Source organism: Hymenobacter radiodurans, assembly GCF_004355185.1.
GTDB classification, from domain to species: Bacteria; Bacteroidota; Bacteroidia; order Cytophagales; family Hymenobacteraceae; genus Hymenobacter; species Hymenobacter radiodurans.
On record NZ_CP037922.1, the window covers coordinates 918,121 to 975,791 of the forward strand.

The following is a 57,671-nucleotide window of genomic DNA, read 5'->3' on the forward strand; positions in this document are numbered from 1 at the left end:
CGGCCTCATAATGTCGTGTCACAACCTTTGTAGCGGTCGGCCCGTTTTCTCAAACTCAGTTCCACCGTCCGCCCCTGCGGACTAACACCCCCAACCTATGTCTTTCAATAAAATCCCCAAAGACGATACCCAGCACCAAAACCACTTGGATGGTGCTATCAATAACCTGAACAACGACTTGCAGGAAGAAGCTTCCAAAGCCGGCTTCGACAATGTGCTCCAACGCTGGATTGAAGACATAAAAGACGTAAACAACCCAGAACTACATCAAATTGTAGTTGATTTGCAGGCGTTAAAGGCTCATTTCAACGGCGGCACAATTGATCATAAGCTTGTTGGTCAGCTAATGGGACGCCTGGGTGATAATACCCTGAAAGCAGCCATTTTTGCTGAAAACCCAAACACTGCCCAGCGGGTAACCAACTTGGGTGAAGCGTTGCTGAAGGCTGCTAAGCAAGTGCAAAACCCCAACGTCAATTCAACTCCCGAGCAGGATTTGAAAAATTCGAACGGCTAATAGCTGCTTAATCGAATTTGTATAAACGCCAAAAAGCCGGCTCCTTGATAGGAGCCGGCTTTTTGTATGCTTAGGCAGGCGTGGCTTAGCCGCGCTTCTCTTTGATCTTGGCTGCTTTGCCCGATAGGCCACGCAGATAAAACAGACGAGCACGACGCACTTTACCGCGACGAACTAGCTCAATCTTGTCGATGTTGGGCGACAGAAGCGGGAAAATACGCTCCGTGCCAATTTGGTTCGAAATCTTACGAACTGTGAAAGTTTCGCCGTTGGAGTTTGGATTCTTGCGCTGGATAACAACGCCCTGGAACTGCTGAACACGCTCTTTGTTGCCCTCGCGAATCTTCACGTGAACATTAACGGTGTCGCCGGCGGCGAAAGCGGGGAAGCTGGCGCGGCGCTCCTGGGATTCCTGCTGGATAAAATCGAGTAGTACGCTCATGGCTGGGAAAAACTAAAAATAGGACGGCGCCGCCGTCCGAGTGGTTTCGGGTAAAAGAGGCGCAAATATAGCGCTCTGTTTTGAGGAAGGCAAACTTATTACGCAGTTAAATGCTGAAAGGGCCAAATGACTGCATACATGATGGTTGACCGCTTACTCGTCCAGTAAATCTGGGCGTCTTTGGCGCGTCCTTTCTAGGGCTTGCTCGTGTCGCCAGATCTCAATTTGCGGAGTATTGCCAGAAAGCAGAATGTCAGGCACAGTCTGCCCACGCCACTCTGCCGGGCGTGTATACACAGGCGGGGCCAGCAGATTATCCTGAAAGGAATCGCTTAAGGCGGACTCTTCATTGCCAAGTACGCCAGGCAAAAGCCGCACGATTGCATCGGTGAGAATGGCGGCCCCAAGCTCGCCACCACTGAGCACGTAGTCGCCTACGCTGATTTCGTGCGTGATATAGGCTTTACGAATGCGCTCGTCAATGCCTTTATAGTGCCCGCAAAGAATGATCAAGTTCTCAGTCAGTGACAGGCGGTTTACAAGCGGTTGCCGAAGCGTCTCACCGTCTGGAGTCATATAAATGACAGCATCGTAGCGACGCTCAGCTAAGAGCCCGTCTAGGCAAGCCGCAATAGGCTCTACGCGCAACACCATACCTGCACCACCGCCAAATACATAATCATCGATTTGTCCGTGCTTATTAATAGCAAAGCGGCGCAAATCGTGAACGTGGATTTCAGCTAAGCCTTTATCCTGGGCCCGCTTCACGATAGAATGAGCAAAGGGACTAACCAATAAATCGGGCTGACAGGTTATAATATCGAGGCGCATGGTAGCACCGCCATTGGCAGTGAAGCTAGATTCTTAAAATAAATCGGTAATTGAGCGCTGGGGGGCTTTTTTAGCTATGGTTCGATGAATTCATCGGGCTCGTCACGCTCCCGAGAAGAGGGCTTAAGGTAAACATCCAACAAGCCCTCGGGCAGGCTAACGTGTAGCTTACGTTCAGCCTCATCAGCGTGTAAAACCAATTCATCTACCACCGGAATCAACACTTCCTGCCCTTGATAGCGCATGCCCATTAGGTCTTGCTGGGGCATCTCATAGAACGTCTCCACAATGCCTAGCTCACCCAATGTTTCATCGACAACAGTGTAGCCGATAACATCGTGGAAGTAGAACTGGTCATCCTCAAGCTCCGGCAATTCATCGAGTGCCTTATAGAGCTTGGCATTTCGCAAAGGCTCGGCCGCTTCTATTGTGTCGATGCCTTTAAGCTTTAGCAAAATGCGGTCAGACGCTTGCGGTTGTACACGCTCCACGGTGTAAGCAGTTAGTTTGCCTGGCGTGGGGGGCAATTCCAGCCACACCGACTTCATTTTACGGTAGGCCTCCACATCATCTACATCCAGGAAAGCAACAACGAAACCTTTGAGGCCGTGTGTCTTCCCAATGCCTCCGAGCTGATAGCATTCGTCAATAGTCATAGGACAAGAATTCTAGTGAGTGACAGGAAAGAAGGTAACAAAGTCAGCTTTGGTAGTAAAAAGTTGAGAGTTTAGAAGAGGCTGCCGCGACGCAGGCCGCAAGACAACAACTTCTAAACTCTCAAACGTTTAAACTCCTAAACTAAGCTTAGGCGCCAGCTTCCTCAGTGGTTTCAGCCGGAGCAGCAGCTTCGGTCGTTTCGCCTTCGGTTTCAGCAACAGGCTCAGCAGCAGGAGTCTGCTTCTTGCGAATTGCTTCAGCACGGGCTTCCTTAACCTTGGTTTCGGCGGCAAGCTGCTGCTTGCGCGTTTCTTCCTTGGCAGTGCCTAGGCTGGTACGCTTGCCTTCGATCTTCGCATCTTTCTGCTCTTTCCAAGCAGTGAAACGCTCGTCAGCTACGTCCTGAGCGATGGCACCTTTGATAACACCCAATTGTAGGTGCTTGCGGTACAATACGCCACGGTAAGAGAGCATAGCACGAACCGTATCGGTAGGCTGGGCACCCTTCATGATCCAGTCGAAAGCTTTGTCGCCGTCGAAGTTGATCGTAGCAGGGTTAGTATTAGGGTTGTAGGTACCGATTTTCTCGATGAAACGGCCATCGCGGGGAGCGCGGGCGTCGGCTACTACGATGTCAAATTGCGCGGCTTTTTTACGGCCACGGCGGGCGAGGCGGATTTTAACTGCCATAAACCTAGTTGGTTAAGCGACGGAACCCGTCCGTCTGGTTGAAAGTGAGGCGCAAAGGTACACACATCTTCGCAACATTGAAAACCTTTCAGCAGATTCGGCCTGTGTACCTATTGTCACCCCTGTGAGGAGGTAAAAGAAAAGGCTGCCTCGTTTCCGAAACAGCCTTTCTAGTAGTTGGGATAACTTAAGCAGCAACCCGCACTGGTACTTGTTGCTTGCGCTTGATCTTAATGACGCCCATCTTATCCATGCCCCAAATGAACACATAAGTAGGATCAAACTCCCACCACTTCACACCAAAATTAACGCGCAATGGGAGCTTGTGGTGGTTGTTCTGAAACAGTTCGCCGAAAGCCAAGAAGTCTAAGGCTAGTGTATTCCTCGACTTGTCATGGTTGTCAAAGTTCTGGTAGCCGTACTTGTGGCCACCCCAGTTCACAATAGCGCCGTGCAACGGACCCATCAAAAAGTGAACAGGCAGCAATAGATACATCCACCAAGCGGTAGCAAAGTTGATGTAGAAGAGCACGTAAGCCGTGCCCCACGCCAAGCGCGAATACCACTGGCTACCAAAGTTCTCAACGGCTTCCCATACTGGATAATCGCCTTCAAAGCGCTCAGGAGCTTCCACGTTGTGCTTAAGTAAGTCAGTGTAGATGACCTTCGTCTTCCACATCATCGCAAATGGATTGGATGAGAAGTGGGGAGAGTGTGGATCCATCTCCGTGTCAGAGTATGCGTGGTGCATACGGTGCAGGATGGCGTAAGCCCGCGGCGACAGGAACGAGGAACCCTGACAAGCGTACGTGAAGAGGTAAAAGAACTTCTCCCAGAACTTGTTCATTGTGAACATCTTATGCGCCGCATACCGGTGCAAATAAAATGTCTGCGTGAACAGCGAAAGGTAGTAGTGAGCAACGAAGAAAATAAGTATGGGCATAATGCAGGGTGTTGAAATATCAGAGGAAGCAGAACCGGGGCGTTGTTCGCAAAAGACTACGCAGTCGACTTTAGTTCAGATTTCGAGTACAAACCTACAGCCAGAGCTCCGCAGGGTCAATAAATAGGCTAAAAAGGCCAAAATCTTGTTCAGATGCTATTTTAAGCCCACTCAAAAGGAACAACGAGTCAGTAATTGCAACTAAGGTTTAGCGTTGTTGTAAGAGTCTCTCTAAGCAGCTTCGATGATCATGTAGCCACGCTTTTAGAGAAATTTACTTCTAAACCTGTGGACGAAGTAAAGGTTGGAAAAAGCTGATAGTCCTGGCTTTTAATAATAGGCGCAGGCGGCTTCCCAATGTGCAATAGAAGGTAGGGGAGCCTCAAAGGTCATCAACTCTTTACTAACGGGGTGGGCCAGCTCAAGCCTACGAGCATGCAGAGCAATGCTTACATCGGGTAAGGGTGCCAAAAATCCATATTTCACATCGCCTACAATGGGCGTACCCAAGCCGGTAGCGAGCTGCACCCGAATTTGGTGTGGGCGACCTGTAATAGGGTTTACCTGAACCAGATAGCGTGAGCCAGCTTGCCCTAGTACTTCATAATCCAGTTCAGAACGCTGGCCCTGCGGGTGAGCGGTAGAATACGCTTTGGTAACGTTGCGAATTGGGTCTTTAACGAGCCAGTGCACTAAGTGCCCGCTGGTGGGCTCAGGACGCTTGCCTACCAGCGCCCAATACGTTTTGTGCACCGTGTTATCCCGAAACATCTCATTGAGGCGGCTCAGGGCTTTCGAGGTTTTGGCAAGCGCTACTACGCCACTTACGGGTCTGTCTAGTCGGTGCGCTACGCCTACAAAGGCTGCTCCTGGTTTTTTGTATTTGAACCGCAGATACTCAGCAGCCTTTACTGATAACGGTTCGTCGCCGGTTGAGTCGCCCTGTACGAGCAAGCCAGCCGGTTTATTTATGATAAGCAGATGATTGTCTTCGAACAGAATCTCCTTCTGTTCCGACCATAGATTCGGACGAGTCACGCGGAATTAATTGACGGCTAATAATAATAACCTATTGAAAAAAGCCCCCCAAGCACCCGTAGCGAGGCGTGGATGCAAAAGGCGTATTTGTAGGATCTAGTAGGCCTCTTCGGCCGAAGGGAAATCACGTGTTTTTACATCCTGAATGTAGCGCTCCACGGCATCGTGCATTACATCACCAATCTCAGCATAGCGGCGCAGAAAACGAGGCTTGAATTCTTTGGTAATGCCCAGCATATCATGAACCACTAACACCTGCCCGTCAACATCGGGGCCGGCGCCGATACCGATAACTGGAATAGTGAGCTTTTCAGCAACTTGTTTAGCCAAAGCCGAGGGAATTTTCTCCAGCACTAAGGCAAAGCATCCGAGTTCTTGTAGCAGTTGTGCGTCTTCAAGCAATTTTTGGGCCTCAGATTCTTCTTTGGCCCGCACCGTATAGGTGCCGAATTTGTAAATGCTTTGAGGAGTGAGGCCCAAATGGCCCATGACGGGAATACCAGCCGTCAGAATGCGCGTGATGGATTCCCGGATTTCGGCGCCGCCTTCCAGCTTTACGCCGTGTCCGCCCGATTCTTTCATAATGCGAATAGCCGAGCGCAACGCCTCCGACGAATTACCTTGGTACGAGCCAAAAGGCATGTCAACCACCACAAACGCTCGCTTCACGGCCCGTACTACGGAGGAGGCGTGGTAAATCATCTGGTCGAGGGTGATGGGTAGAGTCGTCTCGTGGCCGGCCATTACGTTGGAGGCCGAGTCGCCTACGAGCAGCACGTCAATACCGGCACCATCGAGCAGGGTAGCCATCGAAAAGTCGTAGGCTGTGAGCATGGCAATCTTTTCCCCCCGCCGCTTCATCGCTAGCAGTTGATGGGTGGTCACGAGCTTAACTTCTTTGTGCTGAGACATAGGGAGCGGAGAAAGTGAGGTATGAAGGTGGGACCCGGATGGGCGGATTGTTCGACTGAGCCTGAATTTGCCCCCCAGCCTTACCGATTCTGGAAAGTGCGGTTGCGGTTAAGCTTGAGATCTTGCAGCAGGCTTGACTTGGCGGCAATGGTTACGTTGTAACCTTGGCGGATACCAAACGGAAACCAGCTGCCACTGATTTGCCAGCAGTGCAAATCACGGTAAAAATCGAGGGAAGTAAACGAAACCTGGTTGCTGCGGAAGTCATAGCCGCTACTGTAGCCTATACGCAGGTTCTGGGTGAGCTTTACCGAGCCGCTTAGGTTGAGGGAGGCCACCGTTAGCGCGTCGGCGCGGGGCCGGTTAGGCCGGCCCGGAATAGGACCCGGATCTTGATAGGTAGCGCCAAAAGAGGTGCTCAGCTCCCAAGGAATATCAAAGTCTACGTAGTCCTCATAGGGGTCAACGCGCACGGGATTACCCAGAACGGGGTCGTTGGCAGGAGCCACTTCGCGCGCTACAGTCGACTTTTTAGTGCCTGCCGCAGGATTGAATTGGTAGCTCAGGTTTAGGGTAGCCGTCGTGAGCTGGGCCAGCCGACGCTTTGATTGATCAAAGAGGTATTTATTGATAAACCGGCCGGTGGAGTCGCGCTGATAGAAGACAAAGCCGGCATTTACCACAATGTTCAGCTTTTTGGCTACCTGCGTACGAAACGTCACAGCAAGCGGCAGCAGGTTGAGCGAGTCAGCGGCGAAATCGTAGCCGGTATTGAAATCAAGCCCATCAATCAAGCTGACCTTCTCAAACGGGGTGGTGCCGGTCGTGTCATTTTTGGAGCGAACCTTCATTTCTATCTGGTTCTGCAATCCAATGGTTACCGCACTGGAAGCGCGGCCATTCGCATTCCCAGCCGAGGCGCCGATAAAGCGGCTGAACGCTATTGGATTGCGGGTGATGTCGTTCTGCTGACCAAACTGGTTGTACAAGCGGCCTTGCGCATCACGAAGGGCACCCAAGTTCAGATTAGACTCATAGAAATTATCGTTCCGGGAGAAATCGGGGGCGTAGCTGTAGCTAACGGATGGCGTAATCTTATGGCGGATAGCTTCAATCTTGGCGCCTTTGATAGGCAAAATCCCATAGATGTTGGTCGATAAGCTGGCGCCAGCGGAGTAATTGTAAAGGCGGCCAAATTGCGAAACCGTATCGATGCGTACAGCCTGCGCTTCGGGCTCGTAGTTGTAATTCAGCCGTTTGAAATACCAGGATTCGCCGTAATTGATCGTGGGATTAAGACTCAGATATTTCAGGACGGTGTAGTTACCCAGCGTAATGCCAAACTGGTGCTGGATAGTTGGCTGGGCGTTGTTTAGTAAAGGCGCTAGATTTGAGAATTCGAACGGGATGGTGCGGCCCACACTCGTGCCCCCAATCACAGGAATAACCCCACCGTTCAGCAAACGGGGCTGCTCCAGGTTGCTTATCTCATTGCGGCCAATGAGGTTATACGATATAGCAATCTGCTCGTAAAATTGATCGTAAAACTTTCCTTTGGGCTCGATGCCAAACCATTGGTAGGGATACTGCCGCGCCACCTGCACCGACACATCGGGCAGCACAAAATTCATGACGCCCGTTTGGGTATTCTGGTTTTGGCTAAGCTGAAGGGAGTAGTTAATGGGCGAGTTACGGATCTGCTTCTGGTAGCTGATCGTGGAGTTGAAGGAAGGGGTAAGGTAGCGCCGCGTATCGAAGGAGTTCTGCTGGTTATAATCGGTGCTGCCCGCCTGTACGCTGGCCGAAAAACGCCCCCCACCGGGCCGGGGAGTGGGAGTGTGGCTCCAGTTGATCCAGATGGTCTTGGGGCTGCGCGGGCGCCGAAACGGTTGGTTGGTGTTGGCAGTCTCTGAGCGCAAAATAAGGTCGGCCGGGCGCTGGGTGTAATCGATGCTCAGCAGGCCGTTGTAATTGTAGCGCTTGATGTACTGCATCTCACCCCGCAGAGCAAAGCCGCCGAAAGCTTCGGCATTGCCGGCGTATACATCACCAGTGAGACGCAGGCCAATGTATTCGTTGGGCGCGAAGTAGTAGCCGCCATTACGCAGGAAAAAGCCCCTGTCGGCGGACTGCCCGAATGTGGGGAAAATAAGACCCGAAGCCCGGCTTTTGCCCGGCGTGGGAAAGTAGCCGAAGAGAAAACCCAGCGGAGTGGGGATGTCACTAATCACGAGATTGAACGGGCCCGTAACCACTTTCTCACCCGGAATCACCTTCATTTTGGTGGCATTGATGTGAAAGTGCGGATGCTCCAGATTACACGTTGTGTACTGGCCATTGCGGCCAAAAATCTCGTTCAGGGCATTCTTCTTCACGATGCCAGCGTGCACGTAGCCTTCACCCTGCTGCGTAACAGCGTCGGCAATTTTGCCCTTCCGGGTTTTGAAGTTGTAATTGATGGTGCCGGCCTGATAAAGCCCCCCAGCGTCTTTAAAGACTGGCCGGCCCTGCACCTTGCCCGCGGAATCGGGGGCACCGTTGGCTTTTAGCAGGTTTTGACCGTAGTCAACGGTAATTACGGCGGCTTTTAACGATAAATCGCCGTAATCGACGTTAGCATCATCGTAGAGGTAAGCTACTTTTTGCTGTACATCAAACCGGATGGAATCTTTAGCCGAATACTTAACGGTGGTTTTAATATCGCCCTTCACTTCAGCTCCCACGCGTAGCGAATCGCCGGCGGCGCTGGTATCGATGGCCGACACGAGACGACGCTCACGGGCGGCCCGGCTGGTGTCTGCGGGCAGTCCGTTAGTGGTCTGGCGCCCGTCGGAGTTGACGCGCGGTACGACGGCAGGCACGGGCTTTGCGGGCCGCCGCTGTTGGCCCCAAGCGCCGCTGATACTCAGCAACAAGAGCACAACTGCGAGCAGCGGCACTAGCCGCCCCGGAAGGGGAAGTAGGCAAGAATAACTCAAGCGGAACGGCGCGGGCAAGGCCACGTAGTTTTTATCGTTTATTTTGTGGCAATTTGCAAAGGTAGCGGCAAGCTACCCCAACTAACGAACTCTGTGCGGAATATTGTAGCTGTTTGTCTGGCGAGTCTGTTGTTTATTTCTGGCTCGTCGGTAGCCGTGGCCCCAGGGTCAGCGGTTTTGCCCCCCAAGAAGTACCAACTACGCACTGTGGTACTGGATGCCGGCCATGGCGGTAAGGATAGAGGCTGTGCCGGCGTATCGGCCCGGGAAGCGGCGGTATCATTAAAAATAATTCTGGAGCTCGGGCGGCTCATCGAAGAGAATGAGCCTGATGTGAAGGTAGTATATACCCGCAAGACCGACGTATTTGTGGAACTGGCCGATCGGGCTGGTATTGCCAATAAAAATAACGCGGACCTATTTATCAGCGTGCACTGTAACGCTGGCCCATCTGAGGCTTATGGTACGGAGGTCTGGACCATGGGTACGGCCAAAACCGACGCTAATCTGGCGGTGGCCAAACGGGAAAACGCAGTTATTTTACAGGAAGATAACTATAAAGCGCGCTACGGAGGCTTCGATCCTAACTCGCCCCAGAGCCACATTCTGTTCTCGCTATTTCAGAGTGCTCACGTAGATAATAGCCTGCGATTTGCTCAAAAGGTTGATTATCAGTTTAAAACAAAGGTTGGGCGTAAGTCGCGTGGGGTGAAACAAGCCGGGTTTTTGGTGCTCTGGAAGTCAACAATGCCGTCGTCTCTGATCGAAGTCGGGTTTTTAACCAACCGCAATGAGGAACGCTACCTGAACGATAAATCGGGTCAGTCGTATATGGCCTCAGGTATATACCGGGCCTTCCGGGATTATAAGAATGAGTTAGAAGCTATGAACGGGGATTAAAAGCCCCCGTAGCAGTTAACCTATTGTTTACCTGCTCATCACCTCCCTCAACAGCTGACCCAACGTGTCAAAAGAAATCAAAGTAGCCCTGCTCGCTATCGTGGCAATTGTAGCCCTTTACTTTGGGTTTACCTTCCTAAAAGGAAGCAATTTATTCTCCTCCAGCCGCACGTTTCACGCTAAGTATGATAACGTGGATGGGCTGGCCCTAGGTAACCCCGTTATTCTGAACGGGGTGAAAGTGGGGCAGGTACGCGAAATGCATCTGATGCCGGAAGAAGGCAACCGGGTGCGCGTACAGTTCGAACTCAATAAGGATATCGTGGTCGGCGACTCTACCGTGGCCAGCTTGTCGGGTACGCTGCTTGGCAGCAAGACCATCACGCTGTTTATGGGTAAAAACTCGAAGGTATATGACGGCGGTGAAGAGCTAAAATCCTACACCGTAGCTAGTATTACCGATGCCTTTCAGGCCAAAGCGCTGCCCGTACTGGGAACCGTCGACTCGACGCTGATTAAGGTAAACAGCTTCCTGACCAAGGAAGCGCGCATAAGCTTGCAAGCCACGTTGCTCAATGCGCAAGGCTCGACGGAGGCGTTGAAAAATCTGCTGATTATGAATCAGCGCAACATCAATCAGATTACGACCAATATGGCCGAGCTGACCCGTGCGCTCAACGTGACCGAGCGCAAGTTCGACCGCTTAGCTACCAACTTGGCTCAAATCACGGATACGCTCAAAAATGCCCCCCTGAGCCAGACGGTGCGCAAAATGAATGCTACCGTAACCGAGGCTCAAGCTACCATGGCTTCGCTCAATCAGTCATTAACGAGCACCAAAGGCTCGCTCGGCAAGTTGATTAATGATGACTCGCTGTACAGCAACTTGAACGCCTCCGCTGCTAGTACCGACGCACTACTCGTTGACTTTAAGGCTAATCCTAAGCGCTACGTGAACTTCTCGCTGATTTCGTTTGGCGGCAAGGATAAGGCGAAAAAGGAAGTGACCAAAAAGCCCAACGGCGTGATAGAAACGGAGCAGAAGATCAAGACTGATAATACGCAGACCCTTGTCCCCAAGGACTCGGTTGCGGTACCGGTCAAATAAGGCATCTGCCAATTTTAAGTACCTTTGAAATCCGCCTTCGGGCGGATTTTTTTGTGTCGAAACCACCCAATTTGCCCCCCACAACCCCTTTTCCCACCCGCATGAATCTGGAGTTCAACAAAAACGAAGACCAAGTCAAACAACTCATTTTCCAACTCAGCCAGCGCCAGAAGAAAGTGTCCTTGGGCGGCGGCGAAAAGCGCATCGAGGCTCACAAAGCCAAGGGCAAACTCACTGCCCGCGAGCGCATAGACTATTTATTAGACAAAGGCGCGGAAACGGTAGAAATAGGGGCATTCGCGGGCGAAGGCATGTACCAGGAGCACGGTGGCTGTCCGTCCGGTGGCGTGGTTGTCGTGATTGGCTACGTAAAAGGGCGACAGTGCGTGGTAGTGGCCAACGACGCTACCGTGAAAGCCGGCGCGTGGTTTCCGATTACCGCCAAAAAGAACCTGCGGGCCCAGGAAATCAGCATCGAAAACAAGCTGCCCATCATCTATCTCGTCGACTCAGCGGGTGTGTATTTGCCCATGCAGGACGAGATTTTTCCGGATAAGGAGCACTTCGGCCGCATCTTCCGCAACAACGCTGTGATGAGCAGCATGGGCATCGTGCAGCTGGCCGCCATTATGGGGCCGTGCGTGGCCGGGGGGCTTATTTGCCCATCATGAGCGATGAGGCTATGATTGTGGATGGCACGGGCTCCGTGTTTTTGGCGGGCTCTTACCTGGTGAAGTCGGCAATTGGCGAAAGCATTGATAACGAGACGCTGGGCGGTGCTACCACGCACTCCGAGATTTCGGGCGTGACCGATTATAAGTTTAAGAACGACGAGGAGTGCCTTGATCATATCCGCAACATCTTCGATAAGATGGGTGGCCAGCCTTCCGCTGGCTTTCACCGGGCTGCGCCCGTTGCGCCGGCTGAGAAGCCTGAGGAAATCTACGGCCTGCTGCCCGCCGACCGCGCCAAGCCCTACGATATGATGGATATTATCCGTCGCTTGGTGGATAACTCGGAATTTGAGCCCTACAAAGACCTCTATGGCCAAACGCTGATTTGCGGCCTAGCGCGCATTGATGGTTGGGCAGTTGGTATTGTGGCCAACCAGCGCAAAATCGTGAAGAGCAAGAAAACGGGTATGCAGATGGGCGGCGTCATCTACTCCGACTCGGCCGACAAAGCGGCGCGCTTTATCATGAACTGTAACCAGAAGCGTATTCCGCTAGTGTTTCTGCATGATGTGTCGGGCTTTATGGTGGGCTCGCAAAGCGAACACGGCGGCATCATCAAGGACGGGGCGAAGATGGTGAGTGCCATGAGCAACTCGGTGGTGCCCAAGTTCACGGTTATCGTGGGCAACAGCTACGGGGCCGGCAATTACGCTATGTGCGGCAAAGCCTATGATCCGCGCCTCATCGTGGCTTGGCCCACAGCCCAACTTGCGGTAATGAGCGGTGCCGCCGCGGCTAACACACTCCTGCAGATACAAGTAGCCAGCTTGAAAGCCAAAGGCGAAGTAATCACGCCCGAAGCCGAAAAGGAATTGCTCGACCGCATCAAGAATCGCTACGAGGAGCAACTCTCGCCGTATTACGCCGCCGCCCGCTTGTGGGTGGATGCAGTAATTGAGCCGTTGGAAACGCGTAAGGTTATCTCAATGGGTATTGATGCAGCTAATCATGCGCCGATTGAGAAGCCGTTTAATGTGGGTGTTATTCAGGTGTGATTCGAGTAGATATCAACTATTTAAGGTGAAACGATAATATAATTTCAGGTACAGCTTAGTATGTCACTCGTAGTTAGCCTGACAACCCGTTCTGATATAAAGGACTGGCTAAGAGTGCTGACTTGCCTCTTGATAGTAGTACTTGCGCTTTTTGCATCAAGCGCATTTTTGCAGAGGCTCTTATTAAATGATAAGAGCCCATATATACTAACTGAAGTTAAAGTACTGGTGCTTATTACAGGGATAGTAGCTGTAGGATGTATAAGTGCTTTAGTGTTGGTAATCATCTTAAACAAATTGAAAATCATAGAGATGTATTACCCTAAAAAGTATGATAGACTCAGTCTCAGTGAAGATATGATTTCAGTAGATGAGCAAATTACTTCCATACATGATTTACTTAGTATAACAGTAGAGTCAGATCAATATGCCGGTGCACCGCGTGGACGAAGCACAAGCTCAGGTGCAGGAAAAGTTAGACTTATATATAAAGGCCATAAAAAGGAAGAAGAGATTTTGATACTTGTACAGTCAGCTCATGAGTTGAAGCTACTAAGGGATTTGTCTGCTGCTTGGAGAAGCAAAGGGATAAAGGCTTTTATAATTGATTAACAGTGCCCCCTCTGGCGCGAGCTTGTAGCTCGTGACTTAGCTTGAGGTGGAGTTTGTACCTCCACTGCCGCAAAGCGGCAAACCGTGACCGCGCCGCCTGGGAAATCCGGGTGGCGCGGTCGTTCTGGCAGGGGAGGCGCAGCCTCTCGGCATGGCTGGTCACGAGTTATGCTGCGCTAAACTCGCGCCAGTGGAGTAGTGAAAACCAGTTCGTGAAAGCACTTTATTTGAACATTCCTCCCCGTTCTGCGTGTTGATTCTGGGCAACCGGCTGCGGCGAAACCGTGTCGGTTGCTTTTATTTGCTACTTCGTGCTATTCGGGGCTGCTGCACACGTCCCGATCCTCCGCTCCATGACCAATAAAGAAATCAAAGCGCTTATCTCGCTGCTCGATGACCCGGAAATTGCCCTCCAGATTGAGGAGCGAATTCAAGCGTTGGGCGAAACCATTATTCCGTTCTTGGAAGAGTCGTGGGAGGAGAGTCTCGACCCGCGCCAGCAGCAGCGCCTAGAGGATCTGATTCACGATTTGCAATTTGATGGCCTGAAACAGCGCCTGCGCGTGTGGCGCGATTCGGGCAGCGAAAACCTGCTCGAAGGCATGTGGCTGCTGAACTCCTACCAGTATCCGGATGCCGATTTGCAGGCGCTGAACCGAGCTATTGAGCAGTTACGCTTTGAAGCCTGGACGCTCATGCGGCCTGAGATGCATCCTACGGATCAGGTGCAGGTGCTGAACCATGTATTGTTTCGGGTACATAAGCTCGGAGCCAACACACAGAATTTCCATTCGCCGGCTAACTCCATGCTACACTTAGTGTTAGAAACTAAGCGTGGTAATCCGCTGACGCTCTGCGTGATTTACTTGCTGGTGGCGCAGCGGCTCAACTTGCCTATTTATGGCGTGAATCTGCCCAATCTGTTTGTGCTTACTTATCAGTCGCAGAGCCAGATTACAGAGCCTTTTTATATCAATTGCTACAACCGCGGCCTCATTCTGTCGCGCACCGACATTGAGCATTACGTAGCGCAGCTCAACCTGTCGCCTAACGATATTTTCTATGCGCCCTGCTCGCACCTCGACATCGTGCGGCGGGCTTTGCGCAATCTGGTGATGAGCTTCGAGAAGCTGCAGGAGCCCGCTAAAGCCACCGAAGTAGGGAAGCTACTGGCCATCCTGACCGACGAAATCACTCCTCCCACGGATATTGAGCCGGCACCATAGGTCCCTATTAACTAAAGACATAAAAAAGCCCCCAGAATTGCTATGGGGGGCTTTTTTGGTGCTATACGTGAGCTTACATTCTCTTGATTAAACAGCCAGCCGCACGCTTGTCGGTTACACCTGCGGGCTTTCCAGCCAAGAGGTTATCTAGCACCTGCGCCACATAACGCTCTTTCGTGTACGCTTCTACTTGGGCATTATCATCGATTGCTCCTTTGTAGCGCACCACAAAGCCGTTCTCAGCGGGCTGTAATACAAAGGCTTCCGGCGTTTTGGTAGCACCCAGCAGGCCACTTACCTTTTGACCTGGGTCAGTCAGATAAGGATAGTCATCGGAGCCCGTTGATTTCATTTTGAGCTTGTCGGCGTCGGTAGCATCGGCCGTAGCTTCTAGGTTGATGGGCACATTGATAAACAGAAACTGCACTCCCTTGCCGCTATACGCGGCAGTTAGGGCATTCAAACGGCTTTGATAAAGCTTGGAGAAGGCACAGTTGGGATTCACGAATACGACCACGACGGCCTTGTTACTCGCGTAGCTGCTCAGCGTAACGGTTGCGTTGGTGGGGCTCGTAAGGCTAAAGTCAGTAACAGTGCGGCCCTCTTGCGCTTTTGCCACGCTTACTGCTACAGTACAGAAAAGCAGGGCGGCGGCAGCGATAATAGAGATTCGACGAAGAAGCATGGGTGGAGAGATTAAAAGGTGGAAGTGAAGCGCTAGATCTCAGTTAGATAGATCTTCACGTCTTCAACCAGATGAAGCAGGCGAAACTCAGCCGTGCTTAGCATCTTCAACGCAATACGTTAGCATATAGTCATCTGCCAAGCGTTGATAAGAAATTCGGTGTTCGCTGCGGAAGTTTTCGAGCAGCAGGTGCCCCGTCAAAACACCTGCCTCCCGCAGCTCAAACGGGTTGAGCAACAATTGCTCTTTAAACACCACGCCCCGGCGACTATGCAGCTTATACAGCGTCTCTTTGGCACTCCAATAGAGACTATATTTTGCTAAATCGTCGCCGGCATTGGCTTGTTCCGTCTCAGCTAGAAACCGGGTCGCCAAGTGTTGCGCTTTGGGTCTTATCAGTTCAACATCTGTGCCAACGCGCCCTTGAGTGGATACAATTCCTGCCACCCACTCCCCCGAATGTGACAATGAAACCGCAAAATCAGGCAATTGCTCCAAATAAGGTCGGCCGTTAGAATCATTAACTAAAAGGGTGTCGGCAGAGGTCAGTGCCCGCAAAAGCGTATGCGTAAGCGTCCGCCCTGCCAGCCATTGCGCCTGACGGGTTAAATCGCGCGCTGCCGGCTGCTGTCCAGCATAGTAGGCCGAGTGGGGAAGAATAGAAAGCAACGCGGGGGCGTTTCTGTGAGTTGCCACAATCCCAGGAAGGTGTGTTCGGAAAGAGGGGTGAGGGAGTGTAAGGGCATTATATGTAGATGTTTACTTTTAACCGTCACGCAGGGCCGTAGTGAAGGATCTGGCCTGCTGATGTGAAGCTGCCAACCTTACTAAACACGCGAGATGCTTCGCTACGGCTCTGCATACTCAATGAAGCAAAACGGAGTATGTAGGGACGCAAGACTAGTATTGGTCGGGTACTACTTCATGAACTAGCTAAAACTGCTGTAATTTCGCCCTAAATTTTTACCTCATCCATGCCGTTGCTTTCACGTCCGCAGGTGCAGAAACTGGCTACGCTCAGCGGCCACCGCGACTGTGTATACGCTTTAGCCGGGTCTGCCGATGAGGACCGTTTCTTTTCAGCGGGCGCCGATGGTATGGTCGCCGTGTGGAGCATCGATGACCTCTCGCGCGACGGTGAGTTAGTAGCCCGAGTCGAAAACTCAGTTTACGCTCTGCGCTACTTACCCGAGCGTGAAATGCTGATACTAGGGCATAATTTTCAGGGAGTTCAAGCTATCGCCTTGGCAGAAAGAAAACTGGTGCATAGCACTGCACTGCCACCAGCCGCCATCTTCGACTTTGCATACTCCGCGCCGCGTCAGCGCCTGTATGTGGCCCTCGGCAATGGGGTGCTTGCGGTATTACGAGCCGCTGATTTTTCCTTGGAAAAGCTGGTGCGCCTCAGCGACAAAAGCTTACGTTGCCTGGCCTTGCACGAGGAGCGCGGTGAACTGGCCATCGGGGGCAGCGACGCACTAGTACGTGTTCTGGATGCTGATTCACTGGCTGTGAAGTACACACTCACCGGGCACAGCAACTCTGTATTTACAGCGGCGTACTCGCCCGATGGGCAGCAATTGCTAACCGCTGGGCGCGATGCTCACCTGCGGACGTGGGCCGTGGGGGACAATTATGCCGAAGTACGCAGCATTGTAGCCCACATGTTTACCATTAATCATCTACTGTTCAGCCCGGATGGCCTGTTGCTGGCCACATGCAGCATGGACAAGTCCATTAAAGTATGGGAAGCCGAAACCGGACGACTGCTACGGGTCGTTGACAAGGCTAGACACGCAGGCCACGGCACTTCCGTAAACAAGTTATTTTGGTCAGGCAGGCAGAATCGGGTAGTTTCGTGTAGTGACGACCGTAGCCTTGTCGTGTGGGGGCTATCCTGATGCCTGAGAGGGTAGAAGCTGAGCGGAAGGTGAAATGAAAGTGTAGTCCGTTTATAGCGCTTCAGTTACTTTCAGATACTTCCCTCGCCCTGCCCTTCGTTTCTGCCCTGTCTCCCGTTTCATCAAGGCTACTGGCGTCTACTCACCAGCTTTCAGCCTATCAATCATAGCTTCCATGAAAATTACCGCTCTCGACATCCGGCAAAAAACCTTTGAAAAAGCCTTTCGGGGTGTAGACAAGGACGAAGTTCAAGCCTTTCTGGTCACGCTGTCGCAGCAGTGGGAGCGCATGGGCGATGAAAACCGGGAGCTACGCCTTAAGCTGGAGCACGCTACCCACGATGTGCAGAAAATGCGCGAAGTGGAAACCAGCCTCTACCGCACGCTCAAAACGGCCGAAGATACCGGTAACAGCATCACTGAGCAGTCGCAGCGCGATGCCGACCTGCGCATCCGCGAAGCCCAGCTCAAAGCGGATCAGCTGCTAAGCGAAGCGAAGCAGGAAGCCCGTCGGTTGGTAGAAGAAGCCACCCGCGAAGCCGAGAAAAGCGTTGCCGCCATGCGCACCGAAGTCAACAGCTTGGGCCAAGAGTGTCATCGACTAGAAACCCAGATGGAAAACCTCGTGCGCGACTTGCAGCACCTGGCCTCTGACGCCTTGGAAAAAGTTGCAAAAGCGAAAGCCCGACCTAAAACAGACGCGGCCGCTATCCTTTCGCGGGCCGAGAGCGTACAGGTAAGCAGACCCGAACCTTCATCCCAAAACGACTCTGCCATGCGTGTTTCTTCTGCTTCTACTTCGTCGGCTGCCGCAGTGGCTGGGGCATCTAGCTCCTCCCTGGGGGGTAGTTTGGCTGCCGAGCCCCGCGCTATTGGTCCCCAGCCCGGCAACTACAACCCCAAGCCCGGCCAACAGCCTGACCCGGGGGCGCCAGCCCAAACGCCGGGCCCAGAAATTCGCCCCGGCTCGCCTGATGAGAACCCCGGTAAAGCTGATCCGTCGCGCATTTATCAGCCGGAGCCTTCCCGCGTGCCCGATCCAGGCGCCCCGGATATTGAGCGCCCAGCCCCCGACATTCAGCCCGTTGGCCCAGGTCATCCCGAAATTATGCCGCCTTCGCCCGCTACGCACCCCGGAATGGCCACGGCTGCTTTAACCGAAAAATCTTTCTTCGACGAGATTTAACTTAGCTTCGGCTACAAAAAAGCGAAAGGCCCGCAAGCTATTGTGGGCCTTTCGCTTTTTTGTAGCCACAAATTCAGTAGTCTTACAGAAAGGCGCTACGCCATCATTAACCGCTTGCTACCATGGGACAAATCGCGCTGGAGGGTATGGAGTTTTTTGCATTTCACGGCTACTACGATGAGGAGCAGAAAATCGGGAATAAGTATGGCGTAGACCTTTACATCCAAACCGACCTGCACGCAGCCGGCGCCTCCGACAAACTCCAGGAAACCATAAATTACGAGGTACTCTACCGCCTTATCGCAGAGGAAATGCTGGCTCCGGCGCGGTTGCTGGAGCACGTAGGGCATCGGGTAATGGATCGGATTCTAACGCAATTTCCGCACGTGTATACCGTGAAAGTGTGCGTGTCGAAGTTCAATCCGCCACTGGGGGGCATTTGTCGGCGTGCGCGCATTACCCTCAAGCGCAAACGGGTGCAAAATGCCCCCAGAACTTGGAAGGATAGAAAGAGAAGTAATTTCCATTTGCTTTAAGCATATAAAAGGCGACCATTAATTGGTCGCCTTTTTAAATAATGGATAGCTATAACTTAGAAACTGCTTACACGTCTCTATTCAGGGTATTGGGGTTGTCGGTAGTGCGGTTGGCCGTCGTTGGATTATTTATCTGCTCGATATCCACTTCAGTTTTGCGCACCGTATCGCGAATGGTTTCTTCCCGCTCAGTTACCTCTTTGCCGAGGTTGATTTCTTCTACTACGCGAGCTTCTTTACCTACTACGGCGCGCTCGGCGCTTTCCGTAATTTCAATCTCACCTTCCTGGAAGGCATTGAAATCGGCTTCGGTAGCCGGACGGTTTACAGCGTGGCGCTCTACGTTTACATGCTCTTCCCGCAGGCGCAGATGTTCTTCTACTGGGCGCTCCACAATGCGGCTGCGCACCCGTACCCCACCAGTTTGCTCTACGCGCTTCCCAACCTGTAACTGCTCTTCCATCACCTTCACTGAGCCAGTCTCATCAGTTTGGCCAGTGGTCGACTGCGTGCTCGCATATGCGTTGCCAGAAGTGTTAGCCCCACCATATTGAGCAGCTACATCATCCACATCTACCGCACCATAGCTGTCGAGAAGGTCGCGGGCACGCTCCGCTTCTTCCCCCGAGCGGGCGTGGACTGTTACCAAAGATTTGCCACTGCGCACTACGTTGGAGTAGTTGCGGGAGGTGTTATCATCGTCGCCGCCAAAGAGATTGCTGAAGAAGTTGCCGATTTTGTCGCCGGCATCATCAGCAACCGCCTCGGCACGAGTGCCGGTGGTATTTGTGCTGCCACTGTTGCTGTAGCCGCCACTAGTTGTGCTGCCCTGATTATAAGGGGCTACGTCGACGTAGTCGCGCTGAAAACCACTCTGCTCCAGTTGCTGTACGGCGCGCTGAGCTTCAGCAGCTGTGTCGAATACTCCAATTACGGTATGTGCCATCGTTCGTAAGGATTTTGGTTAGTAGAAAAATGAAGAATAGTAGGGTAATCAGTAAAGTCTAAGCTTGAATAGAGGGGTCGCTAGCGGGGGCATATTGGGGGCTACACGCTCCAGATGAATTTCCTCCTTCCGTAGCGTCACCTGTTGGGGGGTACGTGTTTCTGTTTGGAGTTTTGTGATGCGAACTTCCTCTACTAGGAGCAGGCGCTTCTCCACCACCAATACTTCCCGCAGAATGGGCATAACCATCGTATCGCCTTCGTAGCGCACAGCGGGGGGAGTAGCCACGTATTGATTGATAGCTACTCGCTCAACATTGACTTCCTCCTGAATAATGGGCACATCAATGACGCGCTCCTCCTCGTGAACTGTCTTCGATACCCGAATCCGACCGGTTTCTACCACATCCTTCCCGATTTTTAACTGCTCTTCCACTACCGGAATGGTCATGCGAGGATCAGGGGCGTGGTTGGGATCAGGCTGCTGACCTTGGAAAACATTATCAGAAGATTGCATAGGCGAGACGCTGAAATCCATGGGTGAAAGGACGTATTCAGGTCATGGATAATACGGGGTGCATCCTTATGAGTTGATTTTTTGGCTAAAAAACGTTATTGGTTTCATTATAAAGCTCGTCAGTAAAAGATGCTTCCTATTCATATTAATAAACATAGATATAACGATGATCTGCTGTTGATAATAGATTGGATATTAAGCTAGTACTACCATGCTTATTTTTGATTAATTCGATCTAAACCAAGTTCTGTATTCCTGGATAAGTTTAATTTTAACAGTTGCTTGTATATACTAGCCTTGCTTATACTAGGCTATAATTTAATGCTAGAGTTACAGCGTACTAAGTCGAACGCTCCATACTATTCTTCTTAAATGCTATTTCACTCGGCGCGAAAAAATAGAGCAAGCACCCATTCTTATTTTGTCGTGACATTGATAGAGTTACTGCGAGTTAAGCCATGATTCTGGGTGTCAACGAAAATATTCGTAGATAATGCTTGTTAGTACGATAAGTTTCGTATATGTTTGTAATACGAATTTCTTCGTACCTCTATAACTCCTAGAAACAATGAGCAAGCCACCCCTCCCCAAGCCTACCGAATCGGAGCTGGAGATTTTGCAGGTGCTCTGGCAGCACGGCCCCACCACCGTTCGCTTTGTAAACGACGAGCTAAACAAGAAGCGCGATGTAGGCTACACTACCACGCTGAAGCTGCTTCAACTGATGCTGGATAAGGGCTTAGTGCTCCGTGATGATGAGAATCGCACCCATGTGTATCGGGCGGCGCTGCGCGAGGAGGAAACCCAAGGGCTGCTCATCGACCGCCTCCTGGATGCTGCTTTTGGCGGCTCGGCCCTCAAGCTAGTGGTGCAGGCCCTTGGCCACCAGCGCACCTCGCAGGCCGAGTTGGACCAAATTCGGGAGCTGCTGAACGAAATGGAAGAGCAAAAAAACACAACCGAGAAAGGAGGGACCAATGAATTGGCTTGAGCATATTCTATCCCCAGCCGTTGTCCGGGCCCTTGGCTGGACCATTGTGCATTCATTGTGGCAAGGGGCCGTAGTAGCGCTGGCATTAGCCGGGCTGTTATTGCTGCTGCGTCAGCACACGGCGCGCATCCGTTACCGGGCGGCGGGCGTGGCACTGGTTGCGATGTTGGGCTTATCGGCGGTTACGTTTAGCCGATATTATCTGACCGACAGTTCCGATACGGAGGCAGCGGTTCCCACTGCTCTGGCTACCACAACCGACGCTCCGGCAGCTATTGCAGCTAGCTTGGGGGGCAATTTGCCGTTAGTATATGCTTTTGACAAGCGTCCTACCGCAACCGCAACCGTAGAGTCTGCTGCACCGGTTACTACATCGTGGCTGCCATACTTCGACCAGCATTTACCCCTGATTGTAGCCGCTTGGCTGCTGGGCTTACTCGCCATGACACTGCGCTTTCTGGGCGGGCTGGCTTATCTGGATCGGCTTCGGCACTACCGCGTACGCCAACTACCCGCCGTATGGCAACACCGCCTGACGGAGCTTGGTGAGCGGGCCGGACTGCGCCGGTCGGTAACGCTGCTGGAGTCGGCGCTCGTGAAAGCGCCGCTGGTAGCGGGCCATCTACGTCCGGTTATTCTGCTGCCATTGGGCACTATATCCGGCCTAAGCCAAGCGCACTTGGAGGCCATTCTGGCGCATGAGTTGGCACATATTATTCGGCGCGATTATTTGATGAATCTCGTACAGTCCATCACCGAGATTCTTTTTTTCTATCATCCCGGAGTCTGGTTTGTGAATGCGTGCCTGCGTACCGAGCGCGAAAATTGCTGCGACGATATGGCTACTGCTCTGTGTGGTAGCCCGCTGACGCTGGCTCATGCGCTCACCGGACTAGCCGAGCTTGGCCACGACCGCTTTTCAGCGCCCCGCCTGGCAGTAGCCGCTGTTGGCCCAGATGGCTCGCTATTGAGTCGCGTGCGGCGGCTGGTACAGCGCCGTTCGGCCCCTACATTCTCTGAGGGCTTTATGGCGGCCGTTGTGGTACTGGGGGGCATTGTACTGCTAGGCGTGAGTACGGCCTTCTCCATAGCTGATCCGCATTTCAAGAGCAGCCGCAAGAAGGAAATGGCCATGAGCAATACTTGGCGTGCTGACCTGCTGCCCGGTTTGATGGTGATGCCATCTGTTGCCGAAATGCCCCCGTTGGCCCTTACAAATTCTATGGGTCCGCTGCGCGAAACAGAACTCGTCGCTGTTAGTGACGATGATAAGGATAAAGACAAAAAGAAGCGCCGCCGGAAGGACGATAATAACCGGGTCGTTATCATTCAGGATGGCGCGCGGGGCCGTCGCGACGCAGGAGCTGTGATACTGGAACGCGACAAAAAAGGCCGCGTAACGGAGATGTATATCAATGGCAACCGCATAGACGCCCAAGAGTTGAATGCGGCGCGAAAGATGAGCAACGACGAAGGCACGCAGGTTATTCGGCTGAAGTCTGGTCGTACGCTACGCCTGTTAGGTCGCAACGACTCGCATTTTGACTTAGACCCCAACAGTTTGAGGGTGATAGATCTGAATGCGGATGAACTACATCGGTCCACCCAACTGCTACGGCTTAATAACGAGTCAATGGCCTTGCTTAAGCGCAACCTGAATGGAAACGTCCAGATAATTCAGGGTGAGAACGCGCGCCGCCAAGCCCTGCGGTCAGCAGAGCAAGCCTTGCGCTTGGCCGAGCAAAACGCCGATAGCGACGAGGAAAGAGATAGAATCAGGGAGCAGTTCGACAATATTCGGGAGGAGCGCGAGCGGCTGCAGGAAGCAGCCGAAGAGGAGCGTGACCGGCTACAGGAGGTCCGCGACAATCAGCAAGTCATTCGGGAGAGAAGCCAGGTTGAGCGCGATGAGCAACGAATTATTCGCGACCGTGAGCGTGCCGAGCGTGATAAAGAACGAGCCGAGCGCGATGCCCGCGTTCGTAAAACCGAGGACAGCATCATCGATGAGTTGGTGAAAGACGGACTGATCAAGGATAGAACTCGCTTCAACTTCGTGCTGACAGCCAAGGATTTGCAAGTAAATGGACAAAAGCAGTCGGAAGCTCTTTTTGTCAAATACAAGAAAATGTATGAGGCGGGCGTAGGCCGAACAATTGGTGACACAGATACCTTGACACTCAGCTACAATGGGGGAATGTGAACCGTATTTATATGAACCGCGCTGGCTCCAGCACCAATTACAACCTTACCCCTCCGCCACCGCCCGCACCACCAGTAGCTCCGGGAGCCCCTGATTTTCCAACGCCTCCCGGGGTTCCAGCCCCACCGGCTCCTCCTCGTGCGCTCCGCGCCCCGCGGCCCCCACAGCCTCCCCGCGCCCCAGCCATCAATTCCGTGGATTTGGGCAACCAGCTGCGGCAGGATGGGCTGATTGGGAAGAACGATAAGTCGTATCAGTTCCAGATAAATTCTACTGGCATGACCGTGAACGGCAAGCGTCAGTCGGACGAGCTAGCGGCTAAGTATCGGCAGCTGCTAGGTGAAGGCAAGAACAGCAAGTTCAATATGAACATCTCCATCCAAGAATAGCTACAACTTCGTCTTTAATATGAAAGCCGGCTTTCTGAAGCAGAAAGCCGGCTTTCATATTAAAAAAGCCCCCGCGGCAACTCTCGTCTGACTTTGTGCATCTATTGGCTTATCGACGGGGAATCCCGGTTTTACCTTTACATTTTATGCTGCGAATTTTACTTTGTTGGTGTTTAGGATTCATCACGTACGTGACTGTAGGGCAGAATTTGCCCCCCACAGCACCTACGTCTAAAGCCAATGCAGCGCCCAAGCGTCAGCTTCAAGCCGTTCGCATCACACAGCCTATTAAGCTTGATGGCCAACTCGATGAAGCCCAATGGCAGGAAGCACCCGCAGCCACCGATTTTATTCAGAATCGGCCGAACCCTGGCCCGCATGAGAAGAACAAGACCGAAGTGCGGGTACTGTACGATGATGCCGCGCTGTATGTGGGCGCCGTGATGCACGAGTCGTCTGCCGACTCTATCATGCGGGAATTGACCGCCCGCGACGACCTCGGTAATACCGACTTTATCGCCATTTTCCTCGATACCTATAACGATAAGCTCAACGGCTACAGCTTCTTTATCACGCCGGGGGGCGTGCAGCTGGATGCGCGTTACTCGCCCGCCAGTGGCGAAGATTTTGCCTGGAATGCCGTGTGGGATGCGCGCACGGCTCTACGTGGTACCGATTGGGTAGTCGAAATGCGTATTCCGTACTCGGCCATTCGCTTTAGCGCCGTACCCGAGCAGCTCTGGGGGCTCAACTTTATGCGCCGGCGGAAGCGCGATAATCAAGATTTTTTCTGGAATGAAGTAAAGCCCGAAGCCGATGGCTTTGTGAACCAATGGGGCCAATTGCAAGGCATCCGCGACATTAAGCCGCCGCTACGCTTGTCGCTCACGCCCTACGTGTCCACGTATCTCAACCACTATCCTTACCAGGAGCAGGGCGTGCGCAACACAAGCTTCTCCTTTAATGGCGGCGCCGACATTAAGTACGGCATCAACGAAAGCTTCACCCTCGATGCAACGCTGGTACCCGACTTCGGCCAAACCCAGAGCGACAACGTGGTGCTCAACCTCACGCCTTTTGAGGTACAGTACAATGAAAACCGCCAGTTTTTTACGGAGGGCACCGAGCTATTTACTAAAGGCAACCTCTTTTATTCCCGTCGGGTAGGAGCCCAGCCGGTGGGCTTTTACGCCGTCAATGGGCAGCTTGGCAAAGGTGAACAACTAGTAAAAAACCCCGGCGAAACTCGCTTGCTGAATGCTGCCAAAATATCCGGTCGCACGAGTAAAGGTCTGGGCATCGGATTGTTCAATGCCCTCAGTAACGATGTGTACGCCACCGTGCGCGACAGCACCGGGCAGGAGCGCGACGTGCTGACCCAGCCTTTTTCGAACTATAATATTGTGGTGCTGGATCAGTCTCTGAAGAATAACTCCTACGTGAGCTTGATCAATACCAACGTCACGCGCTGGGGCCGCACCTACGACGCGAACGTGACTGGGGGCTTTTTCGCTTTGCTGACAAGAAGAACGCCTATGCCATTGATGGGCAAGTAGTGTACTCACGTCGCCGCGGCAAGTCTTTTGCCTCAGATAATGACGTAAATAACCAAGATGGCTTTAAATACTTGGTGGGAGTTGGCAAAATCAGCGGTAACCTCACTTGGAAAGTAAGCCAGGGCATCGAATCCGATACCTACGACTCCAACGATTTGGGCTTACTGCTCAGCAACAACAGTATCCAGCAATCTATCGACTTCAACTATAACAAATACAAGCCCTTCTGGAAGGTGAATAACCTGTATACCTACTGGGGCGTCAGCAATCAGGTGTTGTACAAGCCCCGGCGCTATCGGAGCGTGGAGTTTTACGGCGGCGGCAATACCACGTTTACCAAGAGTTTTATGACGGTGGGAGCTGAATTTGACGCCTCGCCCCGGCGCCACGACTACTTCGAGCCGCGCGTGTCGCCACTTGGCCGCCTGTACGTGCGCGTACCCGCCAACGTGGGCGGTAACATGTTCATCTCATCCGATTACCGCAAAAAACTGGCGTACGACGTGAGCGTTTCTGGGCGCTATTACGCTCAGGACCGAGGGCGGCCCAACCGTACGGGCCTCGGCATAGGAATTAGTCCTCGCTATCGGGTCAATAACCAACTTACCTTTCGCTATGACCTAAGTTGGAGCAAGCAAGACAACCAGATTGGGTACGCTGGTGGCATGAGCAGCCAGGAACCTCTGGACGAGCTTTATCTGGACGAATCGGTGCTGGGCCGGCGCCGCGTGGTTACTGTAACTAACACCGTTTCGGGGTCTTACACGTTCAATAATCGCATGTCGTTCACGATTCGCACGCGTCACTACACGAGCAACGTGCATTACTACGACTACCTGCGGCTGCTGGAGAAGGGTCAGGAAGAAGCCATCGACTACCGCCGCAACCGCGACACGAGCTTTAACGCCTTCAACGTGGATGCCGTGTACTCATGGTGGTTTGCGCCCGGCTCCCAGATCAGCATAGTGTGGAAAAATGCTGGCTCCAGCTTCCTCACCGCCGACAAAGCCACCCCGCTTTACTTTGATAATCTGACCAATACCGTAAATACGCCTCACAGCAATTCTTTGTCGATCAAAGTGTTGTATTACCTTGATTATCTGATGCTGAAGCGTAAAACCATCTAACCAAGTAAAAGACGCGTACTCTTCTTTTTTTGCCCCCCAGCCACTTATGCCACAGTACATCGGCGCCATCACTCTGCTCGTTCGTGATTACGACAAAGCCATCGCGTTTTACACGGATAAGTTAGGTTTTGAGCTGATAGAAGATATCGACTTGGGACACGGGAAACGCTGGGTGGTGGTAGCGCCGCCGCAATCCTCATCTGCTAGGTTGTTGCTGGCTCAGGCTGCTACTGAAGAACAGGTTCGTCAAGTCGGTAATCAGGCGGGTGGGCGCGTGTTCCTGTTTCTCCACACCGATGATTTTGCCCGCGATTATACCCTATATCGGGAGCGCGGTGTACAGTTTCTGGAAGAGCCCCGGCACGAAAGCTACGGCAGCGTGGCTGTGTTTGAGGACTGCTATGGCAACAAATGGGACTTACTAGAGCAGCGTATCGCTTCCTGATAAGCTGAGATTTCCACTACAATTCCAGCAGTTCGGCAGCGGCTCCGAATGGGGATTTTTTGCCCCCCATCACTTGCTCCCGTACTTCAGCTAGGTGCTTTTGCACGCGTGGGTTAGCGTAGAAGCGCTCTTCCAATTCCTGTCGGATGGCCTCGTGCAGCCAGTGCAGATTTTGCTCCTGCCGCCGTTGCTGAAAGTACCCACTGGCCTGCATTTGCGTCTGGTACTGCTCTATTATTTCCCAGACTTCGGCCACGCCAGCACCCGTCAGGGCCGAGCTGGTTGTTACCACGGGGGCCCAGCCGGAAGTAGCTTTTGGAAAAAGATGAAGAGCATTCTGGTATTCGCGGCGGGCACGACGGGCTGCCAACTCGTTGCCTGCGTCGGCTTTGGTGATGGTCACCGCATCGGCCATTTCCATAATGCCCTTTTTGATGCCTTGCAGCTCGTCGCCGGCACCGGCCAGCATGAGCAGCAGAAAAAAGTCGACCATACCATGCACAGCGGTTTCACTTTGGCCTACGCCCACCGTTTCTACAAAAACGACGTCGTGGCCGGCTGCTTCGCACAAGAGCATGGCCGCGCGGGTGCTGCGCGTCACGCCTCCTAAGGAGCTGCCCGCCGGCGATGGCCGAATGTATGCCGCTGAATGGGCGGCCAGCTCACTCATGCGGGTTTTGTCGCCGAGTATGCTGCCGCCGCTGCGTTGGCTGGTAGGATCTACGGCCAGCACGGCCAGCTTCTTGCCTAGCTTATTTACCAGATACAGCCCCAGCGCTTCGATAAACGTGCTTTTACCCACGCCCGGTACGCCAGTTATGCCAACTCGTATCGAGTGGCCCGCCTGCGGCATAACCGCGTCGAGGACTTGTTGAGCGAGCTGTTGATCGGTGGCCAAGGTGCTTTCCGCCAGCGTAATGGCGCGGCTCAGCACCACGCGGTTGCCGGCCTGAATACCCGCCACATACTCGTCTACGGTGAAGCGTTTGGCCATAGGTGATGGGTCTGCCCTTACTTGACGATGAAATTGGGCAAGCCAAACTTACTACGTTTGCCTCCCAGACTGATACCATCGTCCTTGTAGCCGCAGGCTAAGCCCGCAGCATTCGGGTTTTCGATGACTCCCAAAAAAGGGTTGTCTTCGCGGGCCACGTATATTTTGCCATCCGGCCCCCGCTGAAGCGCCCCGATTTTACGGTTCTTGGAATCCCCTATTTTGGTGGCTTTGCTGGTCTTCAAATCGAACTGCCAGATTTGGGCCGCCCCGCCACCGGTGCCGTTATTGGTGCCATAGAGCTTGCTGCCATCGGGCGAGAACTCCACGCCGTAGGCTTCCTCATAAGGGCCAAATTGGCGTGGCTTGCTCACTAAGCCCGTTGTGCGGTCGAAGTCAAAAACCTCAAACTTGTTGCTTTCGCGCCAGATGGCGGCGGCCAGCTTGTTGCCATCCGGTGAGAACTTCATGCAGCCAATAGCGTTTCGGCCGGGGCCGGCGTGCATGGTGCCTACGTTGCTTAAAATGGGCTTGGTTTGAACGCCATCGGCCGTAACGAGGTAAGCCACAAAGGCGTTAGAATTCCAGCGGTGACCTACCACCCACACGTCGCGGCCGTTTTGGTGACGCACCGCCGCTAGCTTCTCGGCTACGGGTGAAATGAGTAGCAAATTGGCGCGTGGTACATCGCCGAGGCCGTTGTCGCGGGTCATGTCCACTACGGAATAGCGCATACCGCCGGGCCGGCCCTGAAAGTCGGTGGTGAACACGTAGAACACGTTACCGCTGCCGGGATCAGGCACAATCAGAACGCCTTGCGTGCTTTCCTGCCCGCCCATCAGCTTGCGGCCATTGGGCATGGGCTGGTGCTGGCGGTTATAAATTGTGCCTCCATTGGTATAAAACAGCAGTTGGCCACTTTTGGTAGTAGCCACGGCGCAGTTCTCGTAGCTCACCATTTTGCTGTCGAGAAGGGGAGTGGGCTTGCCTTGAGCAAAGCTTAACCCCGCCATATTACCGAAGTACCAGATAGATTGCTCAGCCTGAGCCCAAGCCGGAGCACTCGTGAGCAGGCTTACAAATAAGAGCAGAAAAGGAAGTCGTTTCATAGTGTGGCAAAGCGCCGGAGCAGGTGTGATTAGGGGCGCTACTAGAAGGAAAACGGAATTTCGTGCCAAGGTAATATAGCTAACGGTGGGAGAGCCCGGCGAAAACCCACAACGAAAAGTAACAGACACGCCGTTTACGGAGTTTGAATACGAGCTGGGGGCTTTTTTGCAGTCCGTAGAACGCAAAAAAGCCCCCAGTCGATGTTTTAGCTTCACATCTTTCGTATTGCTCATGCTCCGGTCCATTCTTCTCGTGTTACTAGTCAGTGGCTTTGCATTAGGCTCGTTAGCCCAAAAGCCTTCTGCAAAGCCCTCGTTGCCAGAGAGAATAAAATCTCAGCGGTGGCAAAAAAGGGTGGTTATCCTCTACGCGCCCACGGCCGAATCAGTGGAGCTCAAGCAGCAAAAGGCAAGCATGACTTCCGCCGAAGCCCAAGTGAAAGCCCGCGATATACTCATCATGGAAGCTATTGAAACCAGCTTGAGTCCCACCGAAAAGCAGTATGTGCGCCAAACGCTGGGTGTCGAGCCGAGCGGCTTTGCCGTGGTGCTGATTGGTAAAGATGGTGGCGTAAAGCGCAAAGAAACCAAGCCAATTGACCCCAACGTGCTATTCGAGACCATCGATACGATGCCTATGCGTCGCCAAGAAATGCGTACAAAAGGCAAGTAGGCTCTACCCAATACTCCGTATCACGCCGCCATCTACCCGTACGGAAGCCCCATTCGTAGCCGAGGCGAGCGGACTAGCTAGGTACACCACCATATTGGCCACTTCCTCCGGCGTGGCAAAGCGCTGAAGCAAGGATGAGGGCCGGTCGTTCTGAAAGAAATCATGCTCAGCTTCTTCCTTCGATTTCCCTTCAGCCGATAATTTTTGTAGAAAGTCCTCTACGCCCTCGGAAGCCGTGGGGCCAGGCAGCACGGAGTTTACCGTTACATTGGTGCCTTTGGTCAGTTCGGCCAGACCACGAGCCACGCCAAGCTGGGCCGTTTTGGTGGTGCCGTAATGAATCATTTCCTGCGGAATCTGTAGGCCCGACTCGCTGGAAATAAATAGGATGCGTCCCCAGTTCTGAGCAAGCATAAGCGGGAAATATTGGCGCGAAAGCCGCACCCCGCTCATTACGTTTATTTCAAAAAAGCGCATCCAATCCTCATCAGTGATATCAGCAAACTCCTGGGGGGCAAAAATGCCGACGTTGTTCACCAAGATATCCACTGTGGGTACTTCACGCAGCAAGTGCTGTATTTCGTCGGCGCGCCCAAAGTCGACGGCGACGCCGCGTACTTGGGCTGTAGGTGTTTGGGCCAAAATAGCCGACGTGGCTGTCTGAATTCGGGCGTCGGTACGACCTGTAAGGATGACGTGCGCGCCTTCTGCTGCTAACTGTTGGGCAATGGCCAAGCCGATGCCAGCGGTAGAGCCAGTTACTAAAGCAATTTTATTCGTGAGTTGCAGATCCATTCTTGTGTAGAATATAAAGTGAGAGGCGTTAAACCAGTGAGCGTTTATTTTGTATGTTAATCTTTACGGTTGACAGCCGAGATGGACGCTTCTGGTGGCGTTAGCCAACTTAGCGCTGCAATCGTATTGACTTCGTGCCTTTTCTTACAACTCACTTATTGCCCATATGTCATTTTCCTCTGCCCGCCCCGAAGATTTATTGTTTGATGCTGCCCGCCGGGGCGATGTTGCTTATCTGAAAGAATTGATTGCCACCAACATCGACGTGAATACGGTGAATGGGAAAGGCTTCACTCCACTAATAGTAGCTGCCTACGATGATCAACTGGAAGCTGTTCAGCTTTTGCTTGAGGCGGGCGCTGATGTGGATGTGCAGGATGCTGGCGGCAACAATGCCCTGATGGGTGTCTGCTTCAAAGGCCACGCCGAGGTGGCCAGCCTGCTAATAGCGAACGGCGCCGATCTGAACCTGCAAAATGGCAACGGAGGTACCGCGCTGATGTTTGCCACGCTTTTTGGACGCAACAAACTCGTGAAACTCATGCTCGACGCCGGCGCCGATACTACTATTCGGGATATCAGGGGCCTTACCGCGCTGGATCTGGCTGTGCAGCAGGGCAATGAGGAGGCTTTGCAGCTGTTGCAATAACTGTTGAGCCACTTTACTGTCTATTCGCCGTATAACCCGAAATTGCTTCCGACACGTTCGTACTGAAGCAAATACTGAGGGTATACATATTCCACTTATGGACAGCTTAGCCAGATTTGCCCCCCACATTTATGCCTTGCTTCGTATTGTGGTAGGCTTGCTTTTCGCGATGCATGGCAGCCAGAAACTGCTAGGATTTCCCGGTGATAAACCGCCCGTGGAAATTGCTTCGCTCATGGGCCTTGCCGGAATAATAGAGCTGGTTGGTGGCCTCCTTATTGCCTTTGGTTTCCTGACGCGCATTGCTGCTTTTATTGCCAGTGGCACTATGGCTGTGGCTTACTTTATGGCCCACGCACCGCAAGCAAGCCTTCCTATTATCAATCAGGGAGAGCTAGCGGTTGTGTACTGCTTCTTGTTTCTGTATATCGCCGCGCAAGGCTCCGGACCTTGGAGCCTTGATAATATGCTACGAAAGGATCGGCGTGACGTGTTGCCACGATAAGAGCTACACCTTGTAGTATCATTCTCAACTAATACCTGATCTAAAAAGAGAGCGTCCGTGTCTAACAGGGTGTTAGACACGGACGCTCTCTTTTTCTTTCTCTGGGTAACAGTCTTTCAGAACTACGAAGCCTTTAAGCTGGCTTTGTCAGCAAATAGTAGGCATAGCGCCGTCCAAGCTTTACTTCCTGCTCAATTTCAAGGGTAACAAGTTGTGGCACAAAGCCACAGCTGATCGCATTTTCCCAAAACTCCTCAATACGATAGGTTACCATGTGAGGTAGGTTTTGCGCATAGCCCCAACGATGCGGCTGGCTGATAGGAGTGTTGTCGGCGTAGCGAATTTGAATAAACGCCTGCCCACCCGGCTTCAACAGTTTGTAAGCAATGTCCAGCACGCGGGTGCCGTATGCCTTGGTTGGGAAAATCTCAAAAACGTAAGTGGAGAAAAATAGATCGACAGGCTCTTTGATAACGCTCAGAACCGTTTCGGGGGTACCCGCTTCAAATTGCACAGGAACGAAGTTGTGGTAGCCTTCCTGGGTTAATTGCTTCTGACACTCATTCACACTGGCAGCAGTAATATCAGTACCATAGTAGCAGCTCGACCCGGGAGCGAAGTGCACAGCATTTGCTCCGCCGCCGCAGCCCCAGTCTACGATGCGGGCCGGTTGGTTGTCAAGGGTTGCCACGCCAGCTAAGCGGCGGTACATCTCATAATTGTGCCGGCCCATCTTAAGCCACCGCTCATCGTCATTGGTGAATATACCTTTGCCGCGCCAGTGCGCATTGCCAGGAATATACTCCCGATCAATACCTTCCCAATAGTGCTGAGAATCGGCTATTAGCTTATCCTCCGAATCGTACAGATGTAAGTTCTCCCGTACTACACGCTCACTGGAGCGATAAATTCGGGCTAAAGTATTTCGTAGCTGAGATTTCATCAGGTTAATTGTGAGAACTTAGGCTAAACCGTTAGTAATGCAATGTAGGCTTTAATGTTGATTTAATCCTATTAAAATCCTTGTTAGTATATAGATAAATCAAATTAATAAGGGAAATACTTAACAAAAGCTATTCAGTTGTATTATTTAAGTATTTTTTCAAGTAGAAACTAAGCAGGCTAAAGCCTCACATAGCAACTATTGACACATGATTTAACAGAGTTAAATTTAAGTAAACTATAGCAATCTCCCTTACATATGGCTGCTAGTACAGGATATGCATTTATCCTGTACTAGCAGCTAGACTACGGAAAATCTATGCTTAGGTCGTGAGTTACAAGCAATTTTTACTGCTCTTTCAACTTTTGCAAGATTTCTTGGGCTGCTACTGCAATTACCGTTCCCGGACCATAGACTCCCGCTACTCCCGCCTCGAAGAGAAATTCATAATCCTGAGCCGGAATCACGCCACCTGCAATAACCAGAATATCCGCGCGGTCAAGCTTTCTCAACTCCTCAATCAATTGTGGGATCAGGGTTTTGTGACCAGCTGCTAAGCTACTTACGCCTACCACGTGTACATCGTTTTCGGTAGCTTGGCGGGCTACCTCGGCCGGAGTTTGGAATAGGGGACCAATATCCACATCGAAGCCTACATCGGCGAAGCTCGTAGCAATGATTTTGGAGCCGCGGTCATGGCCATCCTGGCCCATTTTAGCCACCAAAATACGTGGCCGACGACCTTCGAGCTTGGCATACTCATCGGCCATTTTATGGGTGCGCTGAAACTCGGCGTCGTAATCCAGTTCTGCGGAATAAACGCCCGAAATAGCTCGAATAGTAGCCTGATGGCGGCCATATACTTTCTCTAAGGCATCTGAGATTTCGCCAAGCGTAGCGCGTACGCGGGCGGCTTGCACGGCCAGCGCCAACAGGTTGTCGGAGCCACTGCGAGCTGCGTTTGTTAGAGCTACTAACGCTGCTTGTACAGCAGCAGTATCGCGTTCAGCTTTGATGGTGGCTAGTCGAGCAAGCTGGGCCTCCCGTACGGCGGCATTATCAATGTCGAGTACATCGATTTTGTGCTCTTCAGTAGGGCGGTATTTATTGACGCCCACAATGATTTCCTTGCCTGAGTCGATACGTGCCTGCTTACGGGCAGCCGCTTCTTCAATGCGCATTTTGGGCAGACCAGTTTCAATAGCCTTAGCCATGCCGCCCAACTCTTCTACTTCCTGAATCAGCGCCCAGGCTTTGTCGGCGAGTTGGTGAGTGAGGCTCTCCACGTAATACGAGCCACCCCATGGGTCTACGACGCGGGTAATATCGGTTTCGTGCTGGAGGTAAAGCTGCGTGTTGCGGGCAATGCGGGCCGAGAAATCCGTGGGCAAGGCAATGGCTTCATCCAGTGCATTCGTGTGCAAACTTTGCGTGCCGCCCAAGGCTGCTGCCAAGGCCTCAATGCACGTACGCGCCACGTTGTTGAACGGGTCTTGTTCTGTAAGCGAGTAACCCGAAGTTTGGCAGTGGGTGCGCAAAGCCAACGATTTGGGATTCTGGGGGGCAAATTGCTGCATGAGCTTGGCCCATAACAGCCGCCCCGCGCGCAGCTTGGCAATTTCCATGAAGTGGTTCATGCCAATTGCCCAGAAAAAGGAAAGGCGGGGGGCAAATTGGTCCACGTCCATGCCCACGGCGAGACCCGCACGCACGTATTCCAGCCCATCGGCGAGAGTATAAGCCAGTTCCAGATCGGCGGTAGCACCGGCTTCCTGCATATGGTAGCCGCTGATGCTGATGGAGTTGAAGCGCGGCATATGCTTAGCCGTGTAGGCAAATATGTCGGCAATGATGCGCATGCTCGGAGCGGGCGGATAGATGTAGGTGTTGCGCACCATAAACTCCTTCAGAATGTCATTCTGAATGGTGCCCGCCAGCTTCTCCGGACTCACCCCCTGCTCCTCAGCCGCCACAATGTAAAAGGCCATGATCGGGAGCACGGCCCCATTCATAGTCATCGACACCGACATCTGGTCCAGCGGAATCTGGTCGAAGAGGATCTTCATATCCTCCACCGAGTCGATGGCGACGCCTGCTTTGCCTACATCGCCCTCCACGCGCGGGTGGTCGGAGTCGTAGCCGCGGTGCGTAGCCAAATCGAAGGCAACCGAAAGCCCTTTTTGCCCCCCAGCTAGGTTGCGACGGTAGAAAGCATTGCTTTCCTCAGCCGTAGAAAACCCCGCGTATTGCCGGATAGTCCACGGGTTTTGCACATACATGGTAGCGTAAGGCCCACGCAGATAAGGCGCCACACCCGCACCGAAGCCCATATGATCGAGGCCGGCCACATCGTGGGCTGTGTAATAGCTACGGAGCGGAATCTGTTCGGGCGTCGGCGTTTCGGTGGGCGTAGCCGGAGCGGGCGGCAACGGCGCTGCATCGTACGGAATACGGGAAAAATCAGGCTTCATGAATGGAGGATAGATTGGGTGGCCTGGGGTGTTTAGTCGAGGATTACTCGGGTAATAGTTGCTTCAGCAAGCTGTTTTACAAGGAGTGATCCTACGTTTTTCCCTGCAATCGGGCGAGGATGTCGTCGGTTTTATAGCTATTTACGCTGAGTTCTTGGAAGCCGTGGCGCTGAATGGCAGCCTGCATAGTGGCCACATCGCTGGATAGCAAAGTAGGCAAGTGAATTGACAGGTCAGCAGCATCAGGGGCGGATACTTCACGGGCAAGAGCGTGATACTGCTCCACGGTGGCGTACATCAGGGTCGCCGTTTCGGGCGTGGAAAACAGCACCGACAAGGTATCATCCGGTGTCTCGGGGAGCGCTAAGGAAACCCGTTCTTCCGGTGAAAGAGTTTTGAGGAAAGACTCGAGAATGGCCTGGTTTGCATCCTGACCTAAGAGTACCACCGCCGCCCGCTGATTCTGCTGCAACTGCCGCTTAAAATGCATAGCCGTTACCAAACGCAATACTTCCGTGGGATACGTAGCGCGGGTAGTATCGAAGCTGCGGCTGCGCAGGAGCTTTTTAGGATCGAACTCAAACTCCTCCTCGGCTTGCGTGAATCGGTTGCTCCCCACTATTACCTGCTCGCCGGTGGCTATGCGGTGAAACTGCTGGCGGCTGATCGTGCGTAGCTCTTCCAACACGCTGCCCCAAGCTTTGGGAAAGCCACCTTTGGTTTCTGTGGCTTGGAAAAGCGCCCATGCTTCGCGGGCCAGGGTGTCGGTGAGCGTTTCGAGGTAGTAGGAGCCGGCTGCGGGATCGGTCACGCGGCCCAACTGGGATTCCTCCCGCAGAATAATAGATAAGTTGCGCGCCAGTCGCTCCGAAAACTCACCCGGTTCGCGGTACAAGCTGTCGAATGGGGCTACGGTGAGCGAGGTAGCGCCGCCTAATACGGCTGCCATGGCTTCTGTTGTGAAGCGTAATAGGTTGGTGTGCGGATCAAGGGTTGTTTGCAGCCAAGACGACGTGCTGGTATGAATTCGTAGTGTGGCCGCTAGGCTGGGGGGCAAATGGAAGGCATGCAATAACGTAGCCCACAGCCGCCGCATGGCTCTAAGCTTGGCAATTTCTAGGAAGTAGCTGGTTCCTACTGCCAAGTGCAGCTGCATAGCCGCCGCCACGTCAGCCACACTCAGATCCGCAGTAGGAAGGGCTTGCAGATAAGCTGCCGCCACATTCAACGCGTAGCCAATCTGTTGGGTATTGGTGCCCCCTCTATTACCAAAAAAGCCGGCATCAATTGTCAGTGCCTTAAAATCAGGCAGATGCTGCGTCAGCTTTATTGCCGTCCGCAGTTCGGGTAAGTGGCTGGAAAAGTTTGTAGAATAATGGGTGAGAGGCTCAGTCACCAAAAAGCCCCCAGCTCCTTGCTGGCGTCCAGGAGCCGACGCAGCAAGCCGGTGGAGTGGTGCGGCACCGAATACCCGATGAAGGTAGTACCGAGCGGCAGGAAGCTGTGGAGGTAGTCTACGTCGAAGGCGCTGGCATCGTCAGAGAAAATAAAATGCACGCCATCGGCTCCACGATCCAGGCTTATCCGAGCTTGGTCTACAGCCTCATGACCGCTGTTTTGGGCTGCTACACGCACCGCCGGTACGTTGCGCCAGGCGCGATTGGGAGCGACCTGTTGCGGTAGGAGAGGAGAGGGCAAGGCTCCTAACGATTCTAGCGCCTCTTGGTGATAAAACGGCTGTACATCAAACCCTTCACTCGTGTGCCACAGCAGCGCGGCAGGGTCAGCGCCCTTCAGGTCGCGGCGGATGCGCTCCTGCCAGGCCTCCGTACTGACGGGTTGAAACTCGGGAAAAGAAACAGGTGCCGGACGTGGGATATCGGCCATACGGGAGTGGTGAAAAGCCTATCATTCCGATGAGGAATGCGGGATAAAGATACCCCATCGGGCTAATAATGGCGAATTAGGCAAGTTGTTTGTACGGCGGCGCGCGGCATCCGGCTTTGGCGGCTTCTATAATCTAGGCTTCTTCCTTTCTCACTTTCACTATTTACATGATTAAATCTTTAGGGTTTTTACTGCTTTTGTCAACCGCTTCTATGTCAGCCGTTGCCCAATCTGATTTCCGTGCTGGCTATATCGTGCAAGCGGCTGGCGATACGGTTTCTGGCCTTGTCGCCTATCAAGGTGCGCAGCGCAGTGCCTTGTTATGCCGGTTTCGTTCTGATGCTCAGGCTGCTGTGGTTGAATATCAGCCGGAACAGCTGCGTGGCTACGGGTTCAAGCAAGGCACCAAATACTTAAGCCAACCTACGCCTGCGGCTCCTGCCCGCGCTGCCTTCTTTGAAATACTAGCCTCCGGCAAAGTATCACTGCTAACCTTGGTTGACAGCGACGACCAACGTCACTTCTATGTACAAAGCGAAGCTGCATCAGTAGTCGAGCTAATTCAAAAAGATACCATTGTATCTAAATCAAGCCCTAGTGGTGTCCAGAAAGTAAAAGTTCGCTCGTACCCCTTTCGAAACGTATTAAATACGACGTTGGCAGGTTGCCCAGCAGTTCAGGCCCAACTGGGGCGTGCAGAGTTAATAGAGTCTCAGCTGACGAAGCTGGTGAATAGCTACAATAATTGCGCTACCGGAGCACCGGCGCAAGTTGCCGCACCTCGTGCCGGCCGCTTCAAAGCTGGTCTGTTAGTAGGAGCCCAACGGGCCGCTTTCACCTTTAACGACGAAGGTGAGGAGAAGATGAGCTCCACCGTGGGTCCTCTCATGGGCATCGGCTTGGACTTTGCGCCAGCACGCTTCAATGAGAAGCTGTCAATGCGCGTGGAGGGGCTGTATTCAAACCAGTCAACCGAGCTACAATATACACGTCCGGGTAGTGGACCCTTTCTTACTCAGCGGGCTCAACGTAATCTGGAGGTTGATGTGACGAGTCTGCACCTAGTGGCGCTTCTACGCTATGCCCGGGCTACGGGTGCCATCAGGCCGTTTATTCAGGCTGGGCCGCAACTTGCTGCTCATATTAAGAGCAACGCTGTTCTGACTACTACTTACGATGTTGCATCGCCACCTGCTCCTAGCACTCGGGAGATTGATTTGCGCCCCAGTAACTTCGGCGGAGTGCTGGGTGCTGGGTTACTTCTGCCCGCCGGCAAGGTGGGTACTTTTCAGCTAGAAGCCCGATTGGATATGATGGACAGCTTGAGCGAATCCGGAATCCTCTCTGGTGCTACTACCACGTCGGTTTTAGTTGGATATACAATAGGCAAATAGCGGTTCAAGCAGCAAAAGGCGAAGCAGACAAACAAAGTTGCCGAGATGTCGCAATGGGTTGGGGCAAAAGCCCAAAGACCAGCGTTATCTTTGCAATCCGTCTCTTCGCCTTTTGCTGTTTCTATGCACTTTCTCCGCTCCCGTGTCGCTAGCCTTGGTCTGTTTCTCGCCGTTGCTGTAACGCCAGCCTGTCAGCGCGCTGCTTACGTGGCTAAGCCCACATTGGCTCCCACCACGGCTCAGCCCGTAGGCCAGACTTTGCCCCCCGACCCCAAAATAGCGGCTCTCATTGAGCCCTATCAGCAGAAGGTGACGCAGCAGATGGCAGAAGTGATTGGCACAGCGCCGGTGGCTCTTAAAAAGAACTCGGGCGAATCGCCACTGGCGAACTTTATAGCCGATATTCAGCGGCAGCGAGCCAGCACCGTTATGGGTAGCCCAATTGATGTGGGTGTGATAACAAATGGCGGCCTGCGCGCCGAGATCCCCGCTGGACCAATTAAGCTGGGGGACATTTTTGAACTCATGCCCTTCGAAAATGAGCTGGTCGTGTTGGACGCTCCGGGGTCCGTAATGCAGCAGCTATTTGACTATTCTGCTCGTATCAAAATGGCTATTTCGGGTGCTACCTATACTGTGGGCGCCGATGGAAAAGCAACCAGTATTCTAATTGGGGGCAAGCCGCTCAATCCAGCCGGCACGTATACCGTCGCTATTTCCGATTATCTGGCTGGTGGCGGCGATAATATGGTATTTTTCAAAACTATCAAGCCCCGCGGTACTGGCGTATTGTTGCGCAATGCCATTGCTGACCACATTCGTCAGCTTACCAAAGAAGGCAAGCCTGTGGAGGCCAGAGTAGAGGGTCGGGTGCGCTAATATGCAGCTTAGCACCATCTCAATTTAGTATTTGTTAGCCCAGCAACCATTAGCACATCAGAAGCATGAACCGTCGCGACTTCCTTAAAAATTCGACCCTTGGTGCCGCTAGCTTAAGCCTACTGGGTGTGCCAGCGCTGGCTGCCGATGCCAAAGGCTCGCGCCTCACCATTCTGCATACCAATGACATGCATTCGCGCATTGAGCCGTTTCCGGAGGGCAGTGGGCAATTTGCGGGTATGGGTGGCATGGCGCGGCGTGCCTCGCTGATTCAGCAAATTCGGGCGCAGGAGCCCAATGTGCTGCTGCTCGACTCCGGCGACGTATTTCAGGGCACGCCGTACTTCAACTTCTTCGAAGGAGAGTTGGAGTTCAAGCTGATGTCGCAGATGGGCTATGATGCCGGTACGCTGGGCAATCATGATTTTGACAATGGCCTGGAAGGCCTGGCGAAGCAGCTGCCTAACGCGAACTTCCCTTTTCTAATAGCCAACTACGATTTCTCACAAACACCGCTGGCTGGTCGTTTTCAGCCCTACAAGGTGTTCACAAAAGCCGGACATCGCATTGGCGTCTTTGGGTTGGGCATTGAGATGGCGGGTTTGGTAGCCGATAAAAACTTTGGCAAGACTGTGTATCTCGACCCCATCGCGACGGCCCGCACTACCGTGGCCCGCTTGCGTGAAGCGGAGCGTTGCGATTTGGTTATTTGCCTATCGCACTTAGGATATCAGTATAAAAGTGAAAAAGTTGATGACCATAAATTAGCTGCGCAGGTAGCTGGCATCGACTTGATTTTAGGTGGCCATACCCACACCTTCCTCGATGCGCCAGTTCCAATTGACGGCCCGAATGGCCACCGAACGTTGATTAACCAGGTCGGTTGGTCGGGAATTAACCTCGGCCGTATAGACTATGCGTTCGAGCGTAAGTCGCGGCGGCCTGCGGTGGCGTCCGCTTCGGTGGTACCCGTGCGAACTGCCTGACAAAAGCAAGGAGTCAAGCGTTTTTTTGTGTCCTGACTTTTCCACATTTTTGTCTCCCCCTATAAAAACCGGGGCTCGGTTGCCCCGTGCTCTGATCCTCATTTCCTACCCTGCACCCGTTGCTTTTGCCCTATATTGTTGATGTTGAAGGATTGCCAAACCGTATGGGCTAACTGTCTTCGCGTCATCAAGGCAAACATTGGTGAGCAGAGCTTCCGCACTTGGTTCGAACCCATCGTGCCGGTGCAGCTTCATCATAATGTCCTGATTATTCAGGTGCCCAGCCAGTTCTTTTATGAATGGCTGGAAGAGCATTATGTGGATGTGCTTAAGAAAAGCATCTACCAAGAGCTTGGCCACGAGGGCCGCTTGGAATACAGCATCGTCGTGGATCAGGGCAACGGCCAGTCGAAGCCGCGGACGGTAAATATTCCGACGGCGCGCAAGGCCGCATATCCGACTCCCGGCAATAATAGCGTTGCTCAGGTGGCAGCCAGCGCTCAAACTGCGTCGGCCCGAAATGTTGCCGCCGCTGCAAATGCGCCTGCTAATCCTGACACGCTACGAAACCCCTTCGAGGCCGCCAAGGGAATTGACCGGAACTATCTTAAGTCACAGCTCAACCATACGTATTCCTTCGAGAACTACATCGAGGGCGACTGTAACCGTTTGGCCCGCTCGGCGGGTTTGGCCGTAGCCAATAAGCCGGGAACTACAAGCTTTAATCCGCTGATGATTTATGGCGGTGTAGGCTTGGGCAAAACACATTTGGTGCAAGCCATCGGCAATCACATCAAAGCTACGACGCCCGATAAGTTTGTACTCTACGTGTCAGCGGAGAAGTTCACGAACCAGTTTATCGAAAGCCTGCGCAATAATGGTGTGCAGGACTTTGCCAACTTCTACCTGCTGGTCGATACGCTGATTCTGGACGACGTGCAGTTTTTGTCGGGTAAGGATAAAACGCAGGAGATGTTCTTTCACATCTTTAATCACCTGCACCAAGCTGGACGTCAAATTGTCATGACCTCCGACCGGCCGCCACGCGACCTCAACGGGCTGGAAGATCGGCTTTTGTCTCGCTTTAAGTGGGGATTGACAGCCGACTTACAGAGCCCGGATTTTGAGACGCGGATGGCCATTATTCAAAACAAAATGCAGCAGGATGGCATCGACATCCCGCCGCAGGTTGTGGAATATTTGGCGCACTCCGTGAACACCAACGTGCGCGAGCTGGAAGGCGTCTTGATTTCGCTGGTGGCTCAAAGTAGCCTCAACCGCCGCGAAATTGACCTGGAAATGGCTAAGCAGGCGTTGCGGCACATTATTGAGGAAGTAGAGGCCGAAGTAAACCTCGACTTCATTCAAAAAACAGTAGCCGAGTACTTCAGCATTCCAGTGGACTTACTGAAGGCCAAAACCCGCAAGAAAGAAGTCGTGACGGCGCGGCAGGTGGCGATGTATTTTGCGAAGGAGCACACTAGTCACTCACTAAAAAGCATTGGCCACAACTTCGGCGGCCGCGACCATAGCACCGTTATTCATTCTGTTCAAACAGTATCGGACCTGATTGATAGCGACAAAAGCTTCCGCAGCACGATTGCGGAGCTACGTAAGAAATTCGCCGGTAAATAATCCTGAGCTTTAATTCCAGGTATAAAAAAGCCCCCCAGATCTAGTCTGGGGGCTTTTTTGGCTACAACGAATACCTAGGCATTGGGCTGTGTTTCGCGCAGAGGTACTTGGTGCTGCTGGGCAAAAGTGCGAACCTGGTCGCGCAGGGTGCGTTTGCGGCGGGCACCTCTTACCTCGCGCATGCTCAGATTATACTGGTCGCCGGCTTTGAGCTTGATCCGCAGCTGCTGCGCCACAAAATCTAGGCTGGCGATATCCTCGGCAGCGAAAGCCTGCTTGGCCCGAAACAAACCGCCCTTGTGCACAATGTAGCCGGGCGTAAACTCCAAGTAGCTCTGGGTGCCAAATATGGGCGCATTATGCACCAGCACGTAACCCAGGTAGATTAGACTAAATACGAGAAACACCCAGTGCAGAAAGTGATAGTCGTTTACGCCATCATCGGATGACATAGAAAACAAGGTGTAGGCAATCCAGAAGCAGGCAATGAGCACTTGGCCCCAGAACGGAACTCGTGAGGTATTGGCTGGTTGGAGACGAATGCGGGTAGAAGTAGCGGGCATAGAAAGAATAGATAGTTCAGCAAAAAGCAAAGTAAACTAAAAACCGGCAAGGCTTGGGGCTTTACCGGTTTTTAGTTGCGTTGTACTATTCACCCGCTGAATAATCAGCAAGGAATAGTATTGGCAAAAGTTACTTCAGGCTTGCGCTTAGCGTCATCTCAGGCACAGCTTGCAGAAGCTGCGAAATAGGGCAGTTCAGCTTGGCATCTTCAGCGTGCTTTTGAAAGTCTTCGGCCGATATGCCGGTTACCTGCCCTTCCGTCGTGACGTGGATTTTGGTGACTTTGGGCTTGCCATCTACCGTATCCATGGTCACCTTCGATTCGGTGTTGAGCTGCTGTACCTGCGCACCGGCTTTGCTCAGCTGAATAGCCAGAAACATCGTGTAGCAGCCTGCGTGAGCTGCACCTACCAACTCCTCAGGGTTTGTGCCTTGCTTGCCTTCAAAACGGCTGCCTACCGAATACGGTGCGTTTAGGGCGCCGCTCTGCGTGGTGAGCGTACCGCTACCTTTCTGGTCGCCGTTCCAAACGGCTTTGCCTGCATGATCTGCCATGATATAATGAGTAAGGGATGAAAGAATGGGTTGTCTTATCTACCAACCTATAAAATACGTGTTGGGTTGTGGTAGCACTGAAATTTGAATAAGCTGGGGGCAATTTGCAGCAACAGTTGCAGTTATTACTTCGTTATGGAGCTGGTTTTGGCGTTTTTGATAAATTAAACGCAGAATTTAGCCTTGGATTACTACTTGCTCTATTTAAATCCGTACGTATTTCTCGGTACGACGTGTTGACTCCGTTTACGTAGTTATTTCAGAAATCTTTATTATTCAATTATGGCCCTCAAGGCCGCATTCAGTCGTCCCCTCGCCGCACTTCTGCATCATCGCTATCAGCAGTGGCTCCGCCGCCCGGTAGCCACGCAGAAGCGGGTGCTAGCGAGCCTAATCAGTCAGGCTCACGCTACTGCATTCGGCCGCGACCATGAGCTTGTCAGTATCAGCAGCTCCAACGACCTAGCTCGCCAAGTACCTGTGCGCGACTATGAGGCCTTATCTCCTTATTTTCATCGGGTGCAGGAAGGTGAGGCGGATGTGCTGTGGCCTGGTCGGCCCCTGTATCTGGCCAAAACCAGCGGTACTACCTCCGGCACCAAGTATATTCCAATTACCAACGCCAGCATCCCCAATCACATTAATGGCGCCCGCGATGCTCTGCTTACCTACGTGCACCGCACTGGCAAAGCGCAGTTTCTGGATGGAAAGCTGATGTTTCTCTCCGGTAGCCCGGAGCTGAGCATAGTGAATGGGATTCGGACGGGACGCTTGTCGGGCATCGCCAATCATCATGTGCCAGCTTATCTGCGCCGCAGCCAACTGCCGAACTATACCACCAATTGTATTGAAGATTGGGAGCAGAAGCTCGACCGTATCGTAGATGAAACGGTCGATCAGCCGATGAGCCTTATTTCGGGTATTCCGCCGTGGGTACAGATGTATTTTGACCGCCTCGTGCAGCGCACCGGCCGGCCTATCAAGGATATATTTCCGGATTTTGACCTCTTCGTGTACGGAGGCGTCAACTTCGAGCCGTACCGTGCTAAGCTTTTCGAAACCATTGGCCGCCCCGTAGATAGCATCGAGCTGTTTCCCGCTTCCGAGGGCTTTTTGGCATTTCAAGATGAACCCGGCAACCCCGGCTTACTACTCTTGCTCGACGCGGGCATTTTCTTCGAGTTTATTCCTGCCGAACGCTTCTTCGAACCCAATCCGCCCCGCCTCACTATTGCCGACGTGGAGCTGGATAAGCAATACGCGCTGGTGCTCAACTCCAATGCTGGCCTCTGGGGCTATAGCATCGGCGACACGGTGCGCTTTGTGAGCCTTTCGCCCCATCGCGTAGTGGTAACCGGTCGCATCAAGCATTTCCTGTCAGCTTTTGGCGAGCACGTTATTGGCGAAGAAGTAGAACAAACGTTGCGCGAGGTCATGGCTCAATTTCCAGAGGTGGAAGTAGTTGAGTTCACCGTCGCGCCCCGCGTAAGCACCAACCCCAACGAGCCTTCTCAACACGAGTGGCTGATAGAGTTTGCCCGCCCGCCCCGCGACGCTGTTGCTTTCTCCGCCGCTCTGGATGCTGGTCTGCGCCGCCGCAATACGTATTATGATGACCTGCTGGGGGCAATATTCTGGCTCCACTTCGCCTTACCAGCTTGCCGCAGGGTGCATTTCAGCGGTACATGAAGAGCCTAGGCAAACTTGGGGGGCAAAATAAAGTGCCGCGTCTGAGCAATGACCGGGCGCTAGCGGATGGGCTATTAGGCATAGGCTAAAAGCTGTATATTGAGCTATGATACGCTTCGACCGCACCGCCTCCCGCAAAACTACCCTGCACCACGACCAGGATGTTGAAGATGCGGCGTACTGGCAAAGCAAAACAGTAGAGGAACGCATGGAAGCACTGGAGTTCCTGCGGCGTCAGGCTTACGCATTTTATTTTCTTGCTAATGGCACAGGCCAACCAGCTTACCGAGGAATACAAAGAGTTTGTCGAATCATTAAACGCCAACAGAGTTGAGTATCTGATAGTCGGCGCTTATGCAGTAGCCCGCTATGGTTACGTAAGAGCTACTGGCGACATTGATGTGTGGGTGAACCCTACGCTAGAAAACGCACAACGCGTTGTAAACACCCTTCAGCAGTTTGGCTTAGGTGGATTAGGCTATGTACCTAATGATTTTATTGAACCAGAAACTATTGTGCAATTGGGCGTAGCTCCTCTACGAATCGATCTGCTCACCTCCGTTGATGGAGTAGAGTTTAATTCTTGCTATGATCAACGGGAAATTAAAGTCTTGGACGGAGTGCCCATTAACTTTATTAGCTTGAGTGATTTACGACAAAATAAAGCAAGTACCGGCCGACTCAAAGATCAATTAGATTTGCAGAATTTGAGTAACTATAATTCTAAATAGTGACCATAGTATGTGGAGTAATTGGTATAAATATTATGAAATTAGATCGTCACCAACCTATAATTCTACTGCTGACACTAAAGCAATAAGGTCAGTCCTAGATTCCTTACCGGAACTGGAAAGAGTTGGGTTAGTGAATTATAAAAATGCGGTGGGTTATCCTTGGATTGACTTAGCACTTGTGAAAGGTAATAATGGTAGCTTCAGCTGCTCAAACGATACATGGAGCGACGAATTCAACATGATGTCTATTACTTGTTCTAAATCAGAAGATGGAAAAGTGCCGGACTACCAAGTTGATTTTTTAATCAGATTAGCCTCGATACTTAATTGGGAATTGATTGAGGATGAGAATGAAGAAGATGAGGAAAATATAGTTCTGTGGAAACCACACTAAAACCCTGCCTCTACGCTGCCTGCCTCGCCTACATCCAGCAGCGCATAGCCGCCGCCACCCAAGCCATGCAAGCCGCCCAGGAATCGGCTAACTCCGAAACCAAAAGTAGCGCTGGCGACAAGTACGAAACTGGCCGCGCCATGGCCCAAGAAGAGCGCAACCGCAATGCCGTGCAGCTCCGCGAAGCCCAGAACCTGCAAGCCGAACTAGCCCGCATCAACCCCGAGCAAGCCTGCGATACGGTGCGGCCCGGCGCGCTGGTCGAGACGAGTATGGGGGGCTTTTTTATCAGCATCAGCGCCGGCAAGCTTGCCGTAGATGGCAAAGACTACTTCGCCGTGTCGGCCGCGGCGCCCGTAGCGGTGGCGCTGAGCGGGAAGCGAGCAGGGGAGGAAGTAATGTTCAATGGGAAGGTGGTGCGAATTGTTGAGGTACAGTAAAATATTGTCTTCTAAAGGCCGTCATGCAGAGCGGAGCGAAGCATCTCGCTCACGCATTTAGATTAGTAATATTACGACCGCACGCGAGATGCTTCGCTCCGCTCTGCATGACGGCCTAGTTACTAAAACCGCGGCTTACCTTTGCTGATCCACGTCACCGCTTTTGCATGTCCCACCCACCCAAACGTCTTACCCTACTGGGCTCTACAGGCTCCATTGGTACCCAGGCTTTAGACGTAGTGCGCTCCCAGCCGAGCCGCTTTACTATTTCGGCACTTTCAGCACACTCCAATGCCGATTTGTTGATTCAGCAGGCCCTGGAGTTTCAACCGGCCGCTGTCGTTATCGGCGACGAAAAGCACTACCAGACGGTTAAAAGCGCGTTGGCTGGCCAACCAACGGAAGTGCTGGCGGGTATTGCAGCCTTAGAGGAAATTGCCAGCCGCCCTGATACTGACATTGTGCTTACGGCCATGGTGGGCTACGCCGGCTTGCTGCCTACTGTGCGCGCTATTCAAGCGGGCAAAACAATTGCCTTAGCCAACAAGGAAACCTTAGTAGTTGCCGGCCAGCTTATTACGCGTTTAGTTAAGGAACACGGCGTGGGCCTGTATCCGGTGGATTCCGAGCACTCGGCCATTTTTCAGTGTCTGGTAGGAGAGGAGCAAAACCCGATTGAAAAGATTATTCTCACAGCGTCTGGGGGGCCTTTTCGGGGGCGTAATATGCAAGAGCTGGCTACCGTGACGAAGGCTCAGGCACTCAAGCATCCCAATTGGGATATGGGGGCCAAAATTACCATCGACTCTGCTTCGTTGATGAATAAAGGCTTAGAGGTGATTGAGGCCAAATGGCTCTTCGGTCTGCGCGACGACCAGATAGAAGTAGTCGTGCATCCGCAAAGCATTATTCATTCCTTGGTGCAGTTCGAAGATGGTTCGCTGAAAGCTCAGCTTGGCTTGCCCGATATGAAATTGCCGATTCAATACGCTTTAGGCTACCCCGAGCGTTTGCCCAGCAAATACCCGCGGTTCTCCTTCCTCGATTACCCCCAACTCACCTTTGAGCAGCCCGATCAGAGCACATTTCGCAACTTGCCGCTGGCTTTCGAAGCGATGCGCCGGGGCGGAAATGCGCCCTGTATCCTCAACGCGGCCAACGAAGTAGCTGTGGCTGCTTTTCTGCGCGACGACATCGGGTTTCTACAAATGCCCGACCTGGTCGAAAACTGCCTGTCGAAGGTTTCGTACCTTGCCGAGCCTGCGTTGGACGACTATGTGCAAACCGACCAGGAAACGCGCCGCGTGGCGCAAGATTTTTTAAAACATTAACTCAAAACCCCGTGTCATTCTAAGTAAAGTCGTGCGGAACGAACTACCGCTTCGTTGCAATACCATCGGAGTGCTGCTTGACTTGCGCTTTTATGCGTTCCGCCAGCCGGACAATGAGCAGCGTAGATTACCGATTACCTTAACTCTGTAAAAACAAAAAGCTTTGGATATTCTGATAATGGCCGGGCAGCTCATTTTAGGGCTGACGATTCTGGTGGGCGTGCACGAAATGGGGCATATGCTATCGGCCAAGTGGTTTGGGATGCGGGTAGAGAAATTCGCCATCGGCTTCCCTCCGAAATTGTTCGGCAAAAAAATCGGCGAAACCGAGTACATGATTGGCGCTGTGCCGCTGGGGGGCTTTGTTAAGATCACGGGCATGATCGATGAGTCGCTCGACACGGAGGCCATGAGTCAAGAGCCTCAGCCCTATGAGTTTCGCGCGAAACCAGCCTGGCAGCGCCTGATTGTGATGCTGGGGGGCATTATTGTCAACGTTCTCACAGGCATTCTCATCTTTACCATTCTGACGGCCAAGTATGGACAGAGCTACCTGCCGGCTTCGGAAGTACGCTTTGGCGTGGTGCCCAGCAAGTTGGGCGAGGAGATTGGCTTCCGCAAAGGCGACAAAATTGTGAAAATCAACGGCCGCCCCTTCGAGCAGTTCGACGACGTGTACGACCCGGAAGTGGTGATGGGCAACCAGAGCTACTACACCGTGGAACGCAACGGCCAGCTACTCGATATTAAGCTGCCCGGCGACTTCATGGACCGGCTGTCCGATAATCAAAACGATCCGGCGCGCTTCGTGGAGCCGCTCAATCCATTTGAAGTAGGTGAAGTAGTAGCTGGCCGCGCCGCTGCTAAGGCAGGTCTGCAGCCCGGCGACCGTATTCTGCGCGTGGGCGCCCGGGAAATCAACTTTTTCCCTGAGCTACAGCAAGCTCTAAAGGACAATGCTGGTAAGGCTACCGCCTTACTCGTACAGCGCAACAGTAAGCCAATTACGCTTACCGCAAACGTAGAGGAGGAAGGAACGCTGGGCTTTATGCCTAAGTCGTTGCTGCAATATTCGACCAAAGACTACAGCTTTATTGAAGCTATTCCGGCTGGCGCTTCGCAGGCGTTTGGCATCGTGAGCAACCAAGTGCAGGCGTTTGGAAAGATTTTCCGGGGTGAGGCATCGGCCAGCAAGTCTTTGGGTGGCCCGATGGCCATTGCCCAAACCTATGGCGGCACCTTTAACTGGATTAAGTTCTGGACCCTGACCGGCATGCTGTCCATGGTGCTGGCCTTCATGAACTTGCTCCCTATTCCAGCCCTTGACGGCGGTCACGTGATGTTTCTGACCTATGAGATGGTATCGGGTCGTAAGCCTTCGGATAAGTTTCTAGAGAACTCGCAGAAGGTAGGCATGGCTTTGCTGCTTAGCCTGATGGTGTTTGTCATCTTCAACGACTTGTTCAAAACGCTGTTTTAGAACTTATTTATCGTGTATTTACCTAGATAGAACGAAGGACGCCTTCGTTCTATTTTTGTTTGCAACCTCCTGATTATGCGTCAACTACTTGTTTTCTGCGCTTTGTGCCTGCTTAGTGTCGCTGCCATGGCGCATGCGTACCACGCGAGCATCATGGACGTGCAGTACAATACGAAAAAGCAGCAGCTGGAAGTAGCGCTGAAAGTTTTTACCGATGATTTTGAGAAAGGCTTGAGCGCCGGCCAGCCCAGTGCCGTCACTTTCGACAAGCTTTCCCCAGCTCAGGTTTCCAGCCTTACCACGGCTTTGCTGCAGCGCTCGGTGGCCTTTGGTACGAAGCCCAGCGAAACCTTGCCGCTCCGCTTTGTGGGCGTTGAAAAGGATAAGGATGCGCACTGGGTGTACTTCTCCGTAAAAATGCCCCCCAAACCTGCCACTACCATTTATCTGCGCCACCGCTTACTCCTGGATACTTTTCAGGACCAAATGAATATTGTGAATCTGGAGGGCGGTGGTAAAAAGCAAAGCGCCCTGTTTCGCGCCGGCAACGACGAGCAGCAACTCAGGTTTTAGCGGCCATTGTTTGCGTCGGTTACTGCGTAGAGGCTTTTTGATGGCAACTGAGGGATAATTTATCTTAAGCGTTGGCTACCGTTGCGCACGACTACGTTCAACGACGAAGGAAGTGATTAGACAGCTAAGTGAAGCCAGCGTTTACCGATACAGTCAGTGTCGAGAGTATTCGTGACCAGAAAACGCACTATTTTGCCTACTGCCTGATCACGCACCTTATCAATTGCTTTATGAAAGAATTGCTCCTAGCCGGCGTGCCGTTTCGCTTTGATGGCCGGCTGTGGCTGCAAGGCCCCGACGACCGGTTTATGGGCATTGGCCGCTTGGAGCTGCTGGAACACATCGCGGCCCTGGGCTCTATCTCGCAGGCGGCCCGTGCTATGAACATGTCCTACAAGCGCGCCTGGGACCTAGTAGCTTCCATGAACGCGCAAGTGCGTACGCCCCTAGTACAGACCCAGACGGGCGGCAAGCGCGGCGGCGGGGCAGGCCTCACCCCGGCGGGAGAACAGGCGGTGGCCGATTTTCGCGCTATGCATGCCCGGTTCGCCGCATTCCTGGCCGACGAGACAGCTCGACTTTATTCTTAATTCCTCCCCAGAAAGAAGACAAGTCTAAGTCGTGGCCACCGTTATATTTGTTTAAATATAACCATTCGCGGCATGTCGAAACGATACCCTTGCTGCGTGAGCTTTCCATTACTGGCTACCGGCTGGCTGGTGTTGATGGGTGGCGCCGACGGCTACCAAGCCGTGTGTGCCCTGCCCGAAATTGACTCTGCCTTTGCGGTCCAAACCATCCTGCTGGCCGATCAACTCGACGGGCAGCCCTTGCCAGCCAAAAATGCCCCCTACCAGCTTGTCGTACCCTTGGAAAAGCAGCCCGTCCGCTGGGTGCGTCAACTCACGGGTCTACGCGTGGTTAAGGTGTACGAATCAGTAACTCTCCCACGTATTGCCTTACCCTGAACTGATGAAAAAGACGTTACGCTTCGTTCCCCGGGTGGCGCTCGGCCTAACGGCGCTGTCCCTGGCGCCTGTCGCGGCGGCCCAGACCCCGGCCCCGCCCGCCGCACTACCCCGACGGATACCGTGCGCAGCACCCTGAATGAAGTAGTGGTGTCGGCCTCCCGGGTGGAAGAAAGCTTTCTGCAGTCGCCGGTCACGGTGGAGAAGCTTAATGCCCGCGCTATCAGGCTGACGCCCGCGCCCTCGTTTTTCGACGCCTTGGAGCATCTAAAAGGCGTGCAGGTCCTGACACTCAGTTTGGGGTTTCGAGTTCTCAATGCTCGGGGCTTCACCAACACGACCAACGTGCGCTTCGCTCAGCTCGTGGACGGCGTCGACAACCAGGCCCCGCACATCGGCGGGCCCATTGGAAATGTATTGGGTCCCAGCGACCTGGATATCCAGAGCGTGGAAGTGGTGCCCGGCACGGCCGCGGCCCTTTACGGACTCAACGCCATCAACGGGCTGGCTAATTTTCAGACCAAGAACCCGTTCTCCTTCCAAGGGCTGAGCGTGCGCCAGCAAACAGGGCTCAACCATCTGAATGACCCCAATGTGCGGACCCTCGGTCTGGGCGGTTCGTCGGAAAAACTCTACTCGGAAACCAGTGTGCGCTACGCCCAGGTGTTGGTGCCCGAGAAGCTGGCCTTCAAAATCAACGGCACCTACCTGCGCGCCAACGACTGGATTGCCAACGACCAGACCGACCTGTTTGCCCAGGGCAACGCGACGACCGGGCTCTTCGGCGTCAACAACCCGGCTCGTGACCCGGTGAACAGTTACGGCAATGAATCCTCGGACCGCAGCACGCTCACGCTCGGGGGCAGCAGTACACGGTGGCCCGCACCGGCTACGACGAGCGGGATTTAGTGGACTATACTATCAAAATCCTGAAGGCCGACGCGGCGCTGCATTACCGTTTCGAGCCCGGCGTGGAGCTGGCTTACGCCTACCGGGTGGCCGGCTTCGACAACGTGTACCAGCGCTCGAACCGCTTCCGCCTGCAGGACTACTTGTTGCAGCAACACGCATTAACCCTGACCATGCCCGTGGTGCAGGCCCGGGCCTATGCCACGCTGGAAAATACCGGCAAGAGTTACAACCTGCGCTCCATGGGCGAGAACCTAGACCGCAGCTTCCAACCCGACGCGGTTTGGAACAACGAGTATGCCATGGCGTGGAACGCGGCGGTAGGGGCCGGGCAAACCGTGGCCCAGGCCCACGCCAGCGCCCGCCTCGCCGCCGATGCCGGCCGCCTACAACCCGGCACGCCTGCCTTCAACCAGCGCCTCGGCGAACTGCAGGACATCAACAACTGGGATCAGGGCGCGGCTCTGCGCGTGAAGGCCAAACTGCTGCACGCCGAGGCCCAGGTGAACCTGGCCGAAGCCTGGCGGCGGAAAGGTGGGAAGCAGCCGGCAAATATAGATTTGTTGGCCGGCGCGGACCACCGCACCTATGTAGTGGTGCCCGACGGCAATTACTTTATCAACCCCGCGCCGGGCCAGGACCCACTGCAAGACGACCTGATCTATTCGAAGACCGGCGGCTTCGTGCAGGCCGGCGGCCGTTTCTTGGCGGAAAAGCTGCGCCTCACTGCCACGCTTCGCGTGGATAAGAACGACTACTTCGACGTGAAACTCAACCCGCGCTTTACGGCCGTGTTCTTGCCCACCCAGCAGCAGAACTTTCGCCTCAGCTACCAGAGTGGCTACCGCTTTCCCAGCTTGTTCGAAGGGTTCTCCAACGTGAACAGCGGCCAGGTGAAGCGCATCGGCGGGCTGCGGGTCATGTCGGACGGGGTGTTCGAGAATAGCTACCTGCGCACCGGCATCGACGCGTTTAATACGGCCGTGACGGCGGCCATTAACGCCAACACTTCGGCGCAGACAGCCGCCCAGAAGCGCCAGCAGGCCATTGCCGACAACCAGGGCCGCCTAGTGAAGAACCCTTATACCTACCTTAAGCCGGAGTACATCCGCTCGCTGGAAGTCGGCTATAAAGCGGGCCTGCTGCCCCAGGGTCGGCTGCTAGTCGATGTGGATTTCTACTATAACGCCTACCGCGACTTCATCGCCCAGGTGGAAGCCTACGTGCCGGTTACGGCCACTGGGGAGCCCCTGACTACGGCAGACCTGAACACCGTGGCCACGACGCTGAACGCCCGGGCTGGACAGGCCCGCTATCGCCTCTGGACTAACTCGCAGAGCCGGGTGACCAACTACGGGAGCTCGGCGGGGGTGCGCTACGAGGTGGGCCGCGGCTACCTGCTGGGCGTCAATACCACCTACACCCGCCTGCGCCGCACTCAGAACGGAGACGGCCTGGAAGACGGCTTCAACACCCCGCGTTGGGCCTATAACCTGAGCGTGGCCAACGAGAACATCGTAGGCAACGTCGGCTTTGGGCTTCACTATCGCCACCAGAATCGCTACTTCTCCCAGACGTTTCTGGTGGTGGGTACCGTGCCGGCCTTTGGGACGCTCGATGCTCAACTAAGCTACCACATTCCCGCCGCGCAGGTGCGCCTGAAGCTGGGCGCGAGCAACGTGCTCAACAACTACTACGTCTCGTACCTAGGTGGGCCGAGCGTGGGCGGTCTGTATTACCTAACCGTGGCCTACGGACTATGAATCAGCTCGGTATGGCGAGCAACAACCTAATAAGTACAACACATCGGGTTAAGTAGCTTGGTTATACCAGAGGAGATAATTCTCGGTAGGGCTTAGAGTAATTTTATTCCCCCGCTGCGATAATAAGACCGTAGAGGAGTAGTGAATAGTCCAACTGGTTATTCACTACTTTCACCACTATGCGGTATTCCTTAACTCTGATTATTCTAAGTGCCGGGCTACTGGCCTTTGCTGTTGGTTGCGGTATGTTGCCTGGCTCAAATAGTGGCCGTGCCACTACTGGTTCCGTGCAAGTATGGCTTACCAATCCGACGCAGTCGGAGCGCTTCGCTGCGCAACCTGATTTGCGGGTGGAAGCAACGCTTGCCCCTGATATTCCCGTCATTAGGATTGATGAGCAGCAGCGCTTCCAAACCATGGATGGCTTTGGGTATACCCTTACGGGTGGCAGCGCCCTGCTCCTGCATAAAATGCCCCCCGGTGCCCGCACTAAGCTATTACGTGAGCTTTTTAGCACCAGTGGCGACGCAATTGGTGTAAGCTACCTGCGCTTGAGTATCGGTGCCTCCGACCTCGACGACCGGGTATTTTCCTACAATGATTTGCCCCCCGGCGAGACCGATCCGACGCTGGCACGCTTCAGTCTGGCCCCTGACCAAGAGCATCTGATTCCGGTGCTGAAGGAGATTCTGGCCATCAGCCCGGCTATTAAACTACTCGGCTCGCCCTGGTCGCCGCCCACCTGGATGAAAACAAATGGTGACTCCAAAGGTGGCAGCCTTAAGCCCGAATGGTATGATGCCTACGCACGCTACTTCGTGAAATATGTGCAGGGCTACGCGGCGCAAGGTATTCGCATTGATGCCATTACGGTGCAGAACGAGCCGCTGCACCCCGGCAATAACCCAAGCTTGCTGATGCTGCCTGAGCAACAAGCCAACTTCATCAAGAACAACCTTGGACCAGCCTTTAAAGCCGCGAAGCTGGATACCAAGATTATTATTTACGACCACAACGCCGACAAGCCTGAGTACCCACTTACCGTTCTTAACGACCCACAGGCGCGCGCTTACATCGATGGCTCGGCTTTCCACCTGTATGGGGGGCAAATTGAGGCGCTGAGCAAGGTGCACGAGGCCTACCCCGAAAAGCACGTTTATTTCACTGAACAGTGGGTAGGCTCCAAAACGAAGTTTGCCGATAACTTCGGCTGGCACATCAAGAACCTCGTTATCGGGGCGCCGCGCAACTGGGCACGCACCGTGCTGGAATGGAACCTAGCCGCCGACTCTCAGCAAAACCCGCACACGCCCGGCGGCTGCACGGAGTGCCGGGGGGCAATTACCATCGACAAAGATTCGGTACGGCGCGAAGACGCGTATTATATCATCGCTCACGCCAGCAAATTCGTGCTCCCTGGTTCGGTGCGCGTAGCTTCCTCGGAAGTGTCTAGCTTGCCAAACGTTGCCTTTCGCACACCTGCCAACAAAGTTGTACTTATCGTCCTGAACGAAGGCAGCGAGCCTAAGACTTTCGGTGTTCGCCGCGGGCAGCAAACCGTGAGTCATACGCTACCGGCTGGCGCTGCTGCTACGTACGTGTGGTGAGGCAGGCCGCGAGCTACCAGCCCGCGCCCGCGTCTTTGCTTTCTTCGGGCTTAATCAATCGAAACTCCACTCGGCGGTTAAAGCGGCTATCTTCTTCGGTTTTCTCTTCTCGTAAGGGCTGCGTGCTACCGTACCCCGTATTATCGATGCGGTTGGGTTTGAGCTTGCCCTTCTGCTCAATGTAATTGCGAATGGCCTGGGCTCGATCCTGCGAAAGGGCCACATTCACATCTGGGTCGCCGCTGGAGTCGGTGTGGCCTGAAATGCTAAGTCGGAACGTGGGATGATCGACCATATACAACGTAATCTGATCCAGCGTCTTATGCATGGATGGCAGGATAGTAGATTTTCCCTGATCGAACTCAATATTGCGGAAAATTAGGGGCAGGCGATAGTCAATGGAGTTGGTAAGCAGGCGCATTAACGTGTCGCCTTTCAATTCAAATTGCTTCTCCACGCTGAAGAAATCCGGGCTTTGAATCAGCATTACATAGCGTGAGCCTTCAATTAAATCAAAATCGAATGAGCCGTCGGGGCGCAGATATTTACTGGCTACCTCAATGCCATTATCCGTGTCGATAATGCTGACAATGCCCCCTAGCGGCTTCTTGGTTACTGAGTCGGCTAGCACGCCTTCCACGTGCGTAGTAGCCAGTGGCTGCGCCTCCATCGGGAGCGGAAACGAGTAGAGGTCAAGGTTCTTGAGGTCTTTTACCTCCGAGCGGGCGTAGTACAGATTCTTGGAGTCGCCATCGATGGTGAAGTAATACTCCGAGCCTTTGCCATTCACTAGCGGCCCCACGTTGCGCGGCTCCTGCCAACGACCTTGCACACGGTAGCTCTTATAAATATCGAAGTCGCCGTAGTTCAATAATTGCCCCCTAGAGCTGAAATACAGCACATTGTACATGGGGTGGTAAAAAGGACTGACTTCGCTTTCGCGGGTATTTATCACTGGCCCTAAGTTCTGCGCTTTGCCCCACTGCCCGTTTTTTTGCTTGGCAGTATACCAGATATCCGATAAGCCAAAGCCCCCAGCCGGTCGGAAGCGAAATAAAGCGTGTCTTCCCCCCGCGACAATGTCGGTTGCGAATCCCACGCTGTTGAGTTCACATTGGCCCCCAAGCTCTTCGGCACCGACCATTGCCCATCCTGAAAGGTCGACTGAAACAGGTCGCAGTTGCCGTGGCAGTTTGGGCACTCACACCGGGCAAAGTAGATGGTGCGGCCATCCTTGGTAATACACGCCGACCCTTCGTTATAAGGCGAATTGATGGGCTTAGGCAGCGGTTCAGCATCGGTCCAATACTCGCCTTCCTTACGCGACGTGTACAAGTCTTCATCGACCACGGGGCTGGTAATGCCGCGGGTTTTGCGCTTGGAAGAGAAAATAAACAAGCCCGCTTCCGAATTCAGCGTCGGGCCATAATCCTCCACGTCGGAGTTGATGCCGTCGCCCATGCTCGTATACACTCCTTTGGGCGGGTGAAACGTGACGATGTTTTTGCGATATTCTACTAGGTCGTAGTAGGTCTTCAGGGGCACGTACAAGTCCTGGGTTTTCTGCTCCAAGGAGTCGTAGTAGAGTTGAATTTTGGTAATATCCTGCCGATGATGCTTGAGCGCCAGGCGGTAGTACGCTTTGGCGCGCGCTTCATCGCCGGTGCGCTCACAAAGCTGGGCTAGGCGCCAAAGCATCGGGGTGTCCTTGATAAAATTCTGTATACCAAACTGATGGACGTAAGCTTCCAACAGCTTACGGGCCTGCGTCCAGTTTTTGCGCTTCTCCGCTCGCTGAATTTCTTTGAGCGCTTTCTTGTCCTGATAGTATGCTATCCGATTTACGTTGGGAAAGCTAGGTGTCGCATCGGGCCGCAGACGTAGCTGGGGGGCTTTCTTGCCGGTGAGGGGCCGTACCTGCAAAGGCTTGTCCGTAGGCTGCTGTCCGTACGTAGCCGAAACGGCTAAAAACCAAAGCAGTAAAACCAGACCCGATAAGCGATGCATACGACGTTTTTTGAACCCTAAGAGCCGCTACAATTGCCGCGCCAGAGACCAAAAATAGAAGTTTTTCAATCCAAGTACTAAGCTTATTATCTGCCTCATTGGCTCGCCGCCATCTGGTATTTATGCCGATTTGTCGGCGCGAGGCCGATGGGGTTTAGTGGCATAGCACTTGTCAAAGCCGTACCTTCGGACTACCGTTGCCCCTGGGGAGCTACGGAGCGCTGCAATTCTGTCATTCTGGCGCCGCCAGCTTTCCCCTATTGTATTATTATGAGTGAAAACCGCAATTCGCGCCGTCCCAAATCATCCGTTTTGCTAATGGCTGAAGATCCCGCCGAGATGGTGTCCATCATTGCCACTGATCCAGATCAGACCCTTTCCGGGCAGGATGCGCCCGACGTACTGCCCCTGTTGCCCGTACGAAATACTGTGCTGTTTCCGGGTGTGGTATTACCCGTTACCGTAACGCGCAAAAAGAGCATCCGGCTGGTACGCAAAGCGTACCGCGGCAATAAAATTGTGGGCGTTTTGGCCCAAAAGAATACCCAAAGCGACGACCCCACGCTCGCCGACTTGTATGAAGTGGGCACAATGGCCCGCATCCTGAAGCTGTTGGTGTTACCCGATGGCAACACAACCATCATTATCCAGGGGCAAAGCCGATTTAAGGTAG

General features: G+C 53.3%; 54 protein-coding genes and 3 pseudogenes (1 of these 57 running past the window's edge). 34 read left to right on the top strand and 23 right to left on the bottom strand.

The annotated features are described in order from the left end of the window. The first annotated feature begins 97 nt into the window (after window positions 1–97). Window positions 98–517, top strand: coding sequence for a hypothetical protein (locus tag EPD59_RS05155; protein WP_133271850.1), 420 nt, complete (start codon window positions 98–100; stop codon window positions 515–517). An 85-nt stretch (window positions 518–602) separates the two neighbouring features. On the opposite strand, the gene rplS is transcribed toward EPD59_RS05155, so the two are convergent. The 8 genes from rplS to EPD59_RS05195 form a co-directional block, all read right to left on the bottom strand. Then, window positions 603–959: a 50S ribosomal protein L19 gene (gene rplS, locus EPD59_RS05160; protein ID WP_133271851.1), complete on the bottom strand. Its 357-nt coding sequence runs from the start codon at window positions 957–959 to the stop codon at window positions 603–605. A 153-nt stretch (window positions 960–1,112) separates the two neighbouring features. Further along, complete coding sequence (trmD, locus tag EPD59_RS05165) at window positions 1,113–1,790, bottom strand: tRNA (guanosine(37)-N1)-methyltransferase TrmD (RefSeq protein WP_133271852.1); 678 nt, start codon at window positions 1,788–1,790, stop codon at window positions 1,113–1,115. 74 nt (window positions 1,791–1,864) lie between these two features. Continuing rightward, window positions 1,865–2,446, bottom strand: a complete 582-nt coding sequence (gene rimM, locus EPD59_RS05170) for a ribosome maturation factor RimM (protein ID WP_133271853.1) — start codon at window positions 2,444–2,446, stop codon at window positions 1,865–1,867. Window positions 2,447–2,594: 148 nt separating this feature from the next. Beyond that, window positions 2,595–3,137: a 30S ribosomal protein S16 gene (locus EPD59_RS05175; RefSeq protein WP_133271854.1), complete on the bottom strand. Its 543-nt coding sequence runs from the start codon at window positions 3,135–3,137 to the stop codon at window positions 2,595–2,597. 187 nt (window positions 3,138–3,324) lie between these two features. Continuing rightward, window positions 3,325–4,080, bottom strand: a complete 756-nt coding sequence (locus EPD59_RS05180; RefSeq protein ID WP_133271855.1) for an acyl-CoA desaturase — start codon at window positions 4,078–4,080, stop codon at window positions 3,325–3,327. Between the two features lie 330 nt (window positions 4,081–4,410). Beyond that, window positions 4,411–5,118, bottom strand: coding sequence for an RluA family pseudouridine synthase (locus EPD59_RS05185; protein ID WP_133271856.1), 708 nt, complete (start codon window positions 5,116–5,118; stop codon window positions 4,411–4,413). A 96-nt stretch (window positions 5,119–5,214) separates the two neighbouring features. Continuing rightward, complete coding sequence (gene panB / locus EPD59_RS05190) at window positions 5,215–6,030, bottom strand: 3-methyl-2-oxobutanoate hydroxymethyltransferase (protein ID WP_133271857.1); 816 nt, start codon at window positions 6,028–6,030, stop codon at window positions 5,215–5,217. Between the two features lie 80 nt (window positions 6,031–6,110). Continuing rightward, a complete protein-coding gene (locus EPD59_RS05195; RefSeq protein WP_133271858.1) occupies window positions 6,111–8,969 on the bottom strand; it encodes a putative LPS assembly protein LptD in 2,859 nt (952 codons plus the stop codon). Between the two features lie 132 nt (window positions 8,970–9,101). Here EPD59_RS05195 and EPD59_RS05200 point away from each other — a divergent pair, with 132 nt between their 5' ends. The 5 genes and pseudogenes from EPD59_RS05200 (at window position 9,102) to EPD59_RS05220 (ending at window position 14,583) form a co-directional block, all read left to right on the top strand. Then, window positions 9,102–9,908, top strand: a complete 807-nt coding sequence (locus tag EPD59_RS05200) for an N-acetylmuramoyl-L-alanine amidase family protein (protein WP_133271859.1) — start codon at window positions 9,102–9,104, stop codon at window positions 9,906–9,908. Between the two features lie 64 nt (window positions 9,909–9,972). Beyond that, window positions 9,973–11,016 (top strand): MlaD family protein, encoded by a 1,044-nt coding sequence (locus EPD59_RS05205; RefSeq protein ID WP_133271860.1) that lies wholly within the window; start codon window positions 9,973–9,975, stop codon window positions 11,014–11,016. A gap of 101 nt (window positions 11,017–11,117) precedes the next feature. Then, window positions 11,118–12,745 (top strand): annotated as a pseudogene (locus EPD59_RS05210) (acyl-CoA carboxylase subunit beta). A 129-nt stretch (window positions 12,746–12,874) separates the two neighbouring features. Next, on the top strand, window positions 12,875–13,357 hold the full coding sequence (locus EPD59_RS05215; RefSeq protein WP_165963480.1) for a hypothetical protein: 483 nt from the start codon (window positions 12,875–12,877) through the stop codon (window positions 13,355–13,357). Window positions 13,358–13,710: 353 nt separating this feature from the next. Next, window positions 13,711–14,583: a transglutaminase-like domain-containing protein gene (locus EPD59_RS05220; RefSeq protein ID WP_133271862.1), complete on the top strand. Its 873-nt coding sequence runs from the start codon at window positions 13,711–13,713 to the stop codon at window positions 14,581–14,583. Window positions 14,584–14,656: 73 nt separating this feature from the next. Here EPD59_RS05220 and EPD59_RS05225 read toward each other — a convergent pair whose 3' ends face one another. Together EPD59_RS05225 and EPD59_RS05230 are read right to left on the bottom strand one after the other, a co-directional pair. After that, a complete protein-coding gene (locus EPD59_RS05225; RefSeq protein WP_133271863.1) occupies window positions 14,657–15,268 on the bottom strand; it encodes a redoxin domain-containing protein in 612 nt (203 codons plus the stop codon). 87 nt (window positions 15,269–15,355) lie between these two features. Beyond that, the gene (locus tag EPD59_RS05230; RefSeq protein ID WP_165963481.1) at window positions 15,356–15,937 is read right to left on the bottom strand and encodes a 4'-phosphopantetheinyl transferase superfamily protein; all 582 of its coding nucleotides are present in this window, start codon (window positions 15,935–15,937) and stop codon (window positions 15,356–15,358) included. A gap of 305 nt (window positions 15,938–16,242) precedes the next feature. On the opposite strand from EPD59_RS05230, the gene EPD59_RS05235 reads away from it, so the two are divergent. From EPD59_RS05235 to folB, 3 genes are all read left to right on the top strand, one after another. Next, window positions 16,243–17,169, top strand: a complete 927-nt coding sequence (locus EPD59_RS05235) for a WD40 repeat domain-containing protein (RefSeq protein WP_133271865.1) — start codon at window positions 16,243–16,245, stop codon at window positions 17,167–17,169. A gap of 175 nt (window positions 17,170–17,344) precedes the next feature. Then, window positions 17,345–18,355, top strand: a complete 1,011-nt coding sequence (locus EPD59_RS05240; RefSeq protein WP_133271866.1) for a DivIVA domain-containing protein — start codon at window positions 17,345–17,347, stop codon at window positions 18,353–18,355. Window positions 18,356–18,477: 122 nt separating this feature from the next. Continuing rightward, complete coding sequence (gene folB, locus EPD59_RS05245; RefSeq protein WP_133271867.1) at window positions 18,478–18,891, top strand: dihydroneopterin aldolase; 414 nt, start codon at window positions 18,478–18,480, stop codon at window positions 18,889–18,891. 67 nt (window positions 18,892–18,958) lie between these two features. Here the strand turns inward: folB and EPD59_RS05250 are convergent, their stop codons facing one another. Both EPD59_RS05250 and EPD59_RS05255 read right to left on the bottom strand, forming a co-directional pair. Next, window positions 18,959–19,837: a YsnF/AvaK domain-containing protein gene (locus tag EPD59_RS05250; protein WP_133271868.1), complete on the bottom strand. Its 879-nt coding sequence runs from the start codon at window positions 19,835–19,837 to the stop codon at window positions 18,959–18,961. A gap of 48 nt (window positions 19,838–19,885) precedes the next feature. Beyond that, complete coding sequence (locus EPD59_RS05255) at window positions 19,886–20,353, bottom strand: YsnF/AvaK domain-containing protein (RefSeq protein ID WP_205703483.1); 468 nt, start codon at window positions 20,351–20,353, stop codon at window positions 19,886–19,888. 568 nt (window positions 20,354–20,921) lie between these two features. Here EPD59_RS05255 and EPD59_RS05260 point away from each other — a divergent pair. From EPD59_RS05260 to EPD59_RS05285, 5 genes and pseudogenes are all read left to right on the top strand, one after another. Then, window positions 20,922–21,344 carry a BlaI/MecI/CopY family transcriptional regulator gene (locus EPD59_RS05260; protein WP_133271869.1) on the top strand — a complete coding sequence of 141 codons (423 nt, stop codon included), beginning with the start codon at window positions 20,922–20,924 and terminating at the stop codon, window positions 21,342–21,344. Then, window positions 21,331–23,547: a M56 family metallopeptidase gene (locus EPD59_RS05265; protein ID WP_133271870.1), complete on the top strand. Its 2,217-nt coding sequence runs from the start codon at window positions 21,331–21,333 to the stop codon at window positions 23,545–23,547. Before EPD59_RS05260 ends, EPD59_RS05265 begins: the two co-directional genes overlap by 14 nt. Further along, window positions 23,544–23,936, top strand: a complete 393-nt coding sequence (locus EPD59_RS21510) for a hypothetical protein (protein WP_165963429.1) — start codon at window positions 23,544–23,546, stop codon at window positions 23,934–23,936. Before EPD59_RS05265 ends, EPD59_RS21510 begins: the two co-directional genes overlap by 4 nt. 146 nt (window positions 23,937–24,082) lie before the next feature. Then, window positions 24,083–26,619: pseudogene (locus tag EPD59_RS22270) on the top strand (DUF5916 domain-containing protein). Window positions 26,620–26,665: 46 nt separating this feature from the next. Further along, window positions 26,666–27,064 carry a VOC family protein gene (locus EPD59_RS05285; protein WP_133271874.1) on the top strand — a complete coding sequence of 133 codons (399 nt, stop codon included), beginning with the start codon at window positions 26,666–26,668 and terminating at the stop codon, window positions 27,062–27,064. Window positions 27,065–27,080: 16 nt separating this feature from the next. On the opposite strand, the gene meaB is transcribed toward EPD59_RS05285, so the two are convergent. Both meaB and EPD59_RS05295 read right to left on the bottom strand, forming a co-directional pair. Beyond that, window positions 27,081–28,058 carry a methylmalonyl Co-A mutase-associated GTPase MeaB gene (meaB, locus tag EPD59_RS05290; RefSeq protein WP_133271875.1) on the bottom strand — a complete coding sequence of 326 codons (978 nt, stop codon included), beginning with the start codon at window positions 28,056–28,058 and terminating at the stop codon, window positions 27,081–27,083. Window positions 28,059–28,075: 17 nt separating this feature from the next. Then, complete coding sequence (locus EPD59_RS05295; RefSeq protein ID WP_133271876.1) at window positions 28,076–29,167, bottom strand: WD40 repeat domain-containing protein; 1,092 nt, start codon at window positions 29,165–29,167, stop codon at window positions 28,076–28,078. Window positions 29,168–29,522: 355 nt separating this feature from the next. Between EPD59_RS05295 and EPD59_RS05300 the strand changes: the two genes are divergently transcribed. Then, window positions 29,523–29,840, top strand: coding sequence for a DUF4174 domain-containing protein (locus tag EPD59_RS05300; RefSeq protein ID WP_165963482.1), 318 nt, complete (start codon window positions 29,523–29,525; stop codon window positions 29,838–29,840). A gap of 3 nt (window positions 29,841–29,843) precedes the next feature. Here EPD59_RS05300 and EPD59_RS05305 read toward each other — a convergent pair whose 3' ends face one another. Beyond that, window positions 29,844–30,635 carry an SDR family NAD(P)-dependent oxidoreductase gene (locus tag EPD59_RS05305; RefSeq protein ID WP_133271878.1) on the bottom strand — a complete coding sequence of 264 codons (792 nt, stop codon included), beginning with the start codon at window positions 30,633–30,635 and terminating at the stop codon, window positions 29,844–29,846. Window positions 30,636–30,801: 166 nt separating this feature from the next. On the opposite strand from EPD59_RS05305, the gene EPD59_RS05310 reads away from it, so the two are divergent. Together EPD59_RS05310 and EPD59_RS05315 are read left to right on the top strand one after the other, a co-directional pair. Continuing rightward, a complete protein-coding gene (locus EPD59_RS05310) occupies window positions 30,802–31,284 on the top strand; it encodes an ankyrin repeat domain-containing protein (RefSeq protein ID WP_133271879.1) in 483 nt (160 codons plus the stop codon). Window positions 31,285–31,381: 97 nt separating this feature from the next. After that, window positions 31,382–31,789 carry a DoxX family protein gene (locus EPD59_RS05315; RefSeq protein ID WP_133271880.1) on the top strand — a complete coding sequence of 136 codons (408 nt, stop codon included), beginning with the start codon at window positions 31,382–31,384 and terminating at the stop codon, window positions 31,787–31,789. 133 nt (window positions 31,790–31,922) lie between these two features. Here EPD59_RS05315 and EPD59_RS05320 read toward each other — a convergent pair whose 3' ends face one another. The 4 genes from EPD59_RS05320 to EPD59_RS05335 form a co-directional block, all read right to left on the bottom strand. Continuing rightward, a complete protein-coding gene (locus EPD59_RS05320) occupies window positions 31,923–32,732 on the bottom strand; it encodes a class I SAM-dependent methyltransferase (RefSeq protein WP_133271881.1) in 810 nt (269 codons plus the stop codon). A gap of 347 nt (window positions 32,733–33,079) precedes the next feature. After that, the gene (gene scpA / locus EPD59_RS05325) at window positions 33,080–35,203 is read right to left on the bottom strand and encodes a methylmalonyl-CoA mutase (protein WP_133271882.1); all 2,124 of its coding nucleotides are present in this window, start codon (window positions 35,201–35,203) and stop codon (window positions 33,080–33,082) included. A 91-nt stretch (window positions 35,204–35,294) separates the two neighbouring features. After that, a complete protein-coding gene (locus tag EPD59_RS05330) occupies window positions 35,295–36,599 on the bottom strand; it encodes a methylmalonyl-CoA mutase family protein (protein ID WP_165963483.1) in 1,305 nt (434 codons plus the stop codon). Then, the gene (locus EPD59_RS05335) at window positions 36,596–37,090 is read right to left on the bottom strand and encodes a hypothetical protein (protein ID WP_133271884.1); all 495 of its coding nucleotides are present in this window, start codon (window positions 37,088–37,090) and stop codon (window positions 36,596–36,598) included. The genes EPD59_RS05330 and EPD59_RS05335 overlap by 4 nt, the downstream gene beginning before the upstream one ends. Before the next feature lie 212 nt (window positions 37,091–37,302). On the opposite strand from EPD59_RS05335, the gene EPD59_RS05340 reads away from it, so the two are divergent. The 4 genes from EPD59_RS05340 (at window position 37,303) to dnaA (ending at window position 41,984) form a co-directional block, all read left to right on the top strand. Next, a complete protein-coding gene (locus EPD59_RS05340; protein ID WP_165963484.1) occupies window positions 37,303–38,484 on the top strand; it encodes an outer membrane beta-barrel protein in 1,182 nt (393 codons plus the stop codon). 123 nt (window positions 38,485–38,607) lie between these two features. After that, window positions 38,608–39,363, top strand: coding sequence for a 5'-nucleotidase C-terminal domain-containing protein (locus EPD59_RS05345; protein ID WP_133271886.1), 756 nt, complete (start codon window positions 38,608–38,610; stop codon window positions 39,361–39,363). A 65-nt stretch (window positions 39,364–39,428) separates the two neighbouring features. Next, window positions 39,429–40,349, top strand: coding sequence for a bifunctional metallophosphatase/5'-nucleotidase (locus EPD59_RS05350; protein ID WP_133271887.1), 921 nt, complete (start codon window positions 39,429–39,431; stop codon window positions 40,347–40,349). 141 nt (window positions 40,350–40,490) lie between these two features. Further along, window positions 40,491–41,984 carry a chromosomal replication initiator protein DnaA gene (gene dnaA, locus EPD59_RS05355; protein ID WP_133271888.1) on the top strand — a complete coding sequence of 498 codons (1,494 nt, stop codon included), beginning with the start codon at window positions 40,491–40,493 and terminating at the stop codon, window positions 41,982–41,984. A 74-nt stretch (window positions 41,985–42,058) separates the two neighbouring features. Here the strand turns inward: dnaA and EPD59_RS05360 are convergent, their stop codons facing one another. Together EPD59_RS05360 and EPD59_RS05365 are read right to left on the bottom strand one after the other, a co-directional pair. Next, on the bottom strand, window positions 42,059–42,547 hold the full coding sequence (locus tag EPD59_RS05360; RefSeq protein WP_133271889.1) for a hypothetical protein: 489 nt from the start codon (window positions 42,545–42,547) through the stop codon (window positions 42,059–42,061). 130 nt (window positions 42,548–42,677) lie between these two features. Next, on the bottom strand, window positions 42,678–43,103 hold the full coding sequence (locus EPD59_RS05365) for an OsmC family peroxiredoxin (protein WP_133271890.1): 426 nt from the start codon (window positions 43,101–43,103) through the stop codon (window positions 42,678–42,680). A 282-nt stretch (window positions 43,104–43,385) separates the two neighbouring features. On the opposite strand from EPD59_RS05365, the pseudogene EPD59_RS05370 reads away from it, so the two are divergent. From EPD59_RS05370 to EPD59_RS05420, 12 genes and pseudogenes are all read left to right on the top strand, one after another. Further along, a pseudogene (locus tag EPD59_RS05370) lies at window positions 43,386–44,881 on the top strand (GH3 auxin-responsive promoter family protein). 174 nt (window positions 44,882–45,055) lie between these two features. Next, window positions 45,056–45,523, top strand: a complete 468-nt coding sequence (locus EPD59_RS05375) for a nucleotidyltransferase (protein WP_133271891.1) — start codon at window positions 45,056–45,058, stop codon at window positions 45,521–45,523. Between the two features lie 10 nt (window positions 45,524–45,533). After that, a complete protein-coding gene (locus tag EPD59_RS05380) occupies window positions 45,534–45,920 on the top strand; it encodes a hypothetical protein (RefSeq protein ID WP_133271892.1) in 387 nt (128 codons plus the stop codon). Beyond that, window positions 45,905–46,360 carry a 3-oxoacyl-ACP synthase gene (locus EPD59_RS05385; RefSeq protein ID WP_133271893.1) on the top strand — a complete coding sequence of 152 codons (456 nt, stop codon included), beginning with the start codon at window positions 45,905–45,907 and terminating at the stop codon, window positions 46,358–46,360. The genes EPD59_RS05380 and EPD59_RS05385 overlap by 16 nt, the downstream gene beginning before the upstream one ends. Before the next feature lie 167 nt (window positions 46,361–46,527). Further along, window positions 46,528–47,691: a 1-deoxy-D-xylulose-5-phosphate reductoisomerase gene (locus EPD59_RS05390; RefSeq protein WP_133271894.1), complete on the top strand. Its 1,164-nt coding sequence runs from the start codon at window positions 46,528–46,530 to the stop codon at window positions 47,689–47,691. A 163-nt stretch (window positions 47,692–47,854) separates the two neighbouring features. Then, window positions 47,855–49,171, top strand: coding sequence for an RIP metalloprotease RseP (gene rseP / locus EPD59_RS05395; RefSeq protein ID WP_133271895.1), 1,317 nt, complete (start codon window positions 47,855–47,857; stop codon window positions 49,169–49,171). A gap of 75 nt (window positions 49,172–49,246) precedes the next feature. Then, the gene (locus EPD59_RS05400) at window positions 49,247–49,744 is read left to right on the top strand and encodes a DUF6702 family protein (protein ID WP_133271896.1); all 498 of its coding nucleotides are present in this window, start codon (window positions 49,247–49,249) and stop codon (window positions 49,742–49,744) included. A gap of 230 nt (window positions 49,745–49,974) precedes the next feature. Beyond that, the gene (locus tag EPD59_RS05405; RefSeq protein WP_133271897.1) at window positions 49,975–50,334 is read left to right on the top strand and encodes a winged helix-turn-helix domain-containing protein; all 360 of its coding nucleotides are present in this window, start codon (window positions 49,975–49,977) and stop codon (window positions 50,332–50,334) included. A 96-nt stretch (window positions 50,335–50,430) separates the two neighbouring features. After that, window positions 50,431–50,712 carry a molybdopterin-binding protein gene (locus tag EPD59_RS05410; RefSeq protein ID WP_133271898.1) on the top strand — a complete coding sequence of 94 codons (282 nt, stop codon included), beginning with the start codon at window positions 50,431–50,433 and terminating at the stop codon, window positions 50,710–50,712. Between the two features lie 123 nt (window positions 50,713–50,835). Then, entirely contained in the window at window positions 50,836–51,621 is a 786-nt protein-coding gene (locus EPD59_RS21750; RefSeq protein WP_205703484.1) for a TonB-dependent receptor plug domain-containing protein, read from the top strand. Further along, on the top strand, window positions 51,588–53,384 hold the full coding sequence (locus EPD59_RS05415; RefSeq protein WP_205703485.1) for a TonB-dependent receptor domain-containing protein: 1,797 nt from the start codon (window positions 51,588–51,590) through the stop codon (window positions 53,382–53,384). Before EPD59_RS21750 ends, EPD59_RS05415 begins: the two co-directional genes overlap by 34 nt. Before the next feature lie 179 nt (window positions 53,385–53,563). Beyond that, window positions 53,564–54,991 (top strand): glycoside hydrolase family 30 protein, encoded by a 1,428-nt coding sequence (locus EPD59_RS05420; RefSeq protein ID WP_165963485.1) that lies wholly within the window; start codon window positions 53,564–53,566, stop codon window positions 54,989–54,991. Between the two features lie 13 nt (window positions 54,992–55,004). On the opposite strand, the gene EPD59_RS22275 is transcribed toward EPD59_RS05420, so the two are convergent. Both EPD59_RS22275 and EPD59_RS22280 read right to left on the bottom strand, forming a co-directional pair. Beyond that, window positions 55,005–55,946, bottom strand: a complete 942-nt coding sequence (locus EPD59_RS22275) for an OmpA family protein (protein WP_240731629.1) — start codon at window positions 55,944–55,946, stop codon at window positions 55,005–55,007. A gap of 5 nt (window positions 55,947–55,951) precedes the next feature. Further along, a complete protein-coding gene (locus EPD59_RS22280; protein ID WP_240731630.1) occupies window positions 55,952–56,998 on the bottom strand; it encodes a hypothetical protein in 1,047 nt (348 codons plus the stop codon). A 318-nt stretch (window positions 56,999–57,316) separates the two neighbouring features. Here EPD59_RS22280 and lon point away from each other — a divergent pair, with 318 nt between their 5' ends. Next, on the top strand, window positions 57,317–57,671 hold the start of the coding sequence (gene lon / locus EPD59_RS05430; protein ID WP_133271899.1) for an endopeptidase La. Its footprint extends 2,105 nt past the window's final position; 355 of the gene's 2,460 nt are visible here — the first part of the coding sequence; its start codon is at window positions 57,317–57,319; the stop codon falls past the right edge of the window.

Bases quoted from the DNA above. Each gene is read 5' to 3' on its own strand.
- EPD59_RS05155 (WP_133271850.1), top strand. From the start codon at position 98: ATGTCTTTCAATAAAATCCCCAAAGACGATACCCAGCACCAAAACCAC.
- rplS (WP_133271851.1), bottom strand. From the start codon at position 959: ATGAGCGTACTACTCGATTTTATCCAGCAGGAATCCCAGGAGCGCCGC.
- trmD (WP_133271852.1), bottom strand. From the start codon at position 1,790: ATGCGCCTCGATATTATAACCTGTCAGCCCGATTTATTGGTTAGTCCC.
- rimM (WP_133271853.1), bottom strand. From the start codon at position 2,446: ATGACTATTGACGAATGCTATCAGCTCGGAGGCATTGGGAAGACACAC.
- EPD59_RS05175 (WP_133271854.1), bottom strand. From the start codon at position 3,137: ATGGCAGTTAAAATCCGCCTCGCCCGCCGTGGCCGTAAAAAAGCCGCG.
- EPD59_RS05180 (WP_133271855.1), bottom strand. From the start codon at position 4,080: ATGCCCATACTTATTTTCTTCGTTGCTCACTACTACCTTTCGCTGTTC.
- panB (WP_133271857.1), bottom strand. From the start codon at position 6,030: ATGTCTCAGCACAAAGAAGTTAAGCTCGTGACCACCCATCAACTGCTA.
- EPD59_RS05220 (WP_133271862.1), top strand. From the start codon at position 13,711: ATGACCAATAAAGAAATCAAAGCGCTTATCTCGCTGCTCGATGACCCG.
- EPD59_RS05225 (WP_133271863.1), bottom strand. From the start codon at position 15,268: ATGCTTCTTCGTCGAATCTCTATTATCGCTGCCGCCGCCCTGCTTTTC.
- EPD59_RS05235 (WP_133271865.1), top strand. From the start codon at position 16,243: ATGCCGTTGCTTTCACGTCCGCAGGTGCAGAAACTGGCTACGCTCAGC.
- EPD59_RS05240 (WP_133271866.1), top strand. From the start codon at position 17,345: ATGAAAATTACCGCTCTCGACATCCGGCAAAAAACCTTTGAAAAAGCC.
- folB (WP_133271867.1), top strand. From the start codon at position 18,478: ATGGGACAAATCGCGCTGGAGGGTATGGAGTTTTTTGCATTTCACGGC.
- EPD59_RS05250 (WP_133271868.1), bottom strand. From the start codon at position 19,837: ATGGCACATACCGTAATTGGAGTATTCGACACAGCTGCTGAAGCTCAG.
- EPD59_RS05255 (WP_205703483.1), bottom strand. From the start codon at position 20,353: ATGCAATCTTCTGATAATGTTTTCCAAGGTCAGCAGCCTGATCCCAAC.
- EPD59_RS05260 (WP_133271869.1), top strand. From the start codon at position 20,922: ATGAGCAAGCCACCCCTCCCCAAGCCTACCGAATCGGAGCTGGAGATT.
- EPD59_RS05265 (WP_133271870.1), top strand. From the start codon at position 21,331: ATGAATTGGCTTGAGCATATTCTATCCCCAGCCGTTGTCCGGGCCCTT.
- EPD59_RS05285 (WP_133271874.1), top strand. From the start codon at position 26,666: ATGCCACAGTACATCGGCGCCATCACTCTGCTCGTTCGTGATTACGAC.
- meaB (WP_133271875.1), bottom strand. From the start codon at position 28,058: ATGGCCAAACGCTTCACCGTAGACGAGTATGTGGCGGGTATTCAGGCC.
- EPD59_RS05295 (WP_133271876.1), bottom strand. From the start codon at position 29,167: ATGAAACGACTTCCTTTTCTGCTCTTATTTGTAAGCCTGCTCACGAGT.
- EPD59_RS05305 (WP_133271878.1), bottom strand. From the start codon at position 30,635: ATGGATCTGCAACTCACGAATAAAATTGCTTTAGTAACTGGCTCTACC.
- EPD59_RS05310 (WP_133271879.1), top strand. From the start codon at position 30,802: ATGTCATTTTCCTCTGCCCGCCCCGAAGATTTATTGTTTGATGCTGCC.
- EPD59_RS05315 (WP_133271880.1), top strand. From the start codon at position 31,382: ATGGACAGCTTAGCCAGATTTGCCCCCCACATTTATGCCTTGCTTCGT.
- EPD59_RS05320 (WP_133271881.1), bottom strand. From the start codon at position 32,732: ATGAAATCTCAGCTACGAAATACTTTAGCCCGAATTTATCGCTCCAGT.
- scpA (WP_133271882.1), bottom strand. From the start codon at position 35,203: ATGAAGCCTGATTTTTCCCGTATTCCGTACGATGCAGCGCCGTTGCCG.
- EPD59_RS05335 (WP_133271884.1), bottom strand. From the start codon at position 37,090: ATGGCCGATATCCCACGTCCGGCACCTGTTTCTTTTCCCGAGTTTCAA.
- EPD59_RS05340 (WP_165963484.1), top strand. From the start codon at position 37,303: ATGTCAGCCGTTGCCCAATCTGATTTCCGTGCTGGCTATATCGTGCAA.
- EPD59_RS05345 (WP_133271886.1), top strand. From the start codon at position 38,608: ATGCACTTTCTCCGCTCCCGTGTCGCTAGCCTTGGTCTGTTTCTCGCC.
- EPD59_RS05350 (WP_133271887.1), top strand. From the start codon at position 39,429: ATGAACCGTCGCGACTTCCTTAAAAATTCGACCCTTGGTGCCGCTAGC.
- dnaA (WP_133271888.1), top strand. From the start codon at position 40,491: ATGTTGAAGGATTGCCAAACCGTATGGGCTAACTGTCTTCGCGTCATC.
- EPD59_RS05360 (WP_133271889.1), bottom strand. From the start codon at position 42,547: ATGCCCGCTACTTCTACCCGCATTCGTCTCCAACCAGCCAATACCTCA.
- EPD59_RS05365 (WP_133271890.1), bottom strand. From the start codon at position 43,103: ATGGCAGATCATGCAGGCAAAGCCGTTTGGAACGGCGACCAGAAAGGT.
- EPD59_RS05375 (WP_133271891.1), top strand. From the start codon at position 45,056: ATGGCACAGGCCAACCAGCTTACCGAGGAATACAAAGAGTTTGTCGAA.
- EPD59_RS05380 (WP_133271892.1), top strand. From the start codon at position 45,534: ATGTGGAGTAATTGGTATAAATATTATGAAATTAGATCGTCACCAACC.
- EPD59_RS05390 (WP_133271894.1), top strand. From the start codon at position 46,528: ATGTCCCACCCACCCAAACGTCTTACCCTACTGGGCTCTACAGGCTCC.
- EPD59_RS05400 (WP_133271896.1), top strand. From the start codon at position 49,247: ATGCGTCAACTACTTGTTTTCTGCGCTTTGTGCCTGCTTAGTGTCGCT.
- EPD59_RS05405 (WP_133271897.1), top strand. From the start codon at position 49,975: ATGAAAGAATTGCTCCTAGCCGGCGTGCCGTTTCGCTTTGATGGCCGG.
- EPD59_RS05420 (WP_165963485.1), top strand. From the start codon at position 53,564: ATGCGGTATTCCTTAACTCTGATTATTCTAAGTGCCGGGCTACTGGCC.
- EPD59_RS22280 (WP_240731630.1), bottom strand. From the start codon at position 56,998: ATGCATCGCTTATCGGGTCTGGTTTTACTGCTTTGGTTTTTAGCCGTT.